Source organism: Streptococcus sp. AM28-20, assembly GCF_003603595.1.
Lineage (GTDB): Bacteria > Bacillota > Bacilli > Lactobacillales > Streptococcaceae > Streptococcus > Streptococcus ilei.
Window position 1 is genome coordinate 111,949 of the sequence record NZ_QTNK01000001.1, and the last position, 57,128, is coordinate 169,076.

The 57,128-nt window shown below is 41.5% G+C and carries 58 protein-coding genes, 1 pseudogene and 1 riboswitch (1 of these 60 running past the window's edge); of the genes and pseudogenes, 50 read left to right on the forward strand and 9 right to left on the reverse strand.

The genetic code is table 11. From position 1 onward, the window contains the following. The 14 genes from DW738_RS00655 to nth all read left to right on the forward strand — a co-directional run bounded on the left by DW738_RS00655 (position 1) and on the right by nth (position 9,134). Positions 1-588, forward strand: coding sequence for an SMI1/KNR4 family protein (locus tag DW738_RS00655; protein WP_023022585.1), 588 nt, complete (start codon positions 1-3; stop codon positions 586-588). A gap of 22 nt (positions 589-610) precedes the next feature. Then, complete coding sequence (locus DW738_RS00660) at positions 611-1,162, forward strand: hypothetical protein (protein ID WP_023022587.1); 552 nt, start codon at positions 611-613, stop codon at positions 1,160-1,162. Positions 1,163-1,234: 72 nt separating this feature from the next. Continuing rightward, complete coding sequence (locus DW738_RS00665) at positions 1,235-1,840, forward strand: DUF6707 family protein (protein WP_023022589.1); 606 nt, start codon at positions 1,235-1,237, stop codon at positions 1,838-1,840. A gap of 145 nt (positions 1,841-1,985) precedes the next feature. Continuing rightward, positions 1,986-2,486, forward strand: a complete 501-nt coding sequence (locus tag DW738_RS00675; protein WP_023022591.1) for an NUDIX hydrolase — start codon at positions 1,986-1,988, stop codon at positions 2,484-2,486. Continuing rightward, complete coding sequence (locus tag DW738_RS00680; protein WP_023022592.1) at positions 2,473-3,201, forward strand: GNAT family N-acetyltransferase; 729 nt, start codon at positions 2,473-2,475, stop codon at positions 3,199-3,201. The genes DW738_RS00675 and DW738_RS00680 overlap by 14 nt, the downstream gene beginning before the upstream one ends. 41 nt (positions 3,202-3,242) lie before the next feature. Continuing rightward, the gene (locus tag DW738_RS00685; RefSeq protein WP_123160047.1) at positions 3,243-4,145 is read left to right on the forward strand and encodes a putative PEP-binding protein; all 903 of its coding nucleotides are present in this window, start codon (positions 3,243-3,245) and stop codon (positions 4,143-4,145) included. Beyond that, positions 4,087-4,527, forward strand: a complete 441-nt coding sequence (locus tag DW738_RS00690) for an ASCH domain-containing protein (protein WP_123160048.1) — start codon at positions 4,087-4,089, stop codon at positions 4,525-4,527. Before DW738_RS00685 ends, DW738_RS00690 begins: the two co-directional genes overlap by 59 nt. Before the next feature lie 53 nt (positions 4,528-4,580). Beyond that, positions 4,581-4,721: a hypothetical protein gene (locus tag DW738_RS10365; RefSeq protein ID WP_227877742.1), complete on the forward strand. Its 141-nt coding sequence runs from the start codon at positions 4,581-4,583 to the stop codon at positions 4,719-4,721. 137 nt (positions 4,722-4,858) lie between these two features. After that, positions 4,859-6,238 (forward strand): bifunctional UDP-N-acetylglucosamine diphosphorylase/glucosamine-1-phosphate N-acetyltransferase GlmU, encoded by a 1,380-nt coding sequence (glmU, locus tag DW738_RS00700; protein ID WP_123160049.1) that lies wholly within the window; start codon positions 4,859-4,861, stop codon positions 6,236-6,238. Positions 6,239-6,247: 9 nt separating this feature from the next. Continuing rightward, positions 6,248-6,793 carry an NUDIX hydrolase gene (locus DW738_RS00705; protein ID WP_123160050.1) on the forward strand — a complete coding sequence of 182 codons (546 nt, stop codon included), beginning with the start codon at positions 6,248-6,250 and terminating at the stop codon, positions 6,791-6,793. An 11-nt stretch (positions 6,794-6,804) separates the two neighbouring features. Further along, positions 6,805-7,143 (forward strand): cell wall synthase accessory phosphoprotein MacP, encoded by a 339-nt coding sequence (macP, locus tag DW738_RS00710; RefSeq protein ID WP_123160051.1) that lies wholly within the window; start codon positions 6,805-6,807, stop codon positions 7,141-7,143. A 27-nt stretch (positions 7,144-7,170) separates the two neighbouring features. After that, positions 7,171-7,863 (forward strand): 5'-methylthioadenosine/adenosylhomocysteine nucleosidase, encoded by a 693-nt coding sequence (locus tag DW738_RS00715; protein WP_123160052.1) that lies wholly within the window; start codon positions 7,171-7,173, stop codon positions 7,861-7,863. 21 nt (positions 7,864-7,884) lie between these two features. Further along, entirely contained in the window at positions 7,885-8,193 is a 309-nt protein-coding gene (locus DW738_RS00720) for a DUF898 family protein (protein WP_117745026.1), read from the forward strand. Positions 8,194-8,504: 311 nt separating this feature from the next. Continuing rightward, positions 8,505-9,134: an endonuclease III gene (gene nth, locus DW738_RS00725; RefSeq protein ID WP_123160053.1), complete on the forward strand. Its 630-nt coding sequence runs from the start codon at positions 8,505-8,507 to the stop codon at positions 9,132-9,134. A gap of 25 nt (positions 9,135-9,159) precedes the next feature. Here the strand turns inward: nth and DW738_RS00730 are convergent, their stop codons facing one another. The 3 genes from DW738_RS00730 to DW738_RS00745 all read right to left on the reverse strand — a co-directional run bounded on the left by DW738_RS00730 (position 9,160) and on the right by DW738_RS00745 (position 11,149). Further along, complete coding sequence (locus DW738_RS00730; protein ID WP_123160054.1) at positions 9,160-9,753, reverse strand: helix-turn-helix transcriptional regulator; 594 nt, start codon at positions 9,751-9,753, stop codon at positions 9,160-9,162. Between the two features lie 170 nt (positions 9,754-9,923). Next, a complete protein-coding gene (locus DW738_RS00740) occupies positions 9,924-10,310 on the reverse strand; it encodes a VOC family protein (protein WP_123160056.1) in 387 nt (128 codons plus the stop codon). Positions 10,311-10,321: 11 nt separating this feature from the next. Next, a complete protein-coding gene (locus tag DW738_RS00745) occupies positions 10,322-11,149 on the reverse strand; it encodes an exodeoxyribonuclease III (RefSeq protein ID WP_123160057.1) in 828 nt (275 codons plus the stop codon). A gap of 315 nt (positions 11,150-11,464) precedes the next feature. Between DW738_RS00745 and pbp2b the strand changes: the two genes are divergently transcribed. The 9 genes from pbp2b (at position 11,465) to DW738_RS00795 (ending at position 22,886) form a co-directional block, all read left to right on the forward strand. Continuing rightward, entirely contained in the window at positions 11,465-13,546 is a 2,082-nt protein-coding gene (gene pbp2b, locus DW738_RS00750) for a penicillin-binding protein PBP2B (protein WP_123160058.1), read from the forward strand. A gap of 10 nt (positions 13,547-13,556) precedes the next feature. Then, the gene (gene recR, locus DW738_RS00755; RefSeq protein ID WP_006596694.1) at positions 13,557-14,153 is read left to right on the forward strand and encodes a recombination mediator RecR; all 597 of its coding nucleotides are present in this window, start codon (positions 13,557-13,559) and stop codon (positions 14,151-14,153) included. Positions 14,154-14,478: 325 nt separating this feature from the next. After that, positions 14,479-15,525 (forward strand): D-alanine--D-alanine ligase, encoded by a 1,047-nt coding sequence (locus tag DW738_RS00765; protein WP_123160059.1) that lies wholly within the window; start codon positions 14,479-14,481, stop codon positions 15,523-15,525. 88 nt (positions 15,526-15,613) lie between these two features. Next, a complete protein-coding gene (gene murF / locus DW738_RS00770; protein WP_123160060.1) occupies positions 15,614-16,981 on the forward strand; it encodes a UDP-N-acetylmuramoyl-tripeptide--D-alanyl-D-alanine ligase in 1,368 nt (455 codons plus the stop codon). Between the two features lie 59 nt (positions 16,982-17,040). Continuing rightward, positions 17,041-17,742 carry a YwaF family protein gene (locus tag DW738_RS00775; RefSeq protein WP_123160061.1) on the forward strand — a complete coding sequence of 234 codons (702 nt, stop codon included), beginning with the start codon at positions 17,041-17,043 and terminating at the stop codon, positions 17,740-17,742. Positions 17,743-17,770: 28 nt separating this feature from the next. After that, entirely contained in the window at positions 17,771-18,460 is a 690-nt protein-coding gene (locus tag DW738_RS00780; RefSeq protein ID WP_123160062.1) for a YwaF family protein, read from the forward strand. A 12-nt stretch (positions 18,461-18,472) separates the two neighbouring features. Further along, positions 18,473-19,153: a TIGR02206 family membrane protein gene (locus tag DW738_RS00785; RefSeq protein ID WP_123160063.1), complete on the forward strand. Its 681-nt coding sequence runs from the start codon at positions 18,473-18,475 to the stop codon at positions 19,151-19,153. Between the two features lie 60 nt (positions 19,154-19,213). Beyond that, positions 19,214-21,139 carry a DUF2207 domain-containing protein gene (locus tag DW738_RS00790; RefSeq protein ID WP_123160064.1) on the forward strand — a complete coding sequence of 642 codons (1,926 nt, stop codon included), beginning with the start codon at positions 19,214-19,216 and terminating at the stop codon, positions 21,137-21,139. A gap of 202 nt (positions 21,140-21,341) precedes the next feature. Next, positions 21,342-22,886, forward strand: coding sequence for a peptide chain release factor 3 (locus DW738_RS00795; protein ID WP_023022638.1), 1,545 nt, complete (start codon positions 21,342-21,344; stop codon positions 22,884-22,886). Positions 22,887-23,358: 472 nt separating this feature from the next. Here the strand turns inward: DW738_RS00795 and thiT are convergent, their stop codons facing one another. Beyond that, positions 23,359-23,934, reverse strand: coding sequence for an energy-coupled thiamine transporter ThiT (thiT, locus tag DW738_RS00800; RefSeq protein ID WP_120702202.1), 576 nt, complete (start codon positions 23,932-23,934; stop codon positions 23,359-23,361). A gap of 81 nt (positions 23,935-24,015) precedes the next feature. Continuing rightward, a riboswitch (TPP riboswitch) is annotated at positions 24,016-24,140 on the reverse strand. Between the two features lie 101 nt (positions 24,141-24,241). Between thiT and DW738_RS00805 the strand changes: the two genes are divergently transcribed. From DW738_RS00805 to DW738_RS00850, 10 genes and pseudogenes are all read left to right on the forward strand, one after another. Continuing rightward, positions 24,242-24,622 (forward strand): PH domain-containing protein, encoded by a 381-nt coding sequence (locus DW738_RS00805; protein WP_006596927.1) that lies wholly within the window; start codon positions 24,242-24,244, stop codon positions 24,620-24,622. A gap of 85 nt (positions 24,623-24,707) precedes the next feature. Continuing rightward, complete coding sequence (locus tag DW738_RS00810; protein ID WP_123159369.1) at positions 24,708-25,616, forward strand: magnesium transporter CorA family protein; 909 nt, start codon at positions 24,708-24,710, stop codon at positions 25,614-25,616. A 699-nt stretch (positions 25,617-26,315) separates the two neighbouring features. Further along, positions 26,316-27,890 carry a DEAD/DEAH box helicase gene (locus tag DW738_RS00815; protein WP_123160065.1) on the forward strand — a complete coding sequence of 525 codons (1,575 nt, stop codon included), beginning with the start codon at positions 26,316-26,318 and terminating at the stop codon, positions 27,888-27,890. 325 nt (positions 27,891-28,215) lie between these two features. Beyond that, the gene (locus DW738_RS00820; protein WP_123159367.1) at positions 28,216-28,962 is read left to right on the forward strand and encodes a DeoR/GlpR family DNA-binding transcription regulator; all 747 of its coding nucleotides are present in this window, start codon (positions 28,216-28,218) and stop codon (positions 28,960-28,962) included. 207 nt (positions 28,963-29,169) lie between these two features. Further along, a pseudogene (locus DW738_RS00825) lies at positions 29,170-29,559 on the forward strand (PTS sugar transporter subunit IIA); the annotation flags it as partial. A gap of 87 nt (positions 29,560-29,646) precedes the next feature. Next, a complete protein-coding gene (gene lacA / locus DW738_RS00830; protein WP_123160066.1) occupies positions 29,647-30,072 on the forward strand; it encodes a galactose-6-phosphate isomerase subunit LacA in 426 nt (141 codons plus the stop codon). Between the two features lie 16 nt (positions 30,073-30,088). After that, a complete protein-coding gene (lacB, locus tag DW738_RS00835) occupies positions 30,089-30,604 on the forward strand; it encodes a galactose-6-phosphate isomerase subunit LacB (protein WP_123160067.1) in 516 nt (171 codons plus the stop codon). An 11-nt stretch (positions 30,605-30,615) separates the two neighbouring features. Next, entirely contained in the window at positions 30,616-31,545 is a 930-nt protein-coding gene (locus tag DW738_RS00840; protein ID WP_123160068.1) for a tagatose-6-phosphate kinase, read from the forward strand. A 1-nt stretch (position 31,546) separates the two neighbouring features. Further along, entirely contained in the window at positions 31,547-32,527 is a 981-nt protein-coding gene (lacD, locus tag DW738_RS00845) for a tagatose-bisphosphate aldolase (RefSeq protein ID WP_123160069.1), read from the forward strand. A 249-nt stretch (positions 32,528-32,776) separates the two neighbouring features. Beyond that, positions 32,777-33,415 (forward strand): GNAT family N-acetyltransferase, encoded by a 639-nt coding sequence (locus DW738_RS00850; RefSeq protein ID WP_123160070.1) that lies wholly within the window; start codon positions 32,777-32,779, stop codon positions 33,413-33,415. Between the two features lie 65 nt (positions 33,416-33,480). On the opposite strand, the gene DW738_RS00855 is transcribed toward DW738_RS00850, so the two are convergent. Then, positions 33,481-33,765, reverse strand: a complete 285-nt coding sequence (locus DW738_RS00855; protein ID WP_123160071.1) for a GIY-YIG nuclease family protein — start codon at positions 33,763-33,765, stop codon at positions 33,481-33,483. Next, complete coding sequence (locus DW738_RS00860; protein ID WP_123160072.1) at positions 33,755-34,501, reverse strand: tRNA1(Val) (adenine(37)-N6)-methyltransferase; 747 nt, start codon at positions 34,499-34,501, stop codon at positions 33,755-33,757. Before DW738_RS00860 ends, DW738_RS00855 begins: the two co-directional genes overlap by 11 nt. Positions 34,502-34,649: 148 nt before the next feature. On the opposite strand from DW738_RS00860, the gene DW738_RS00865 reads away from it, so the two are divergent. Next, positions 34,650-35,180 carry a DUF4352 domain-containing protein gene (locus DW738_RS00865; protein ID WP_123160073.1) on the forward strand — a complete coding sequence of 177 codons (531 nt, stop codon included), beginning with the start codon at positions 34,650-34,652 and terminating at the stop codon, positions 35,178-35,180. Between the two features lie 31 nt (positions 35,181-35,211). On the opposite strand, the gene DW738_RS00870 is transcribed toward DW738_RS00865, so the two are convergent. After that, positions 35,212-37,551 (reverse strand): cation-translocating P-type ATPase, encoded by a 2,340-nt coding sequence (locus DW738_RS00870; protein WP_123160074.1) that lies wholly within the window; start codon positions 37,549-37,551, stop codon positions 35,212-35,214. Positions 37,552-37,688: 137 nt separating this feature from the next. On the opposite strand from DW738_RS00870, the gene DW738_RS00875 reads away from it, so the two are divergent. The 14 genes from DW738_RS00875 to DW738_RS00945 all read left to right on the forward strand — a co-directional run bounded on the left by DW738_RS00875 (position 37,689) and on the right by DW738_RS00945 (position 54,303). Further along, complete coding sequence (locus DW738_RS00875) at positions 37,689-38,432, forward strand: 1-acyl-sn-glycerol-3-phosphate acyltransferase (protein WP_123160075.1); 744 nt, start codon at positions 37,689-37,691, stop codon at positions 38,430-38,432. 102 nt (positions 38,433-38,534) lie between these two features. Continuing rightward, positions 38,535-39,212, forward strand: coding sequence for a helix-hairpin-helix domain-containing protein (locus DW738_RS00880; RefSeq protein ID WP_123160076.1), 678 nt, complete (start codon positions 38,535-38,537; stop codon positions 39,210-39,212). Continuing rightward, positions 39,196-41,436: a DNA internalization-related competence protein ComEC/Rec2 gene (locus tag DW738_RS00885; protein WP_123160077.1), complete on the forward strand. Its 2,241-nt coding sequence runs from the start codon at positions 39,196-39,198 to the stop codon at positions 41,434-41,436. Before DW738_RS00880 ends, DW738_RS00885 begins: the two co-directional genes overlap by 17 nt. Positions 41,437-41,498: 62 nt before the next feature. After that, positions 41,499-42,164: a DUF805 domain-containing protein gene (locus tag DW738_RS00890; protein WP_123160078.1), complete on the forward strand. Its 666-nt coding sequence runs from the start codon at positions 41,499-41,501 to the stop codon at positions 42,162-42,164. Next, on the forward strand, positions 42,142-43,179 hold the full coding sequence (gene holA / locus DW738_RS00895) for a DNA polymerase III subunit delta (protein ID WP_123160079.1): 1,038 nt from the start codon (positions 42,142-42,144) through the stop codon (positions 43,177-43,179). The genes DW738_RS00890 and holA overlap by 23 nt, the downstream gene beginning before the upstream one ends. Positions 43,180-43,250: 71 nt before the next feature. Next, complete coding sequence (gene sodA, locus DW738_RS00900; RefSeq protein ID WP_123160080.1) at positions 43,251-43,856, forward strand: superoxide dismutase SodA; 606 nt, start codon at positions 43,251-43,253, stop codon at positions 43,854-43,856. 253 nt (positions 43,857-44,109) lie between these two features. Further along, positions 44,110-45,561, forward strand: coding sequence for a helicase HerA-like domain-containing protein (locus tag DW738_RS00910; protein ID WP_123160082.1), 1,452 nt, complete (start codon positions 44,110-44,112; stop codon positions 45,559-45,561). 143 nt (positions 45,562-45,704) lie between these two features. Next, positions 45,705-46,757 (forward strand): serine hydrolase, encoded by a 1,053-nt coding sequence (locus tag DW738_RS00915; RefSeq protein WP_123160083.1) that lies wholly within the window; start codon positions 45,705-45,707, stop codon positions 46,755-46,757. Between the two features lie 144 nt (positions 46,758-46,901). Continuing rightward, on the forward strand, positions 46,902-47,588 hold the full coding sequence (locus DW738_RS00920; RefSeq protein ID WP_123160084.1) for a Crp/Fnr family transcriptional regulator: 687 nt from the start codon (positions 46,902-46,904) through the stop codon (positions 47,586-47,588). A 265-nt stretch (positions 47,589-47,853) separates the two neighbouring features. Beyond that, positions 47,854-49,083, forward strand: a complete 1,230-nt coding sequence (arcA, locus tag DW738_RS00925) for an arginine deiminase (protein WP_023022688.1) — start codon at positions 47,854-47,856, stop codon at positions 49,081-49,083. Between the two features lie 94 nt (positions 49,084-49,177). Beyond that, complete coding sequence (gene argF / locus DW738_RS00930) at positions 49,178-50,194, forward strand: ornithine carbamoyltransferase (protein ID WP_023022690.1); 1,017 nt, start codon at positions 49,178-49,180, stop codon at positions 50,192-50,194. 85 nt (positions 50,195-50,279) lie between these two features. Further along, entirely contained in the window at positions 50,280-51,224 is a 945-nt protein-coding gene (gene arcC, locus DW738_RS00935) for a carbamate kinase (RefSeq protein WP_048789627.1), read from the forward strand. Between the two features lie 203 nt (positions 51,225-51,427). Then, positions 51,428-52,942: a YfcC family protein gene (locus DW738_RS00940; protein ID WP_123160085.1), complete on the forward strand. Its 1,515-nt coding sequence runs from the start codon at positions 51,428-51,430 to the stop codon at positions 52,940-52,942. A 20-nt stretch (positions 52,943-52,962) separates the two neighbouring features. Beyond that, positions 52,963-54,303, forward strand: coding sequence for a dipeptidase (locus tag DW738_RS00945; RefSeq protein WP_123160086.1), 1,341 nt, complete (start codon positions 52,963-52,965; stop codon positions 54,301-54,303). A 47-nt stretch (positions 54,304-54,350) separates the two neighbouring features. On the opposite strand, the gene DW738_RS00950 is transcribed toward DW738_RS00945, so the two are convergent. Then, on the reverse strand, positions 54,351-54,821 hold the full coding sequence (locus tag DW738_RS00950; protein WP_006596653.1) for an arginine repressor: 471 nt from the start codon (positions 54,819-54,821) through the stop codon (positions 54,351-54,353). A gap of 12 nt (positions 54,822-54,833) precedes the next feature. Then, on the reverse strand, positions 54,834-55,862 hold the full coding sequence (queA, locus tag DW738_RS00955) for a tRNA preQ1(34) S-adenosylmethionine ribosyltransferase-isomerase QueA (RefSeq protein ID WP_023022701.1): 1,029 nt from the start codon (positions 55,860-55,862) through the stop codon (positions 54,834-54,836). Between the two features lie 203 nt (positions 55,863-56,065). Here queA and DW738_RS00960 point away from each other — a divergent pair, with 203 nt between their 5' ends. Beyond that, positions 56,066-56,767: a glucosamine-6-phosphate deaminase gene (locus DW738_RS00960; protein WP_123159356.1), complete on the forward strand. Its 702-nt coding sequence runs from the start codon at positions 56,066-56,068 to the stop codon at positions 56,765-56,767. 107 nt (positions 56,768-56,874) lie between these two features. Further along, a protein-coding gene (locus tag DW738_RS00965) for a DUF1958 domain-containing protein (RefSeq protein ID WP_123160087.1) crosses the window boundary here: on the forward strand, positions 56,875-57,128 show its 5' portion. The gene runs 1,081 nt beyond the window's last position; the window shows 254 of its 1,335 coding nt (coding positions 1-254); it begins with the start codon at positions 56,875-56,877; its stop codon lies beyond the right edge, outside the window.

The following is a 57,128-nucleotide window of genomic DNA, read 5'->3' on the forward strand; positions in this document are numbered from 1 at the left end:
ATGGAAATGATCCCCCAATTATTAAATGAGATTGAAAAATGTCTCCAACAGTTAGATCATCCTTGTTTAGACCATCTTAATTCGGGAATATCTTCTCAAAAAATTCAAGAATTGTTTGAGGAAATCCCATTGCAGCCAACTCAGGACTTGCGTGCCCTTTATACTTGGAGAAACGGATCAAAAGATTGTGAGGGAATCACACTCGGTGAGCTGGCATTTTTTCCTGGTTTCTATTTGATGTCTCTGGAAGAAAGTATCCAGACCTATCAGGAGTTGAGGAAGACTTCTACTTGGAATCAATGCTGGTTTCCAATTTTTGCCAGCGGAGGGGGAGATTTTTATGCCATGAATCTAGCTTCAGAAGCTCAGGGGCATATACTTGGTTTCTACGTGTATGAAGAGGATCCTCAGGTAGAATACCAGTCATTAGAATCTATGCTCATAGCTCTTAAAAACTGTTTTGAACAAGGTATTATTTTCCGGAATGAACAAGGCTACTTGGATATGGATTATAGGAAGCATGCTGAGATAGCACATGAGTTAAATCCAGATCTGCAGATATGGCTGGAATTCTTAAAGGAGACGTAAGAGGAATGACCAAGGAGAAAAAATGGCAGTAGTTACTGTATTAAAAAAGATCATTAGACTCTATGAGGAAACAACGTTTATCCCCCAATCGGTGAGTTTTTCAGATACAAAATTAAGTACCCAGTCTTTCAATTTGACAGGAGAATTACTTGATTACTATCAACATATAGTGTTCAAAGAGGATTTATCTTTTGCCAATCAAAATTTTAATATCATTTTGTTGCCATTAGATTCTCCTACCAGGACAGTCGAATGTTGGGCCTTACAAGATGTTCTTCAGTTTAGTGAAGGGCAATACCAGATATTCGCTACTACAGATACAGACGATATTCTTTTCTGTGATATGCAAGATGAAAGTTCTCCAGTTTACGCGGGCAGGCCTGGAGATCCTATTTTCTACAAACTCAGCGATAGTTTGACGGAGTTTTTGGAGTTCTATTTCGCTTTTTCAAATTTTTGGGGCCAAAGAGAAGATGTCCCTCTGGAGGAATTTATTGCTGGGACAGGTGACTTAATAGAGCACTACCTTTCCCCAGACGTCCAAGCGACAGCGAAAGAATTTCTATTAAGGTAAGAGTGAGCTGAGATAGATTTGCAATTAAAGCCCTTCTCTATAACAAAAAATGAACTGGATAGGAGAAAAGAAATGAATGTTAAAGAACTAATTGAAGAGGTTGAAAATGATGTTGATTTAGCATCCTATATCAGTCTTGTACCCAAAAAGAATAAGAAGACCCAAGCTGTCTATCTCGAATCACTGAATCATCTGGCCTATTTACTTTATCTGGATGGTCAAGAGGAAACGGCTAAGGAATTATTAGATAGGATCATACAGGTTCCATTTGAAGGGAATTTTAACACCTGGACCTTTATTGATAGCTCTCTGGTTTTATTGGCTTATCTGGAAAGAGAGGTAGAAAATCAGGTATTCGTCTATAAAAAACTCCTTTTGTCTCCGTTAGAACAAGGGGAGGAATCAACTCAAAAAATTAGAAGGAGAGTTCATCAGAGATTTTTGAATGGCGATAGCCTGGAGCAAAAGCTTGCAAAAATCGAAAAGGCTCCAAGCCCTGAATCAGAAATGGAACGTCGTCTGCTATACTTGGCAGATTTGTTGAAGATTCACCTCTTTATTACTGAGTCAACTTGTGAAGAGATAGATATTCAGACAAAAATCGAAGAGAATATGGAGATACTAAAGAAGTATATCAAGGAGCATGAAATTTATAGCCTCTTTCCTTTTAAGGGATAAGGTGAGCTAGCAATCTTGGATTTTTATACTCTTCGAAAATCAAATTCAAACCACGTCAGCTTCGCCTTGCCGTACTCAAGTACAGCCTGCGGCTAGCTTCCTAGTTTGCTCTTTGATTTTCATTGAGTATTAGAAAGAGTAGAAAATGGAAATCAAAAATCACTTTGGCGTCTATGGCGTTTGCTTTGAAAATGGAAAATTACTCTGCATTGAGAAAACGAGAGGACCTTATCAGTATCGTTTTGATTTACCGGGTGGTAGTCAGGAAATCGGTGAGGGACTGACAGAAACTCTCAATAGAGAAGTTTTGGAAGAGACAGGATATGCTCTTAGCGATTATTCAAACCCTAGAATCTATGATGTGTTGGTTCAAGAAGAAGGGCAAGACTTCGCAGTACACCATCTCATGGCCTTTTATGATATCGTACTCGATTTCGAACGCTCTCAACAAACCCTTCCTCAGAAGGTTCTTGATGGAAGCAATGATTCAGCAAATGCAATTTGGTTGAATTTGGAAGAAGTTACTGCAGACAATGCTTCGCCTTTAGTATTGAAGGCCAAGGCAGAGTTACGAGGATTTCCAGAATTGGATAAGACTTCTTACATGAATTGGAAGGTAAAGAAGGGGAATTATGGAACTATTTAAAACATGGAAGAAAAATATGGTTCTCTATGGTCTTAAATCTCAAATCGGAACTGTCTACCGAAACAGTGATAGGACAACAAGTTTTTATGATGTTGGGAATTTTCTATACCTAGCAGGGGAGCTAAATTTTAGATTTTGGGAAGATTTTGTTAGGAAATATGGTTTAGATTATAAGATTATTATTTCAGAAAATACCAATTGGCAAGATTTTCTGCATCAGAAAGTGGAGCTAATTTCTTTTACTCGTTATTCTTTTAAAGATAAGGCAAATTTTCAAGTTGAATTTCTAAATGATCTAGTTAGTCAGTTAGAGGAAGATTACAATATTATGCCTATTGATAATCATATTTATGACAGCTTTTCTGAGGAAGAATGGTCACAAGATTTGCAAGGGGATTTTGAATCCTATCAGGATTTTGCTTTAAAAGGTGGATTTGGTTTTGTGATTCTTAAAAATAAAGAACTGATTGCTGGGATTTCCTCAGGGTTAGTTTACCAAGGTGCAGTTGAAGTGGAAGTTGCAACTAGACCAAACGAACAAGGAAATGGATTTGCTAAAAAGCTTGGTGCTGCAATGATTCTAGAAAGTATAAATAGAAATATGTTTCCTCTTTGGGATGCTCATAACGAGGCTTCCAAAAAAGTAGCAGAATTTTTAGGATATGAGTTAGTTGAACCTTATGAAGCCTTTGAACTAGAGGAAAGTGTCGTATAATGATATCTGATATTGTATCTTATAAGACGAGGTGAATGGACATGCAAAATCAACTGGCTCTTAGTGGAGAAAAAATTATTGAAAAAGTTTATCCTCAACTATTTCACCACATTGGTATGATTCGTGGGGAATACTTGCTAAGAGAGCTCAATCAAAACATCCTATTACCAAATTGTCGGCAATTTGTGAAAGATTATCTAGACACTATTTGTCATTTGTACGCAGATGAAGAAGTCTGGTATCGCTTTTCAGAGTTAACAAATGCAGAAGCAAATAGTCTAGACGGGACTAAAGAGTATTTTGACGAACGCCACCCCTTATTTGGATACAGAGGTATCAGGCGTTTGTTGGCGTGTCCAGATGAATTTCAGGCTGAGACAAATGTTGTTACAGAAGTTTTTCAAACCAATCCCAATCTGTCTGTTATTTTTCCTTTTGTCAATGATGCCGAACAATTAAAACAAGCTATTACAGTATTGCGTCAGTATGGTTTTACCGGGAAAGTCGGCACGATGATTGAATTACCATCAGCTTATTTCGACTTGGACAGGATACTGGAAACGGGTATTTCAAAGATTGTAGTTGGAATGAATGATTTAACTTCTTTTATTTTTGCGACTGTGAGAAACAGTCAATGGCATGATATGGAAAGTCCAATTATGTTAGATATGTTGAGACAGATGCAGGATAAAGCAAGGATGAAAAAGATTGATTTTGCTGTAGCAGGCTATCTGAATACTTCTTTCATACAAAAAATGAATCAGATGGGTATCGAATGTATTCTCCATTACAGCTCTATTCCAGAGATTTTTGATTTAGAAATTGACCATCCAGACCATCTTAAACATATAAAAGAAGAAAGTAAAAAATTACAAAGGAGAACCCATGACACCGCAAGAAATGTGGAAAGCCTACAAGCAAATCAACCCTTCTATCGGAGATGAAATCGATGCTTGGGCTTTTGGAGTGGAAGCAGATCTCTTGGCAGATTTGGTACTAAGAGGCGAAAAGACAGCAACAGCCTCAGCCTACGACCTCTACGCACTAGAGGACGAACCCCTTCCCCAAGAAGGGACCTTTGATATTATTTTAGACAGCCGAAATCAGGCTGTCTGCATTGTCGAAATTACCAAGGTTTCTGTTCAGCCCTTCCATCAAGTGTCTGCTGACCATGCCTTCAAGGAAGGTGAAGGAGACAAATCTCTGACCTATTGGCGTCAGGTTCATGAGGAGTTTTTCACGGAGTGGCTGGAGGAAGCGGGGTTGACTTTTACCCCTGACAGCAAGGTGGTTTTAGAGGAATTTCGCAAGGTTTATCCATTGTAGAACGAGGCTGGGCAAAAACTGTCCAGCCTTCGATGTTTAATAGGAATAACTGTATGACGCAGTGGTTGATTGGCATCTTTGTTCGCTACTTAGCTCCAAAGATGACCTATGAAGATGGAAAACCATGTTTTCTTTATCTGCAACCTCCAACAGTCTCCCAGACTGTTGGAGCTGTGCGGGGGTGGGAAAATTGAAAAGGTTTGGGGAACCTTTTCAACTTTTGTTTAATTAGTCGAAGTTCTTTCCCACTCCCTTTGGTTCGGGTCTTATTTTCCAAAAGTGCTAAAAAATGATATAATGTAAGCGATATTGTACAGAAAAGAGAATGTATATGCCAAATTATGCCATTATTTTAGCAGCGGGAAAAGGTACCCGTATGAAATCAGATTTGCCCAAGGTTCTACACAAGGTTGCTGGGATCTCTATGTTGGAACATGTTTTCCGTAGTGTTGGAGCCATCTCACCCGAAAAGACTGTAACGGTTGTGGGCCACAAGGCTGAATTGGTGGAGCAAGTCTTAGCTGGACAAACAGAGTTTGTCAAACAAACCGAACAATTGGGAACTGGTCATGCAGTGATGATGGCAGAGCCAGTCTTGGAAGCTCTTGAAGGCCACACCCTTGTCATCGCAGGGGATACACCTTTGATTACGGGTGAAAGCCTCAAACACTTGATCGATTTTCATATCAACCACAAAAATGTGGCAACGATTTTAACAGCCGAAGCAGTGAATCCATTTGGTTATGGCCGGATTGTCCGTAATGACAATGCAGAAGTGCTTCGCATCGTCGAGCAAAAAGATGCGACAGATTTTGAAAAGCAAATCAAAGAAATCAATACAGGAACTTATGTCTTTGACAATGCCCGCCTCTTTGAAGCCTTGAAGAATATCAACACGAACAATGCCCAAGGCGAATACTATATCACAGACGTGATTGGGATTTTCCGTGAAGCAGGAGAGAAAGTTGGAGCCTATACGCTCAAAGACTTTGATGAAAGTCTCGGGGTTAACGACCGCGTAGCCCTTGCGACAGCAGAAGGCATCATGCGTCGTCGCATTAACCAAGCTCATATGGTGAATGGAGTGAGCTTTGTCAATCCTGATGCGGCCTATATCGATATCGATGTCGAGATCGCACCAGAAGTACAAATCGAAGCCAATGTTACCCTTAAAGGGCACACAAAAATTGGAGCTGAGACAGTCTTAACCAATGGAACCTATGTCGTGGACAGTGAAATTGGTGCAGGTGCCGTGATTACCAACTCTATGATTGAAGAAAGCACAGTAGCCGATGGCGTGACAGTGGGGCCTTACGCCCATATTCGTCCAGGATCTAGCTTGGCAAAAGATGTCCATATTGGAAACTTTGTCGAAGTCAAAGGTTCGTCTATTGGCGAAAATACCAAAGCGGGTCATTTGACTTACATTGGAAACTGTGAAGTCGGCAGCAACGTTAACTTTGGTGCAGGAACCATCACCGTCAACTATGATGGGAAAAATAAATACAAGACCCTTATTGGCAACAATGTTTTTGTTGGTTCAAATTCGACCATCATTGCGCCAGTTGAGCTCGGGGATAATTCCCTAGTCGGTGCTGGATCCACCATTACCAAGGATGTACCAGCAGATGCGATTGCGATTGGTCGTGGCCGTCAAGTCAATAAGGATGAGTACGCGACTCGCCTTCCTCACCATCCTAAAAACAAATAGGAGATTTTCATGCAATTTGAAGAAAAAACCATTGAGCGCAAGGAGATTTACCAAGGACCGATTTTCCAAGTAGTCACAGATCAAGTGGAACTACCTGATGGAAAAGGTCAAGCGCAGCGTGATTTAATCTTCCATAATGGAGCAGTAGCAGTTTTGCCGATTACAGAAGATGGTAAAACGATCTTGGTCAAGCAGTACCGCAAGGCGATCGAGAGGACTTCTGTAGAGGTCCCAGCAGGGAAGTTGGAAAAGGGTGAAAATGCGGATCCTCAAGCAGCTGCTCTGCGTGAATTGGAAGAAGAAATTGGTTACACAGGTGATCTAGATTTGTTGTATGATTTTTATTCTGCCATTGGATTTTGTAACGAGCGGATCAAACTCTATGCTGCGACCAACTTGAAAAAAGTGGAAAATCCTCGCCCTCAAGATGAAGACGAGACCTTAGAGCTGTTAGAAGTGACCTTGAAGGAGGCTCAAGACTTGATCCAAGCTGGGGAAATCTGTGATGCCAAGACCATTATGGCGATTCAGTATTGGGAATTATCTAATAAATAGAGGAGGAACCAATGGGCAAACCTTTATTAACAGATGAAATGATTGAGCGGGCAAACCGGGGAGAAGCTATCTCTGGTCCCCCGCTCTTTGATGAGGAAGAAACAAAAATTCTCCCGACTGGAAACAGGGGATTTGGTTATGAACGGCCAATGACCACAAGGGAAGAAGATAGAGGACATGGAGCATCGTATCCTCAGGAGACTATTCCGATTAGAGTCCAACCTACAGTGACCAAGAGTCGTCGGATTGAGAACCAAAAAGATGAGGTGCTTCAATCAAAATTGAATAAGATCTTATTTTGGGTCATCTTGCTCCTCATCTTGTTAATTCTTGCAATCTGGCGCTTATAAGGAGCGTCTACCAAAGGAGTTACGATTATGAAAATTGGAATCATTGCGGCCATGCCACAAGAGTTAAAAATCTTAGTGGAAGCTTTGCAGAATGGCGAGAAACATCTTCGCCTAGGAAAGGTCTACTATACAGGATCGATTGGTCGCCATGAGGTCGTCTTGGTTGAAAGTGGCATCGGCAAGGTCATGTCAGCCATGAGTGTGGCTGTATTGGCCAATGATTTTAAGGTGGAAGCTATTATCAATACGGGTTCTGCAGGTGCTGTAGCACCAGGGATGGCTGTTGGGGACATCGTCCTTGCAGACAAATTGGCCTACCATGATGTCGATGTGACAGCTTTTGGGTATGACTATGGCCAGATGGCGGGGCAACCACTCTACTTTGAATCCAGCCGCTATTTTGTATCAGAGATGAAAAAAGTTCTAGCTGAGGAACAAACACCAACCCATGTTGGCCTGATTGCGACTGGGGATAGCTTTATCGCGAGTGAAGAAAAAGTCGCAGCGATTCGAGAACATTTCCCAGAAGTATTAGCCGTTGAGATGGAAGGGGCAGCCATTGCCCAAGCGGCTCATGCAACTGGCCGACCTTTCATGGTCATTCGGGCTATGAGTGACACGGCAGATCATTCAGCTAATATCTCTTTTGATGAATTTATCGTAGAGGCTGGCGAGCGCTCTGCTCAAACCTTGATTACTTTCTTGAAGAGATTAGTATAGAAAAAGATAGGGAGATGGAACATGTATCGTGAATCATATTTTGATGGAGGCCTATTTTCATATATTGGTCATGTTTTATTAGCAACCTTAATTACAGTTTTTACTTTCGGTATTTGTGCTCCTTGGGGCATGTGCATTATGTATAACTGGAAGGTCAAGCATACTGTGATTGATGGTCGTCGTCAGTATTTTGACGGCACGGCCATGCAGTTGTTTGGAAATTGGATAAAATGGTGGTTCTTGACTATTATTACATTTGGAATCTATGTGTTCTGGTTAAATATCAAGGTCACTCAATGGGTTACCAAACATACTCATTTTATAGACTAATAGAAAAGAGAGTGGGACAGAAATCGGTCATTCGTTAGAATTCGATTTCGTCGTCCCATCTCCGCACAGCTTCAACAGTCTGGGAGACTGTTGAAGGTTGCAGATAAAGGAAACTTTGTTTCCCTCATTAGGTCATATTTGGAGCTTAAAAAGCGAACAAAGAGCCCACTCAACCACTGCGTCTTGTTCGACACTCCAAAGACAATTGAGAGGCTAGGACTTTTGTCCCAGCCTCTTTTTGTGAAGCCATTTCTTTAACCACTATTACTCCTTCATGCTATAATAGATTCTAGTAATGCAAAGGAGAAGTTATGGTCTTATCAAAAAAAAGGGCACGTCATGTGATTGAAGAAATTATTGCCCTATTTCCGGATGCTCAACCAAGTTTGGATTTTCGCAACCATTTTGAATTATTAGTAGCGGTGATGCTCTCTGCTCAAACGACGGATGCGGCGGTTAATAAGGCAACTCCTGCCTTGTTTGAAGCTTTCCCAACTCCTCAAACCATGGCGGTCGCCAGTGAAGCCGACATTGCCAAGCACATTTCCAAATTAGGCCTCTATCGCAATAAGGCAAAATTTCTCAAAAAATGTGCCCAACAATTGTTGGACAATTTTGATGGCCAAGTCCCCCAGACACGGGAGGAATTGGAGAGTTTAGCTGGAGTGGGACGCAAAACAGCCAATGTGGTCATGAGTGTAGGTTTCGGAATTCCTGCCTTTGCTGTTGATACCCATGTAGAGCGGATTTGCAAGCACCATGACATCGTCAAGAAATCAGCAACCCCATTAGAAGTGGAAAAACGGGTGATGGACGTTCTTCCTCCTGAACGCTGGCTCCCAGCTCATCAGGCGATGATCTATTTTGGACGGGCTATCTGCCATCCTAAAAATCCCGAATGTGATCACTATCCGCAACTCTATAACTTTAAAGACAGTTAAAAAGCGAGGTCTAATGACTTCGCTTTTATTTGATAGGGAAGAAAGTAAGTAAGAGCCAAGAAATCAGTAGAGTAATAGCGCCAATTCCAAGGACAAATAGAATAGGAATGAGGATTCTTTCGTAGGGATCTTTACCCCTTTCTTCAGCTTCTTCAATCTCGCTCAGACTGCGTCCTTGTTCATAGGCGACAAGCTGGCGATAAGTACGAAGATTATGCTTTTTCTTGAATTTTTCAATGCGTAGGGCGTAGAATAGAGCGACAGCAAGAATCAAGCAACTAATAGCGATGCCGTATCCATCCAAATAAAGAATGAGGGGAGTGCTGATGATAGGACTGCCAATTAGCAGTAAGCTAAAGACCACTTCATCTTTTTGATAGCGCATAAATTCTTGGTCGTGAATAATTTGTTTCATGGTTTCCAAATCTCCTTTGACTAGTTTGTCCAATGACACTTCAAAGACCTTGCTTAGTAAGAGAAGGTTTTGAATATCAGGATAGGTTGCGCCGCGTTCCCAGTTGGAAATGGATTGACGGCTGACAAAGATGATTTCAGCTAAATCGTCTTGAGATAAATTTTTCTCTTTACGATAATGCTGGATTTGTTTTCCAACTTGCATAAGATTTCCTCGCTTCCTGATTTCATTCTACTAAATTTTATAAAAAAGGGCTATCAAAGTTCTTTGACATGTTGATTTCATAGGCTTTAACAAAGGTTTTTACCACTGGATTTACAGGTCTGTCAATTTATATTTCCCTATTGAAAAAGGGGCCAGTAGCCTCCTTTTTCTTATTCACTAAATCGTAAAAAGTAACCATCTGGATCCAAAATCGCAAATTCATGGGGATAAATAAAGCTATCCCCCACTCGAAATTTTCTTTGTGTCAGCGGACGATAGATGGGATAGTTAGCTTCCAGCAGTTTTTGGTGGAGCTGAGGGACATCCTTGATGCCAAAGGAAATATTGACACCGCGTCCGAAAGGATAAGTCAATTGGGATAATTCTTCTGTACTGCCTTCTTCTAGCATAAGTTGGCAGTCTTCAAGCGAGAGGAAGAGAAATTTCTCCTCTGGACGTTCGTATTCGACGGAGAATCCCAGCAAGTCGCAGTAGAAGTGGTGGGATTTTTCGATGTCAGATACTACAAATTCAGGAATGACAGCTTGATAGTCCATTAGCGTTCTCCTTAGAGCTCAATCTCCATGACAATCGGTGTATGATCTTGACGGGCACCGGAGTCAATCATAGCTGATTTGGTCACCTTATCCGCAACTCGGTTAGAAGTGAGCCAGTAGTCAATTCTCCATCCTGTATTGTTGATTTTTGAAGTCTTGCTACGTTGCGCCCACCAGGTGTATTGCTCTGGAAGATCCCCGTGCAAGTGGCGGAAGGTATCAGTGAACCCTTTGTCTAGCAAGTTAGTGAAGCCTGCCCGTTCTTCATCGGTAAAGCCTGGGGAACGACGGTTGCTGGCTGGATTGGCCAAGTCGATTTCCTTGTGAGCTACGTTGTAGTCTCCTGTTGCCAGAACTGGCTTTTGTTGATCTAGTTCCGCCAAGTAGTCTGCGTATTTGGCATCCCAGATTTGACGTTCTTCCAAACGTTTGAGCCCATCTCCAGCATTCGGAGTATAGACCTGGGTCACAAAGAAGTCATCAAATTCAAGAGTAATAATGCGACCTTCGAGGTCCATGGTAGAAGGAGCACCGATTTCTGGGAAGCTTACTATTGGTGTCAATTCTTTTTTGTAGAGGAACATGGTTCCTGCATATCCTTTACGAGCGGGTTCTACAGATGACCGCCAAGTGTTTTCATATCCAGGGAAAAGTTCTTCTAAGACCTCTAAGTGTTTTTTCGTTGGTCCTTTGGCAGATAATTTTGTTTCCTGAATGGCAATGATATCTGCATCCTCGGCTACTAAGGTTTGGAGGACGTCTTGCGAGAGCTTCGCGCGCGCAGAGTCACTCGTCAAGGCGGCATTCAATGAGTCAATATTCCATGAGATTAGTTTCATATCGTTTCCTTTACTAACTTTGTCGATGCTTCTATTATACCAAAAAATATCCAGTCTCCTGTCTCTTGTGATTTGAGGAAGGATCCGCTTCTTGGTAAAAAGATGTTTGTATTGTTCATATGGCTAAAATGATGTTTGCTAATGAGCTAAGAATGAATGATTTTTATCTGGTCTAGCGACTCGCGTCTGGATGAAATGTGCTATAATGGAAGTTGAGTTTAAAATAGAAATATTCCTCAGATTTCCTATAAAGTTATCCTATTTTAGGTTGCCTTGATAGGGGCTGGGGCTGAGAATCCTACTGAAAGGAGAGGTATGGCTCGAAAATCTAAACGTTCAAAAAAAGCGAATGCGAAGGTGAGAAAATTTGATAATCGGTGGATTACTAGACGACTTTATTTGTTATTCAGTCTAGTCTGTACCCTCTTTTTGATTTTAATTGCTCGACTAGGGTATATGCAGATTACTCATCAAGGCTTTTATACACAAAAATTAGCAAAAGCTACTAAAAAACATTTAACAAGAGGAAGTATCCGGGGGCAGATTTATGATGCTTCTGGTCAGCCACTGGTAGAGAATGTCGATAAGAAGGTCTTGTCCTTTACACGTAGCAATAAATTTACTGCGGAAGAGATGCGTCAAACAGCACAGCTTCTCCTAAATTACGTAAGCGTGTCAAATCCTCAAGTCACCAAGCGTCAAGAAATCGACTTTTATCTCGCAAACACAGAAGTCTACAAAGAAGTAGTGGACAAACTGCCCAAGGAGGAACGGATCGATACGGATGGTAACCCACTTCCAGAAGCGAAAATCTACCAGTATGCGGTGGACAGTATTGACCCAGCAAAATTGGGCTATACGGATGAAGAAAAAAAGGCCATCTATCTCTTTAGCCAAATGAATGCAGTTGAAAACTTCGCTAGTGCTACGATTGTGACGGATCCGATGTCCGATGAGCAGGTGACGACGGTCAAAGATCATTTAAAAGAATTTCCAGGATTTGAAGTGATCACGAGTTGGGATCGAAAAGTAGTCGATAGTCCTTTAGCTTCTATTGTTGGCAGTGTATCGACAGAACAAGCCGGTCTACCAGCTGAAGAAGCCGATGATTATTTGGAAAAAGGCTACGCCTTAAATGATCGCGTCGGAACTTCTTATTTAGAAAAACAATATGAGTCTGTCCTCCAAGGAGAACGGGTTGAAAAAGAAATCCATTTGGACAAGAATGGCAATGTCGAAAAGATCGAAACCCTCTCAAAAGGAAGCAAGGGAAATAATATCAAGCTTTCGATTGATTTGGATTTCCAAAGAGGAGTGGAAGACATCTTGAAGAAGTCCTTCCAGGCAGAATTAGCTGCTGGCAATGCGACCTACTCAGAAGGAGTCTATGCTGTTGCTTTGGATCCAAAAACGGGTAAAATCCTTGCCATGGCAGGGATGAAGCATGAAACCGGTTCTCAAGATCTTACTCCTGATGCTTTAGGGACGGTGACCAATGTCTTTGTCCCAGGATCTGTCGTTAAAGCGGCTACCTTGACAGCAGGATGGGAAAATGGGGTGATTTCTGGGAACCAAGTCTTATTGGATCAACCAATCTCATTTTCTGGTTCAGCTCCAATCACTTCTTGGTTCACCCAGTTTGGAAGCCGAGAAATCAATGCGGTGCAAGCGTTAGAATATTCTTCCAATACCTATATGGTGCAGATCGCTCTTGATTTGATGGGACAACCTTATCAGCCTAATATGACCTTAAAGACGGATCAATTGGATCCTGCTATGGAGAAACTGCGTACGACTTTCGCCTCCTATGGTCTGGGAGCGGAAACAGGGATAGACCTTCCAAATGAATCAACGGGCTATGTTCCCAAAGAGTATTCGATTGGCAATTACTTAACAGACGCTTTTGGTCAGTTTGATAACTATACGCCTATGCAGTTGGCTCAATATGTGGCAACCATTGCCAACGATGGGAAACGCGTGGCTCCACACCTGGTTCAAGGAATCTATGAGAATGATGCCAAGGGAGGTTTGGGTCCTCTGAAAGAAGAGATTGCAACAAAAGAACTCAATCAAGTGGCTCTAACCCCCGAAAATCTAGCCATCATCAAACAAGGTTTTTATCAGGTTGTATACGGAACCAGTGGCTTAACAACTGGTAAAACCATCGGAGAAGGTGCGTCAGTTCCAATCAGTGCGAAGACCGGGACTGCAGAAACATTTGTAAATGGTGGGACCCCTGCTGTAAATACCAATGTCATCGCCTATGCTCCATCTGAAAATCCTCAGATTGCAGTTGCAGTGGTCTTTCCTCACAACACCAATCTCCAAGCGACAGTTAGTCACAGTATTACCAGAGAGATTATCAATCTCTACCAGCAAAAACATCCTATGAATTAGAAAGGAAGCTATGCTCTATCCAACACCTATCGCAAAATTAATTGAAAGTTATTCGAAGCTCCCTGGTATTGGGATCAAGACGGCAACTCGTCTGGCCTTTTATACCATCGGAATGAGTGATGATGATGTCAATGAGTTTGCTAAAAATCTCTTGTCAGCAAAGCGGGAATTAAGCTATTGTTCCATCTGTGGGAACCTAACAGATGAAGAAGAGTGTGCCATTTGTCGAGACGAGACTCGCGATCCATCGACCATCTTAGTGGTGGAAGATAGTCGAGATGTGTCGGCCATGGAAAATATCCAGGAGTACCACGGACGCTACCATGTCCTTCATGGCTTGATTTCGCCCATGAATGGGGTCGGACCGGATGATATTAATCTCAAGTCCTTGATCACACGATTAATGGATCATGAGGTCCAAGAAGTGATTGTGGCGACCAATGCAACAGCAGATGGGGAAGCAACTTCTATGTATATCTCACGCGTCCTCAAACCAGCTGGTATCAAAGTGACCCGCCTGGCACGTGGATTAGCCGTCGGAGCCGATATCGAGTATGCGGATGAAGTGACCCTTCTTCGGGCTATCGAAAATCGAACCGAGTTATAAGCGGTTACAGAGAGGCTGGGACAAAAGTCCTAGCCTCTCAATTGTTTTTTGATTGTCGAGCAAGACGCAGTGGTTGAGTGGGCTCTACTACGCTGATTTCATCAGCTTTTATAGCCCTACTCAACTGTGCGGAGGTGGGACGACGAAATCGAATTCTAACGAATTACCGATTTCTGTCCCACTCTCTTTTTGTTTTTTAGGTGTTCTCCCTCGTTTTCTTTCTTTTTAAAGTGTGGTATACTAGAGGGACGAACTCGTATGTGAGGAGTGCTTTTGATAAGTCGATTATGAAGCACAAAATTAAACAAAGGATTAGGACCAAACAATGGCAAAAGAAAAAATTGTACTTCTTTATGGTGGCCGTAGCGCAGAGCGTGAAGTGTCTGTACTTTCAGCTGAAAGCGTCATGCGGGCGATTAATTATGACAAGTATTCTGTTGAGACCTATTTCATTACTCAGACAGGAGACTTCATCAAGACCCAAACCTTTGAAGAGAAGCCTGCTGAAACAGAACGCTTGATGACCAACGAGACCATTGATTGGGAAGCTAAAGTATCTCCGAGCAGTATCTACCAAGAAGGAGCGGTTGTCTTTCCAGTCCTTCACGGACCAATGGGAGAAGATGGATCGGTTCAAGGATTCTTAGAAGTCTTGAAACTCCCTTATGTGGGCTGTGATATCCTTTCTTCTAGTGTGGCGATGGACAAGATTACCACCAAACGGGTCCTAGAATCAGCAGGGATTCCACAAGTTCCTTATGTGGCCGTCCTTGAAGGAGATGACCTAGAAGCTAAAATTGCCTTAATCGAAAAAGAATTGACCTATCCGGTCTTCACCAAGCCTTCGAACATGGGTTCTAGTGTCGGGATTTCAAAAGCAGAGAACCAGGCAGAACTTCGTCAATCTTTGGAATTGGCCTTTAAATACGATAGCCGTGTTCTGGTTGAGCAAGGTGTCGTAGCGCGCGAAATCGAAGTAGGATTGTTAGGCAACTACGATGTCAAGAGCACTCTCCCTGGTGAGGTGGTCAAAGATGTGGCCTTCTACGACTACGAAGCCAAATACATCGATAATAAGATTACGATGGCGATTCCAGCTGAAATTCCTGCAGAAGTTGCTGCGACCATGCGTCAGAATGCCGAATTGGCCTTCCGTGCCATTGGTGGGAAAGGTCTCTCCCGTTGTGATTTCTTCTACACAGAGGATGGAGGCATCTACTTGAATGAGCTCAATACCATGCCTGGCTTTACCCAATGGTCTATGTATCCCTTGTTGTGGGATAACATGGGCTTGTCCTATCCTGATTTGATCGAGCGTTTGGTTGAGTTGGCAAAAGCAACTTTCGAAAAACGCGAAGCACACTTACTGTAAGAATCTGTTCCAAGTGGGAGTAGGGGATGGAATCAACTCAATGAGGAGTCGATTTTCTTCCTGCTCCCCCTTTTTAGAGGAGAATACTATGAATCTAACCTTGCACGAAGTAGCAGGTGTCCTGGCTGCTCGCAATGATATCAGTCAATTTGAAGATGTAGCCCTTACCAAGCCTGAATTCGATAGCCGTTTGATTGGGCCTGGAGACCTTTTTGTCCCTCTCAAGGGGGCGCGTGATGGGCATGATTTTATTGAAACTGCCTTTGAAAATGGGGCTGTAGCGACCTTGTCTGAAAAAGAAGTAGAAGGCCATCCTTATTTATTGGTAGATGATGTTCTAGCAGCCTTTCAAAAATTAGCCCAATATGTGTTGGAAAAGAGTCAAGTAGATGTCTTGGCGGTCACCGGTTCAAACGGTAAGACAACGACCAAAGATATGTTGGCTCAATTGCTGTCAACTACCTACAAAACCTATAAAACACAAGGGAACTATAATAACGAAATTGGCCTTCCTTATACGGTTCTCCATATGCCAGAAGGGACAGAGAAGCTTGTCCTTGAAATGGGACAGGACCATCTGGGAGATATCCATCTTCTCTCAGAAATTGCGCATCCAAAGGCAGCAATCGTGACCCTTATTGGGGAAGCTCACCTGGAGTTTTTCAAAGATCGCAAAGAAATCGCTAAAGGGAAATTGCAAATTGCGGACGGCATGCCATCTGGAGGCTTGCTCCTAGTACCAGCCGATCCTATTGTCGAGGATTTTTTACCGAGTCAACAAGAGCTTGTGCGCTTTGGTGAAGGAGCAGATATCAGTATTACCAAGTTGGAGGAACGCAAGGACAGCCTAACCTTTGAAGCGAATTTCTTATCAGATGCTATTGACTTACCTGTCACAGGCAAATACAATGCGACCAATGCCATGATTGCGGCCTATGTTGCCCTAAAAGAAGGAGTCAGCGAAGAGGCTATCCGTGCAAGCTTTAAAGGCCTAGAGCTTACTAAGAACCGCACAGAATGGAAGAAGGCAGGTAATGGAGCGGATATCCTATCCGACGTCTACAATGCCAACCCAACGGCCATGCGCCTGATTTTAGAAACCTTCTCAACCATTCCTGCCAATCCAAATGGCCGGAAGTTGGCGGTTCTTGCAGATATGAAAGAACTAGGGGAGCAATCCATTGATCTGCACAACCAAATGATTCTCAGTCTCTCGCCGGATGTCTTGGATACGGTTATTTTCTATGGCCAGGATATTGCGGGCTTAGCTCAGTTAGCGAGTCAGATGTTTCCACTCGGACATGTCTATTATTTCAAAAAGACCGCTGAAGAAGACCAGTTCGAGGATCTGGTCAAACAAGTCAAGGAAAGCTTAAAAGAGCAGGACCAAATCCTTATCAAGGGAAGCAATTCCATGAATTTAGCCAAATTGGTAGAGGAATTAGAAAAGGCCTAGCAAAAAGAGAAGGAAATTCTCTCCAAAGATAGGCTTAAATAAACTAAAGGAATGTGAAAATGACACTTTGGGATTTATTGTTTACAAACCAAAAATCAGCCCCACCTGAATTTGGGCTCTGGTATTTCATTCTGCCAGCTTCTTTGTTGGTGGTTGGCTACTTCTCCATTAGACATGCACGGTCCAAAAGTTACCAACGCTTTTGGTATTGGGCACAGTTGATCCAAGTCTTGACCATTAATGCTTGGTATATTCTAGCCCACATGCCTTTGACGGATAATTTGCCTTTCTATCATTGCCGCTTGGCCATGCTGGTGATTCTCTTTGCACCTAGAGGGACCTATATCAAGCAATATTTTGCTCTCTTGGGAGTTCTAGGGTCGATTGCGGCCTTGGTTTACCCAGCCTTTGATCCCTTCCCTTTCCCTCATATCACCGTTCTGAATCTCATTTTCAGTCACTGGGCCTTGCTTGCCAATAGTTTGATTTACCTGCAAGATTATTACCAATCTGAAAAACAAGATACCTTGAGAATCTTTAAGATCACCTTTGGCATGAATGCCTTGATTTTCTTGGTGAACCTATTGACGAAAGGGGATTATGGCTTCTTACGGCGTCCACCAATCATTGGGGATCATGGAGCTCTCTTGAACTACCTTTTGGTTAGCTTGGTGATGGTGGCTGGAATTTGCTTGGTCAACCAGCGTTATAAGTACAAATACAAGATGGTTGAAGAGACGGTCGTTTCACGTTCAGAATAGAAAATTGATGAGCTGAGGTTAGGAAATCATGCCACTTTGGGATTTATTTTTCACCAGTCAACCAACGGCCCCTCCTCAATTGGGAGCTTGGTACTTTTTGTTGCCGGCCTCATTGATGGTGGTAGGCTATCTGTCTATTCGATTTGCTTCTTCCAAAGGCTATCAAAACTTTTGGTATTGGGGGCAATTGATTCAGTTGCTGATAATCAACTCTTGGTATATTGCAGCACATTTGCCTTTTTCAGAGAGCCTGCCCTTCTATCATAGTCGGATGGCTATGTGGATAATTCTTTTGGCTCCCAAGGGAAGCTTCAAGCAATATTTTGCTCTTGTTGGTGTCTTTGGGTCCATCATGGCCTTGGTTCATCCCGTCTTTTATCCCTATCCCTTTCCTCATGTATCCTCGATCAACAATGTTTTTGGCCACTGGGCCCTCTTGGCCAATTGCTTGATCTATCTGGTCCAATTCTACCAAGTAGAAGAAGGAGACGTTTGGAAGATCTGTCAGATGACCTTTGGTGTCAACGCTATTATTCAGCTTGCTAATCTCGTAACGGGTGGAAATTACGGCTTTATGCGTCGTCCTCCTGTAATTGGCGATCATGGGCTCGTGTTCAATTACTTGATCGTGACTATCCTGATGACAGGAACCCTCATCCTGATCAATCATCTTATTAAGTCCAGTAAGAAAAGAAAAAGAACATCTGAATCCGTTTAATAAGGAGACCTTATGCATCATTTTTTTACAACTGAATCTACCACACCACCTGTTATACCGCTCCTTTGGTATGGGGTTATGGTTCTTTTGATCGTAATGGCAGTATGGGCTTCATTACGTTACTACCAAAATGAACAATTTCGGAAGATCTTTCGAAACCTACAAATATTTCAATTGATCTGTCTCTATATCTGGTATTTTGCTTTTCAGCTTCCCTGGTCCAATAGCTTACCCTTGTACCATTGTCGTTTGGCTATGTTTGCTGTCTTGCTGTTGCCAGACCGATGGAAGAGCAAGCAGTTCTTTGCCTTGATGGGAGTGAGTGGAGCGATCTTTGCCTTGGGATATCCAGTCTTTGATCCCTACACCTTCCCTCATATTACGAGCTTTTCTTTCCTCCTCGGGCATTACTGTCTTTTGGTTAATTCTTTGATTTATCTCTTGAGATGCTATGATTCGAGCCTCTTAAAAAATCGAGAGATTGTTCTCTATACTTTCGTTTTGGATCTATTTCTAGTTGGCGTCAACCAAGTCACTGGAGGGAATTATGGACTCATGGCCCGGCCACCGATTATCAAAGGGGACAGCCTCTTGGTGAATTACGTCGTGGTCTCTAGCATCTTAGCAGCAGCCTTGCTTCTCTTTAATGTATTTTTCAGTCGTAAGCCTACAAGAGAAAGAGTTATTCGATAAAAAGAAAAAGGAGGGTGGGACCATCAGTCTCAGCCTTCTTTTAGTTAATAGGAGTTTGAAATGAAGAGGTTTTTACTAGTCATTGGTATATTGTGTGCCTTTTTTTGTACGGTTAGTCCGGCTCAGGCAGATGATGAAGTTCGTTATTCAATTGAGTCCTATGTGGGACACCTCCACTTGCAGGAAGATAGCCAGGCGACATTTACGCAAGAGATTACCTACATTTTTTCAACAGGCTATAATGGGCAGTATGTAACTTTAGGGAGTGTAGATCCCCTTCCCAAAGGATTTAAAATCCATGAAAATCCTCAAGTGGAAGCTTATGTGGATGGGGAAAAACGAGAGATCCGTGTAGAAGAATCGGATCTCGGAAATGGACGTTTATTAAAAATCTACAATTCAAGAATCGTAGGTGGCAAAGTTACCATCAAGGTTGTATGGAAGATTGATCATATTCTAGAACTGTACTCCGATATCGCCGAGCTCAATTGGTTCCCCATTTCAGATGGGGATGAGGAAGTAGCAAAATTAGATTTTTATGTGGATGGCTTGGATGCCAAGCAGGGAGAGTTGTATGCTCATACCGGTTATTTTAATCCACCAGCCCAGATTGAACGGACTGAGACTGGCTATCACATTCAGTTATGGAACTTCCCAAAGAATGGAAAATTGGAGCTCCACGCATACTGGCCCATGACAGAAGCTCTACGTCGAGGCCAATCTAATGAGATTAAAAAGGAAAAGGGAAAGGATAAATTTCTTAAAAAAGAAAAATCCATTCAACAAAAAACAGTCATCTACAAGACACTGTTTCTCAGAGTCATTCCAATTGTAGCAATTCTTTTATTTGTTCTAGCTTTCATTCCATGGATCCGCTATATGATCAGTACCAGAACTCGTCGGATTGCAAAGGGAGTACGACTATACGAACCTCCACAGAATTTGCCACCCTTTGTCCTAGCCAAGGCCTTGTATCAACTTGATTTTGAACAGATGGTCATGTCTAGAGAGAAAGGTCAACTAAAATTTAATCATCTCATCCAAGCAAGTATTTTGGATCTCATTGATCGAGGAAATCTTCGTTTGACGAGAGATGAAAGTGGAGGGACCTTGACCTGTCTTCACCATGAAGGCTTAGCTGATTTTGAATTGAAGTTTATTGAAATGATCTTTGATCAAGAAACTGAAATCAGGATCAGTGAGGTGTTCTCGAAATATAAAATTAATCAAGCAGCCCTAAAAAAGGATTTTCGAGCTGCTAAAACAGACACACAAAGAGACCGTATTCGAAAGGTCGGAAGTGACGTTCGATCACTTTTGAAAAAGGACGCCCAGCAATTGTCAAAAGGCGTCGATAAGGAAATTACGAAATTAGGGTTGCCCTCTTATTTTAGAGACTTATCTGAAAAAGAAGAAGCTTTTTCAAAAACAGGCTGTGCCTTACATTTTTGGCTCTTACTGATCTTGTTTGTGAGCATGTGTTTCTTATCTTTTGGATTTGGTTCATACCTATCTTCCTTCTATTTTTGGACTATTTTATGTTTGATTTTGTTATTCATTCCATTTTATATTGTTATGAAACTTCGTGAAGATCATCTACAATCCTTAGAGAACTTGGATTCACAATTTGAATGGATGGCCTTTCGAAATATGATTGAAAGTATTCCAAATTTCAACCAAGCAGAACTTGAGAGTATTGTCCTATGGAATCGTATCTTAGTCTATGCGACCTTGTATGGCCAAGCTAAAAAAGTGAGTCAGGTACTCCAAAATCATCAGATTTCCGTGCCATATGAAGACTGGGACACTGTTCTTTGGCTGACATCCTCTCCAAATACCTTCCTAGACGGTTCTACCTTGATGAACTATGCAGATGATTCCTATAGTGTTTCAAGCTTCTCTATTAACTCCTCAGATGGCAGTGGTGGCTTTGACGGCGGTGGATTTTCTGATGGCGGTGGTGGTGGAGGATTTGGAGCCTTCTAATAGCCCTTGTGATTGAATGAAGTCTGGGATGTAGAACCATTGTAGTTCTCCCTCAGGCTTTTTAATTTATAAATACACTGATGATTGAAAAAAGGCTCTATTTCCGCTATAATAGGTTAGTTAAGGTAAAAGGAGAGAACCAATGTAGAAGGATCCTACTTACTAAAAAATATGCTTTTAAAAAATAACTGAGGATGAAAGAATGACAATCACTGACGAAATTAAAAAACGCCGTACCTTTGCCATTATCTCTCACCCGGACGCGGGGAAGACAACCATTACTGAGCAGTTGCTCTACTTTGGAGGAGAGATTCGGGAAGCAGGTACCGTAAAAGGAAAGAAAACAGGGACTTTTGCAAAATCTGACTGGATGGATATCGAGAAACAACGTGGGATTTCGGTAACCTCATCTGTGATGCAGTTTGACTACGACGGCAAACGAGTAAATATCCTAGACACTCCAGGGCACGAGGACTTCTCAGAAGATACTTATCGGACCCTGATGGCGGTGGATGCTGCGGTCATGGTAGTGGACTCTGCCAAGGGTATTGAGGCCCAAACTAAGAAATTGTTTGAGGTTGTCAAACACCGTGGGATTCCAGTCTTCACTTTTATGAATAAACTGGACCGTGACGGTCGTGAACCACTAGATCTCTTACAAGAATTGGAAGAAGTATTGGGCATCGCTAGTTACCCAATGAACTGGCCAATCGGGATGGGGAAAGCCTTTGAGGGACTCTATGACCTCTATAACCAACGCTTGGAACTCTATAAAGGGGATGAACGTTTTGCCAGCCTAGAGGATGGCGATAAACTTTTTGCTAGCAATCCATTCTACGAACAAGTAAAAGATGATATTGAGCTTTTGAATGAAGCAGGAAATGAATTTTCAGAAGAAGCTATCCTTGCAGGTGAATTAACTCCGGTCTTCTTTGGTTCGGCTCTTACCAACTTTGGTGTGCAGACTTTCTTGGAAACCTTCCTCAAGTTTGCTCCAGAGCCACACGGCCACAAGAAGACAGATGGAGAAATTGTCGATCCTTATGACAAGGACTTTTCAGGATTTGTCTTTAAAATCCAAGCCAATATGGACCCTCGTCACCGCGACCGGATTGCTTTTGTTCGGATCGTGTCTGGTGAATTTGAGCGGGGGATGAGTGTCAATTTGCCTCGTACTGGTAAGAGTGCTAAGCTATCTAATGTCACCCAGTTTATGGCGGAAAGCCGTGAGAATGTCACCAATGCCGTAGCAGGAGACATCATCGGGGTCTACGATACCGGTACGTATCAGGTCGGGGATACGCTAACAGTTGGGAAGAATAAGTTTGAATTTGAACCACTGCCAACCTTTACTCCTGAAATCTTCATGAAGGTATCTGCCAAGAATGTCATGAAGCAAAAGTCCTTCCATAAGGGAATTGAGCAATTGGTGCAAGAAGGAGCCATCCAGCTCTATACCAACTACCAAACGGGTGAATACATGTTGGGTGCTGTTGGTCAATTGCAGTTTGAAGTCTTTAAGCACCGGATGGAAAATGAATACAATGCCGAAGTGGTGATGAGCCCAATGGGTAAAAAGACGGTTCGCTGGATCAAACCTGAGGATCTAGATGAACGCATGTCTTCAAGCCGAAACATCCTGGCCAAAGACCGCTTTGACCAGCCTGTTTTCCTCTTTGAAAACGACTTTGCCCTCCGTTGGTTTGCAGACAAGTACCCAGATGTTGAACTAGAGGAAAAGATGTAACTCAGTACCAACAATTGGAACTAAAGTTCCTAATTGTTGAACGCTAGTCGCTATTTTGCGAACTAGCTAACTGCCTTACTAACTACTTTTGGCGAATAAAATATATAAATTGAAAAACCAGCTCACTTGAGCTGGTTTTGGGATGAAGACAAACTTCCATTTTACATAAAAAATCAAGTGATTTTTCAATAAATAAAAATAATTCCATATTTTTATAGTCATTAAAGCCAGTACTGAAACTTTCCGCTGTGAGAAAAATGCTTGAAACAATGTTGTTTCAAGCACTCGGGAGTTTTGAAAGTAAAACAGTTTGGGAAACTGTTTTAGCCTGAGCCCAGAAATTAAAGAGCGAAGGGGTTCAAAACTAAGTCATGGAACTTCGTAGAAGTTCGCTGACGTCCGTACTCACTTAAGGAAAGTTTCTAAGAATATTTTTTCTTTAATAAAAAACCAGCTCAAGTGAGCTGGCTTTTTATTGTTCTGTAATGAGGAGTCTTCCCAAAAATTCTTGTAAGATAAAGAAGACAATGAGGCTGGCAATGGTCTCGCCTAAGAAGGACGAGCTATTCACAATCAGAGAGTACAGGTAGGCACTTTGGCCAGCTGGAGCATAGCTTCCCCAGAAGATGACACCAGCAATGTAGTGAATTGTGTAGCGTGCAAAACCACCCAAGATGACTCCGACTGTGATATAAGTAAGCGTCTGTAGTCGTTTCTTTTCTCGGATAGCCTTGTCAAGAGCAGGTTTGACAGCTCCACTCAGTCCAATCAGACTAAAGGCTACAAAGTACTCTAAGAAACCTTGGATTGGAGTCAACCAACCACCAGCTGCTTCCCCTGTTACGACTTGTAACAAACCCCAGATGAAGCCTCCCACGGCACCAGCCTTCACACCCCAGCGGAAACTGAGGAGAAAGATGGGAACCATCTTAAAAGATAGAGAAATCCAAGGACCTAAGGACATCGGTTGAGTAACCAAATCCAAAATATAAGCTATGGTCGCTAAAAGAGCAACCTCAATCATTGGTCGAACTGTAGTTTTCGACATAAAAAAACCTCCTATACCAATCGTTTTGATTGGCTCATTTGTTGCCACACCAAAACGACGTCATAGAAGTTCTCTATTTCATTCTGTTTTGAGACACATCCCTACGCAGGTCTTAACCTGATCAGGTGGTAAGAGTTTAGGTCAGTAACGAACACTTTTGGTATTCCATCTAACCAATCTCAGCTGCTGCTCCTCTTGTGACTCTTTCATTATACTATCTAAAAAACGTTCCCGCAACTTTTTAACTCGCAAAAAATATGGTATAGTTATTAAGATAGAAAATGCACAAATTGTGGAGGAAATAATCATGGGTATTTTTGCAGGTTTGATGGGCAATGCTTCTCAAAAAGACGTCGATAAGGTTGAAAAAGATTTAGGGGATATCCTGGTTCCAGGTGAGCAGGTAACTCTGGCTTTTAGTTTGATTCGTGACTTGATTGTCTTTACTGAGTACCGTCTGATTTTGGTGGACAAGCAAGGAATGACAGGGAAGAAAACATCTTATAAATCCCTTCCTTATCGTTCTATTTCGCGTTTTTCAGTAGAAACATCTGGTCATTTTGATTTGGATGCTGAATTAAAAATTTGGGTTTCATCAGCTGTAGAACCATCAGAAACACTTCAATTTAAGAGCGACAATAGTGTCATCGAAATCCAGCAGGCCTTGGCAGCAGCTGTATTGCGTTGATAAAAAATAAATTTAAACAGTCTTCATCTAGCGATTTAGGACAATCGGATAGGAGCACTGGCAGATAAGGTAAAGAGGGAGCAAAATGTTCGTTGAAAAAAAGTTAGGAGATGGCCGGAGTTGGATTAATATTGATTCTGACTTGATTGCGGAAACCTCCCAGTTGTACCAAAAGTATGGTATTGATCAAGAAACCATTGAATATGCATTGGATAAAAACGAACGTGCCCACATGGATTACAACCGTGAGAATGGGACCGTGACTTTTATCTATAATGTCTTGGACATGGAAAAGGAAAAGGAATATTATGAAACCATTCCGATGACCTTCATTGTCCAGGGACCACGTCTTGTGACTATTAGTAACCGAGACAACGCCTATATTATTGCACAAATGGAACGCTATGTCGATAATCACGAGAGTTTATCGACCTTTAAGCTTTTATTTGCAGGGCTTGAGATGATTAGTAATGCTTATTATCCGATTATTGAGCGTCTAGATAAGCACAAGGATGAAATCACTCGTCTCTTACGAAAAACAACAACTAGTAAGAACCTGTATGCTCTTTCTGACGTGGAAACAGGTATGGTCTATCTGGCATCCGCTGCCAAGCAAAATCGCATGCTCTTGGAACATATCAAGGCTCACCTAATCTACCGCCAATTTGATGATGTCGAAAAAGAACAGTTTGATGATGCCATGATTGAGGCCAGACAGTTGGTATATATGACGGAGTTGAACTCTCAGGTCTTGCAGCAATTGTCTAGCTCTTACAATAACATCCTAAATAACAATTTGAATGATAATTTGACCACCTTGACCATCTTAGAAGCTCTGTTAGCGGTCTTAGCAGTTGTTACTGGTTTCTTTGGAATGAATGTTCCATTGCCGTTTACAAATGATCCTAATGCATGGCTGTATATCTCCATAGCAAGCTTTGTACTCTGGATCATCTTGTCTCGTATTTTGCGCTGGATTGCCCATAAACGATAAAAAAGAGAGGTAGGGAAGAAATTCCTTACCTCTTTCGTATCTTGGCTATTTCAGAAAATTCTTCATTTTTAACTCTGCCTCCCCTAAGAAGAAGAGGCAGTTTTGATACAAGTGATCGACTGTACATAATCTTCTTGGAAATAGTAGGAGTAGATTTAAAAGTACTGAGTGGATTATAAACAATTTATAATTGGATTGAATCGTTGAATCAGTTAAATGAATGAAGCATTTTAATCATTCTGAAATATCCTAAATACTAAATTCATTATACATACTTTTATTTTAAAAATCAAGAAAACAATCCCAAAATAAAAGTGGATTTTTTGTGAGAAAAAACTTTTAGAAAGCCTATTATAACGCTGTTTTTGTGATAGGATTCAAAGCGAAGAAGAGATTTCGCATCCTTTTATATTATTGTAAATTTAAAAAGAAATAAAAAAGGGTTATACTAATGAAACATGAAAAAAACTTTTTTTGAAAGGGGTTAGACAATAAAAAGCTTTTAACTTGTTTCGTTTTACTATCTTTTAACCCAGGTCTGTGGTATACTAGATAGGTTGCAAAGAAAGCAGTACTTTTCTTTCGTGGAAAAGAAGCAACACGATCTTTCATAAAAGTTATGAAAGTACGTCATGACAAGAAAAGTATAAACTAAGCGCTATAGGATGGCTTCGCACCATCTTTAGAAAGAAGAATAACGTGAAATTTAATGAATTTAATCTTTCTGCTGATTTGTTAGCAGAAATTGAAAAAGCAGGATTTGTAGAAGCAAGTCCTATCCAAGAGCAAACCATTCCTTTGGCTCTTGAAGGGAAAGATGTAATCGGTCAAGCACAGACTGGTACAGGGAAAACAGCAGCCTTTGGCTTGCCTACCCTTGAAAAAATTCGTACAGAAGAAGCAACTATCCAAGCTTTGGTCATCGCCCCAACTCGTGAACTGGCTGTTCAAAGCCAGGAAGAACTCTTCCGCTTTGGTCGTAGTAAGGGTGTGAAAGTCCGTTCAGTATACGGTGGTTCAAGTATTGAAAAACAAATCAAAGCTCTTAAATCAGGGGCTCACATCGTTGTAGGAACACCAGGTCGTCTTCTAGACTTGATCAAACGCAAGGCCTTGAAATTACAAGATATTGAAACTCTCATCCTTGATGAAGCAGACGAAATGCTTAATATGGGATTCCTGGAAGATATCGAAGCAATCATCTCACGTGTCCCAGAAAATCGTCAGACTCTACTCTTTTCAGCAACCATGCCTGATGCCATCAAACGGATCGGTGTTCAATTCATGAAAGAACCTGAGCATGTCAAGATTGCTGCCAAAGAATTAACAACAGAACTGGTAGACCAGTACTATATCCGTGTTAAGGAACAAGAAAAATTTGACACCATGACACGTCTGATGGATGTTGATCAACCTGAATTGTCAATCGTTTTTGGTCGTACCAAACGCCGTGTAGACGAGTTAACTCGTGGATTGAAGATCCGTGGTTTCCGTGCAGAAGGGATTCATGGAGATTTGGACCAAAATAAACGCCTTCGTGTCCTTCGTGATTTTAAAAATGGCAACCTCGATGTCCTTGTTGCAACAGACGTTGCTGCTCGTGGTTTGGATATCTCAGGCGTGACCCATGTCTACAACTATGATATTCCTCAAGACCCTGAGAGTTATGTTCACCGGATTGGTCGTACAGGGCGTGCAGGTAAGTCAGGTCAATCCATTACTTTCGTAGCACCAAATGAGATGGGCTATCTCCAAATCATCGAGAACTTGACTAAGAAACGCATGAAAGGTCTCAAGCCAGCAAGTGCAGAAGAAGCCTTCCAAGCTAAGAAGCAGGTCGCTCTTAAGAAAATTGAACGTGATTTTGCTAATGAGGAGATTCGTAGCAACTTTGAGAAGTTTGGCAAGGATGCTCGTCAATTGGCCTCAGAATTCAGCCCAGAAGAATTGGCTATGTACATCCTTAGCTTGACGGTTCAGGATCCAGACAGTCTTCCAGAGGTTGAAATTGCGCGTGAAAAACCACTACCGTTTAAACCGTCTGGTGGTGGATTTGGCGGAAAAGGCAAGTCTGGTCGCGGTGGCCGTCGTGGAGACGACCGTCGAGACCGTGAACGCCGTGGCAATGGACGTCGTGATGAATATCGTAAAGGTGGACGCTCAAAGGATCGATTTGATAAAGAGAAGCGTTACCGCAAGGATCATAAAAAACCTCGCAATACTTCAAGTGAGAAGAAAACAGGCTTTGTGATTCGGAACAAAGGGGATAAATAAAAAATACAAGGGTAAACACATGTTTACCCTTGTATATTTATAAGGAGACCGAAATTCGTAAACAAAACGTTTGCTATCATCTTGTGACAGCGCTATCAATTCTGTTAACATATTAAGAATACAACTTTTATTTAGCTCTGTCAACAGATTTGCTAAAAAAAATCTACTTTTTTTTAAAAAAAGAACAAAAAAATGATCATTACACAAAAACGATCAACAAAATAAGTGGTTAATATAGAAAAAATTGGGCAAAATGTTTGTTTCTTATTGAAAATGATCACTATTATAGTATAATGAAAGCAGAAATAGGAAAGTAGGACGTCATATGAAAGAGAGTAGACATGTAGCAATCTTACAAGAGTTGGATAAAAATGAAGTGGTCTCTGTTAAGGATCTAAGCGATCTCCTGGGTGTAACCGATATGACAATTCGCCGGGATTTGATGGACTTAGAAGAACAAGGCTTGTTGGTACGTGTACATGGAGGGGCCCATCGAAAAATCAAGGATAGTCTAACAGAAGTCTCCCATACAGAAAAGAACATGTTGAACGTGGAAGAGAAAAGGGAGATTGCTCAAAAATGTGCGGCTTTGATTGATGAAGGCGATACAATTTTTATTGGAGCAGGGACTACTACAGATTTTATTGGCGATTATCTTGATGGGAAACATGTTAGTATTGTCACTAATTCCTTGCCTATTTTTGAAAAATTAAAAGACCAGCCCAATTGTGACATCATTTTAGTTGGCGGACGCTATAGGGTCAAGACACAGACCTTTGTAGGACAGTTTGCCAATAAGCTCTTAAAGGAAATAAAAGTTTCGAAAGCCTTTATCGGGGTAAATGGGATTGATGGTCATACAGCAATGACCGCAAACGAAGAGGAAGGAAATGGCAATAAAATTATTCTCAACAATGCCATTGAAAAGTATGTAGTCGCAGATAACACTAAGTTTGATAGCTATTCTTTCTATGCTTTTTACCGTTTAGATGACTTAGATGCGGTGATTTCGGATCATTCAATCTCTAAAAAGGTGCGTGAGAAATACAATTCTTATACAAAAATTTTGTAAAGCTTCGTACAGAAACAGCTAAAAGACCAGAACTTAAGCATGTTCTGGTCTTTTTCTTTTTTTCTCATATAGCATGAACTACAAACAAATTTATAAAAAATAAACAAAAAAGAACAAAAAATTACATATTGTAATTGACAGCGTATTCATATAGTGATATACTTATCGTATAAATTAAAAAAGGTAAAAAGTGGAAGGGGTGAAAAGATGGGATTAAATCAACTGTTTAATCGAGAATTAGTCTTTTGCCTAGATGTTGCAGATCAAGAAGAATTGTTTGAGCAGATTGCAACTTTATTGGAAGAGCGTCAGATTGTGACAGATTCTTATCGAGCTGCATTGAAAGAAAGAGAAAAATCGTTCCCTACTGGTTTAGATATGGAATTTCTAGGGAAGGATTTGCCGAATGTGGCCATTCCTCATACGGATATCATCCATAACCTGACAGAGAATATTGTAGTCGTTCGATTAAAAAATCCGGTAACCTTCCACAATATGATCGCGCCTGATAAGGAAGTAGAAGTTTCGCTTTTATTCTTCATCATTAACAATTCTAGTTCCAGCCAAACAAACATTTTGGCACATTTGATGGATTTCTTATAGGAAACAATGACAGTATAAAATGCAGAAGTTAGATCAAGGCCTTTGTATTTAATCGGAAAACATATATAAAAGGAGTATGATATGTCAGTTATTATTGGTGCGGATGTAGCAGGTATTCGCTTAAAAGAAGTAGTCAAAGAATATTTGGAATCAGAAGGTTTCCAAGTCGTGGACGTGACAGAAGAAGGACAAGACTTTGTCGATGTGACCTTAGCTGTTGCAAAAGAAGTGAAACAAGCAGAAGATAATCTGGGTATTGTTATTGACGCTTACGGAGCTGGTCCATTTATGGTCGCAACTAAAATTAAAGGAATGGTTGCAGCAGAGGTTTCAGATGAGCGTTCCGCTTACATGACTCGTGGCCACAACAATTCTCGCATGATCACCATGGGGGCTCAAATCGTGGGTGATCAATTGGCCAAAAATATTGCCAAAGGTTTTGTAAACGGTAAGTATGATGGCGGTCGCCACCAAATCCGTGTCGATATGCTTAACAAGATGTGCTAAGGGGAGGAGTAAAAGAATGAAAATTGCAATTGGATGTGACCATATTGTCACGAATGAAAAAATGGCTGTTTCTGAATTTTTGAAATCAAAAGGCTTTGAGGTCCTTGACTTCGGAACCTATGACCATGCGCGCACCCACTACCCAATTTTTGGGAAGAAGGTTGGAGAAGCAGTAGCTAGTGGTCAAGCAGACCTTGGAGTATGTATCTGTGGAACTGGTGTTGGGATTAACAACGCGGTTAACAAGGTCCCTGGAATCCGTTCAGCTTTGGTCCGTGATATGACCTCTGCTCTTTATGCCAAAGAAGAACTCAATGCCAACGTCATTGGTTTTGGTGGGAAAGTAACTGGTGAGTTGCTCATGTGTGATATCATTGAAGCCTTCATTCATGCGGAATACAAACCAAGTGAAGAAAATAAGAAATTGATTGCCAAGATTCAACATTTGGAAACTCATAATGATCACCAAGAGGATACAGACTTCTTTACAGAATTCCTTGAAAAATGGGATCGTGGTGAATACCACGACTAAGAGGTGAAGATATGATCTTAACTGTCACCTTGAATCCTTCCATTGATATTTCTTATCCCTTGGAAGAATTGAAGTTGGATACCGTTAACCGTGTTTCAGAAGTTTCTAAAACAGCAGGTGGTAAAGGATTAAATGTCACCCGTGTCTTAGCTGAGAGTGGTGAAATAGTTGGAGCAACGGGTTTTGTTGGGGGGACCAATGGTCAATTCATCAAGACCCATCTTCCACGAGATGTCCAATCCTTCTTCTATGATATTCTGGGTGATACACGAAACTGTATCGCCATCTTACATGAAGGAAATCAAACGGAAATCTTAGAAGCGGGCCCAGAAATTATCCGGACAGAGGCCTTGGGATTCCTTCACCATTTTAAACTCCTCATGCCGACAGCAGATGTAGTTGCTATTTCGGGAAGCCTTCCTACAGGTCTACCGGTGGACTATTATGCGAGCTTAATTGAGATTGCAGGAGAAGCAGGAAGTAAAGTTGTGCTTGATTCATCAGGTAAATCTCTAGAAGCGGTTCTTCACTCACCATTCAAACCAACGGTGATTAAACCCAATCGCGAAGAATTATCTCAACTCTTAGGACGGGATGTTTCAGCTGATTTTGAGGATTTGAAAGAAGTCCTGAAAGATTCGTTATTTGAAGGCATTGAATGGATTATCGTTTCCTTAGGTGGAGATGGTGCTTTTGCCAAACACGAGGATGTCTTCTATAAAGTGGACATTCCAAAAATTGAAGTCGTCAACCCAGTGGGATCTGGTGATTCAACCGTGGCTGGGATTTCTGCTGGTCTCAGTAGCGGGAAGGATGACGCAGCTCTTTTGACCCATGCCATGGTCCTTGGGATGCTAAATGCTCAAGAAAAGATGACCGGACATGTCAATATGGCCCACTATGATGATTTGTATCAACAGATAAATGTAAAAGAGGTATAAGATGGTATTAACAGAACAAAAATGCAACTATTTAGAAAAATTGAGCACCAAAGAGGGTGTAATCTCAGCCTTGGCCTTTGACCAACGCGGTGCTTTGAAACGCCTCATGGCTCAGTATCAAGACACAGAACCAACAGTGGCTCAAATGGAAGAATTGAAGGTCCTAGTGGCTGAAGAATTGACGCCATTCGCATCTTCTATGCTCTTGGACCCTGAGTATGGACTTCCAGCAACCAAGGTCTTGGATGCAGAAGCAGGTCTCTTGTTGGCTTATGAAAAAACCGGCTACGACACTTCTAGCACTAAACGTCTGCCAGACTGCCTTAACCTTTGGTCAGCTAAACGCATCAAAGAGCAGGGTGCAGATGCAGTGAAATTCTTGCTCTACTATGATGTCGATAGTGCAGAAGAACTCAACCAAGAAAAACAAGCCTACATCGAACGCATCGGTTCAGAATGTGTGGCAGAAGAAATTCCATTCTTCCTTGAAATCTTGGCTTACGATGAAACAATCGCTGATGCAGGTTCTGTAGAATATGCTAAAGTAAAACCTCGCAAAGTCATCGAAGCGATGAAAGTCTTCTCAGACCCACGCTTCAACATCGATGTCTTGAAAGTAGAAGTGCCAGTTAACGTCAAATACGTAGAAGGATTTGGCGATGGAGAAATTGTGCATAGCCGTGAGGAAGCTGCAGCCTTCTTTAAAGAACAAGAAGAAGCAACCAACCTTCCATACATCTACTTGAGTGCAGGTGTTTCTGCTAAACTCTTCCAAGAAACCCTAGTCTTTGCGCATGAAGCAGGCGCAAACTTCAACGGGGTTCTTTGCGGACGTGCAACTTGGGCTGGATCTGTAGAAGCCTACATCAAGAATGGGGAAGAGGCGGCTCGTGAATGGTTGCGTACCGAAGGTCGTCGCAACATTGAAGAACTCAACCAAGTCTTGGACCAAGTCGCAACTTCTTGGAAAGAGCGCATTTAATTACTTTGTTCCTAACGTATAAAATAGTCTTTCTAGCCATCTAGAAGGGCTATTTTTTTGTTTGGAGAAAGGAATCATCTTGGTCTTTCGTCAAAAATTGGTTCCCAATGTTCATAAATCTGATTAACATTTCTTTCACTATTCAAATAGCTTCTGATTTGTAAGAATTTATGTGATTATTTCACATTGCAATCGAAAATAAGAGTGTTTTACAGTATAATAGATTTATAAGAATAAAGGAGTTGGCGTATGGAAAGGATCGTATATAGAGAAGCGAGGCTAGACGAGTACAAGACGATTGGAAAAGTCTGTTCTGATGCTTTTATAAATTATCCATTTTTAACCGTCATTAAAGAAGATTTAAAAAAGCCTGAATACTTTCCGGCCTTTATTGAACTATTGCATACCTTATTAGTCAAGCTGTACATCAAAGGGGAAACTTGCTTAGTTGCTGAACGAGACGGGGAAATCATAGCGGTGGGGCTGTTGCAACAAAAAGATTTCTCGATGGTCTCTTACTTACTAAATGGGATTTTTAAGTTATTCCGTTATATCACACCATTAAATTTGCTGAAATACCTAGATCTCGTAGAACGTTCAGAACAGCATTTGAAAAAGTCCGGAGACTTTGACTGGTATTTAATGATGTTTGCAGTGAGCCCAACTGTTCAGGGACAAGGTGTTGGCAGTCATTTCCTCCAAAATGGGATTGAACCTTACGTAAAGGCCAAAGGTTGTAAGCGTCTAGGCTTGATTACCAGTACCCAGCAAAATGTCTTTTTCTATAAGAAGAATGAATTCGTCCTATTAGATTCTATGGTTCTCGACTATGGAAAGCAGTCTGTTGGGAATTGGGCTTTTTTAAAAAACCTTGATGACGAATCCTAGATTATTTTAAAAAAAGGAGCTTTTGGGGCTCCTTTTAGCATGCAAACAGATGATTGTTACACCATTTAGGTGTCTTTTTGTTCTGGATCTAGCTTGGATTGTTGATGCTTGATATAGGTCAATTTTTCCTCCCGGCTCTTCCGTTTAAAAAGTGCTTCCGCAGACATAGCAGCTCTTTTGTCGGGAAAAGACTCCTGGTAGATCAAGGTCACAGGAAGTCTAGGACGTGTATATTTGGCGCCTTTGCCAGCATTGTGAGTTTTGATACGGCGCTCGATATCGGTCGTGTAACCAGTATAGAGGGTACCATCCGCACACTGGACTACATACATATAAGCTTTAGTTTCCATAATAAATCTCATGAATCTCCGGCGTATAGCTTCCATCTTCTTCATGGATGAACAGTGGAGGAAGAATTTTTAGACCATCCCGTGATCCATCTTTAATGGCTTCAATGAGGAGCATGTTGGCATCTTTATGGACCTTGGGATAGACAAATTGAATCCGTTTGGGAGCCAGATTGAAGCGTTTCATGGTTTCGATGATATCTAAAAAGCGATCCGGACGATGCACCATGACGAGTCGGCCATTGGATTTGAGGGTCCGTTGGGCCACTTGACAAATTTGGTCCAGATTGGTGGTAATCTCGTGACGGGCTAGCAAATAATGAGGACTCTCGTTTAAATTGGAGTGCTCGTCCACTTTAAAGTAGGGAGGATTACATAGGATAATGTCAATCTTACTACCGGGGAAATGGTGGGGCAAGTTTTTTAGATCATCTGTAATCATGGACATACGGTCAGACAGACCGTTTAATTGGATTGAACGTTCCGCCATATCCGCTAGTCTTTCCTGTATTTCTACTCCAACGATGGTTGCTTTCGTGCGCGTGCTAGCAAAGAGTCCGACAGCACCATTGCCGGCACAAAGATCGACAATCAGACCGCGATTGGGCAGTTTAGGAAAGCGTGACAAAAGGACACTATCAATAGAATAGCTAAAAACTTCTCTGTTTTGAATTATTTTCACATCACTGGAAAATAGTTTGTTGACGCGTTCGCCGTCTTTTAATTCGATATCGTTCATGGCTCTATTATAGCACGAAAAGAGGATGGGGAAAAGCTAGGAATGATGAAAATATTACCGTAACAAGGATATTACTTTTACGCATAAAATCATTTGCCTTATTTTAAATAATATGATAACATTATAAAAAATAAAGGAGGTTTTGTTTATGAACAAAACAAAAAAATGGTTAGCTTTAGGATTTAGTCTTTTCTCAATTAATCTGCTAGTTGCTTGTGGCAATTCTCAAAAAACTTCAGATACAGCACCACAAGAAGCTCAAACCGAGAAATCGTCAAGCAGTGAAGCTAAAAAAGAAAACAAATCAACTTACTCAATAGGTGATACGATCACTTTTGATAAGTATGCTGAGTATACTATTACTAATGTTGAGTGGACAGATGAACGAAATGAGTTTGATAATTCAAATCCAGATAAAGTTTTAAAAGTTACATATAATGTTAAAAATCTTTCGGACAAAGATATGCCTATTGGAATAGATATTAATTTATATGTAGGTGGAAATAAAATGGAAAGTTATGCCAATGAGCATACCATGGGTTCAATTACACCTGGTAGATCAATGGAAGGAGCTGTTGTACATTTTGGTGTTAAAGGTGAAGGGAATTTAGAATTAGAAATAAAACCTTTCTCTGCTTTTGGTGAGAAACCTGCTATTGTTCCTATTGATGTAAAATAAAAAAGTTGAGAGTATCTTACTCTCAACTTTTTTAATCAAACTCATATTTTTGATAAATCGTCGCCAAGATGAAGATCCCTGTAAAGAGGGACATCAAGGCAAGGTAGACTGGGAAGGTCACAGCTGTCAATGTTCCAATTTCAATCAGACCTTTCAAGTAAAAGGCAGAAAGGTAGAAACCACAGACAGAGAAGATGATTAAGAGTCCTCGCCAGATATTGAGTGGTAAGCAAGCCCGAATAACAGACAAGAAACCAATAGATCCTAATAGGTAGTAGGAGAGGGTAGACATATCTTGGCTAGACCAGCCATGATGAGCTCCCCATAAGCGAACAAACAGGACACTAAAGACAACCATCAAGGCATTTGGCAAGGCCAGATGCAAGGAACGTTTGAGGAAGTGTTTTTCCACTGGCTTAATATTTCGTTCAAAGGTCAAGACAAATGGTGGGAAACCTTCAACAAACTGGTCGATCAGCGTAATCTGAATCGGAATAAATGGGAAAATCAACAAGTAGTTCACATCAAAGAACAGGGCACTTGCGATACAGATAATGGCCAGAATGAAGGAGTAGATGGTTTTAATAAAGAAGATAGGAGCAATCCGTCCAATGTTATTGACGACCCGACGACCTTCAAAGAGAATTTCTGGAACATCATTGAAGTCTGAGTTTAACAAGACCAGATTGGCAATTTGACGTGTTGCAGGATCTCCTTCGGCCATCACGATGGAGCAGTCAGCTTCTCGTAAGGCTAGGATATCATTGACCCCATCTCCTGTCATAGCAGTGGTACGACCAGCGGCCTTGAGGGTTTGAATCAAGAGTTTCTTTTGGTGAGGAGAAACCCGTCCAAAAATGGCTGTACTTTCAGCTAGGTCCACCAACTCATCGTCCTCAATCTTAGAACAGTCAATATAACTTTCGTAGCTTTCAAAACCAGCTTCCTTAGCAATGTAAGAAACAGTGACTGGATTATCACCAGAGATGATTTTGAGATCTACATCTTGGGAGCGAAGATAATCCAAGGTTTCGGCAGCTCCTTCGCGGATTGGATCGAGGATTTCAATGACGGCGATTGCTTCTACATCACTTGGCAAAGTCAAATCATGCATATCGATGGCTTCCACACTGCGAGCTAAAATCAAGACCCGTGATCCATGGGCTTGGGCTTCCAATACCGCTGGAGGATTTTCTTTGAGGAGCATTTCTGGGGCCCCTAAATAAATGGTCCCCAAGTTGGTCAGAGTCATGGCACCCCATTTTCGATCACTTGAAAATGGAATGATTGATTCGGCTGTATAAGCATGTTCTAGCTCACCATATGCTTTGCGGATAGCTTGGGCAGTTGGGTTGTTATCCTCAGAATTTTGCATATAGGCAGCGAGAATAACTTTGATAGTTTCTTCAGAAAAGTGTTCAGACAGGGAGTGAATGCCTTTGACGGTCATTTTTCCTTGGGTGATGGTTCCTGTCTTATCCAAACAAAGTGTATCGACACGAGCCAAGGTTTCCACAGAGTACATCTCTTGGACCAAGACCTTGCGCATCCCTAATTTGATCACGGCTGTCAAGAGTGAGGTCACTGTCAGAAGGGCAATCCCTTTTGGTAACATGCCCAGGAGAGCAGTGGAAGAGGTAATCACAGAATCTTTCACTGGAAGCAGTTTAATCAAAAAGGCTTCACAGAAGAGGGCGATTCCAAATGGGATAATAATCTTACCAGTGAAACTAGAAATTTTTGCGAGATTATAGAGAATGCGGGAATTGATGGGTTTGAGAGTTTTTGCCTCGACCATCAATTTATTAGCATAGTTATTGGCCCCCACACGATTGACACGAGCGTAGACTTGGCCACTTACTAAGAAGCTTCCGGATAGAAGTTCATCTCCCTCTCCCTTGAGCACCAAGTCACTTTCTCCTGTCAGCATAGCTTCGTTGGCTTCTGCAATCCCGATTTGAACGATGGCATCACTCGGAATTTGGTCACCTGCCGAAAGCTTAATCACATCGCCAAGGACAATTTCCTCTGGATCAATGCTTTCTTCTTCCCCCGATCGGATGACAGTAACGAGCTCCTTACTCATCAAATTCAATTTATCAATCATCCGTTTAGCGCGGAGCTCTGTGGCAATTCCGGATAAGGCATTAAAGCAGATGACTGCAAAAAAGACTAGGTTACTCCAGGCTTGTACCGCAACCAAAGCGAGAGCAATCACAAAGTTCAGAGCATTAAACAAGGTAAAGACGTTACGCTTGATAATTTGCCAGGTACTGGTACTGGTATTCGCTTTAAATTCGTTGGTTTGGCCACGCTGTATTTTTTTGCGGACCTCTTCATAGGTTAATCCCTTTAATTCATTCATTTCCATAGAAACATGATATCATTTTTTTAAGAAAAAGACTAGATGTAGTCAATTTGTTAAGTCATCCATTTTTTGAAAAGATTTGCGGGGAACAAAAGGATAAGGTATAATGGTTAAACAAGAGAATTATCAAAGGAGAAAGCATGTTTTATACCTATTTACGTGGGTTAGTGACCTTTATTTTATGGGTTCTGAATGGAAATGCTCATTATCATCATAAGGAACTGATCCCAAGTCAAGAAGAAAATTATATACTTGTCGCTCCTCACCGGACTTGGTGGGATCCGGTCTATATGGCCTTTGCGACCAAGCCTAAGCAATTTATCTTTATGGCCAAGAAAGAGCTCTTTGCCAATCGAATTTTTGGTTGGTGGATTCGCATGTGTGGAGCCTTCCCAATTGACCGTGAAAATCCAGGTGCAGCTGCTATCAAATATCCAGTCAATATGCTCAAGAAAAGCAAGCGTTCATTGATTATGTTTCCAAGTGGAAGCCGCCATTCTCAGGATGTGAAGGGTGGAGTTGCCGTGATTGCCAAAATGGCCAAGGTTCGTATTATACCTGTAACTTATACTGGTCCAATGACCTTGAAAGGACTAGCTAGCTGTGAACGGGTTGACATGAACTTTGGGCACCCTATTGATATCTCTGATATTGCAAAAATGAATGATGAGGGAGTGGAAGAAGTTGCAAGACGTATCCAGGCTGAGTTTGATCGCTTAGATGCGGAATCTCAGGCACTCCGCAATGACCGGAAACCTTTTATTCTCATCCGTTTCTTGAAGTTTTTATTGTTGCCATTTGTCTTGGTTGTCGCTTTACTGACCCTCTTGTTTAGTTATATCGCAAGTTTCGTTTGGGATCCAGATAAGCATCGGAAAGACTAGACAGCTCTCTAGATAAAAAGAATGTCAAAAATCATGTGATTTTTGACATTCTTTTTTTATTTGTTTGATTTTTTACGAATAATAAAAATAAAAGGGGTATTTATGGAGACATGGATTGAGAAAATCAAGGAATATAAACTGTTTTTAGGCTTGGCTGCTGTGGGGCTAGTGGTGGGAGGAGTGTTCCTTTTTTGGCCTAAGCCAACCCCACAAGCGCCAGAAACAGTCATTTCCCAGTTAGAAACGGTGGAGCAAGAGAGTTCTCCTAAGGGAGATTCAAGCTTTACTTCGAGCTCTCAGGAGAGAAGTGAGGAAAAGACCGACTCCTCGCATGAGAAAATCATGGTGGATGTGAAGGGAGCTGTCAGACAGGCGGGAGTCTATGAGCTTCCGGTGGGGAGTCGGGTCTATGATGCAGTGCAAAAAGCAGGAGGGATGACAGACGAAGCCAATAGCCAATCTGTCAACTTGGCTCAAAAATTAGAGGATGAGTCTATCGTCTATGTTGCTAAGAATGGAGAAGAAGTAGCGCCTGTTGCGTCTGCTTCTGCAGGGACGACAGGTGGTGAAAACCAGCAAAAGGATGGCAAGGTTAATCTCAATACAGCCACAGAAGTAGAATTACAGACTATTTCTGGGATTGGTCAAAAACGAGCTCAGGATATCATTGCTTATCGAGAGGAAAAAGGAAAATTTCAATCTGTTGATGAATTGAAAAATGTTTCTGGGATTGGCCAAAAGACACTAGAAAAGTTAAAAGAGCATGTTACAGTGGATTAGAAGCATCAATATTCATCCATTTCATCTGACTCTTCCCGTCTTGCCTCTTTATTATTGGATGTATACAGGTCACTTGCTCGCTCCAATCTTCCTTCTGGCCTTCTTCATCTTGTTTAGTAGACGCTACAATGGCAAACAATTTCTAATCCTAGTAGGGCTTCTCTTGTTTGCTGCACTTTGTTTTGCTTTTCGAGTCGAACATGGTAAGCAGGAAGCGCGGGATCAAGAGGTTCCAAGGGTTATTCAGCTCTTACCGGATACCATCAAGGTGAATGGAGATGCCTTATCCTTTCGTGCTCAGTCAGGTAGTCGTACTTTTCAGGTTTTCTATCAGCTTCAGACAAGGGAAGAACAAGCCTATTTTAAACACTTGGATCATGGGCTAGAATTAAGAATAAAAGGAGAATTAGAGACCCCGACAAAACAGCGAAATTTCATGGGCTTTGATTACCAGGCTTATCTTAAAACACAAGAGATCTATCATCTTTTGAAAATCAGCAAGATCCTTGAAAAGAGACCGGCTGAACCTAGAGATTTAATAGGCCTCCTGTCTAGTTGGAGGCGAAAGGCCCTTGTATGGGTTCATCAGCATTTCCCCCAGCCCATGAGTCACTATATGACGGGCTTGCTTTTTGGTTTTTTAGATGTAGAGTTCGAAGAAATGAGTCAGCTGTATTCGAACTTGGGGATTATCCATCTGTTCGCCTTGTCGGGCATGCAGGTCGCTTTCTTCTTAGATGCCTTTCGGCGCTTCTTTCTCCGCTTGGGATTGGAGCAGGAAAAGGTTGCCTACCTCCTCTATCCATTTTCGCTCCTTTATGCTGGGATGACAGGTTTTTCGGTTTCGGTCGTTCGAAGCCTCTTACAGAAACTCCTAGCCCAGGCTGGGATCAAAGGAATGGAAAATATGGGAGTCACTCTCCTTTTATTACTCCTTCTTTTACCGTCCTCCTTGTTGACTGCTGGAGGTCTCTTATCCTGCGCCTACGCCTTTATATTGACGCTGACCTCTTCCGAAGAGGAGAAGGAGGGAATCCAAAAAGTCGTCAAGGAGAGTCTAGTGTTAACACTAGGGGTTCTTCCTTTTCTCACTTTTTTCTTTGGAGAATACCAACCCTGGTCCCTTCCTCTAACCTTTATTTTTTCTCTCTTATTTGACCTTCTGTTGTTGCCAGGACTGAGTGTCGTCTTTCTCCTTTCTTTTCTGTATCCCTTGACCTTCTGGAATCCTTTCTTTGTCTGGATGGAAAAAAGTATGGAGTATCTAGCGAGCTTCACTAGTCAATCCTTGGTTTTCGGGCAGCCAAGCATTTATTATTTCATCTTGCTCTTGTGCTTGCTAGCTTGCCTCTATGAGATGCGCAAGGTTAAGAAATGGAGATACCTGTTCCTACTCTTAGTATGCTCTGTATTTGCCCTTGTGAAGCATCCTTTAGAAAATGAGATTACCATCATTGATATTGGTCAAGGTGATAGTATTTTGCTACGTGATTGGCGTGGGAAAACCATCCTAATTGATACAGGAGGAAAAGTGGACTTTGGCCAAAAGGAGGCATGGAAGAAGCGAAGGTCTACTAGCAATGCAGAACGGACCCTGCTTCCCTATCTCAAGAGCAGGGGGATTGACCAGATTGATCATATGATTCTCACGCATACTGACACAGATCACATGGGAGATTTGGAAGTGCTCGCGACTAAGGTTAGGATAAAGGAAATCAACATTTCCAAGGGGAGCTTAAAAAAAGACTCTTTTGTCCGTTTGCTCAAACGGTTGAACTTACCGGTAAAAACGTTGGAGGCTGGTGATCAATTGTCGATCTTTGATGGGAGTGCAGAAGTCCTCTATCCGGTAGAAGTAGGAGATGGGAGTAATAACGATTCCATTGTTCTTTATGGCCGCTTTTATGGGTGGTCCTTCCTTTTTACAGGAGATTTAGAAGAAGAAGGGGAAAAGACCTTGTTAGCCCGTTATCCTCAACTGCGCGTAGATGTGCTAAAAGCAGGCCACCATGGTTCTAAGGGATCTTCTCACCCTGCCTTCTTAGAGAAAATCCAAGCAAAAATTGCCTTGATATCTGCGGGTGAAAAAAATCGTTACCAGCACCCTCATCAGGAAACCTTGGAGCGTTTCAAAGAGTTACAAATGACTGTTTTTCGTACAGACCAGCAAGGAGCGATTCGTTTTAGAGGTTGGAATCAGTGGAAGATTGAAACCGTTCGATAGGAGCTGTTTGATTTCTAGCTTGAAAATTGCTATGATAAAGTCAAGGAAATGAGGTTACAAGTATGAAATCATTACAGTTGTTTTGGACGCAATATGCTGATTTTTCAAGAAGATCAGATAGAAAAGAATTTTGGATCAGCCAAGCCTGGCATTTACTATTTACAAGTCCATTTTGGATTTACCAATTGGTCTTACTCTTTTCAAATTCGAAATCAGAGGAAGAGGTGATTCCCTTGACCGGGATGGACGTTTCGGCTTGGTTCAGCATCTTTTTTCTCCTTTATCTCTATCTTATTTTTGTTCCCCAGCAAGCAGTAGTCGTTCGGCGATTGAGAGATGCAGGTCTTCATTGGTCTTTGGTTTTCCTATTTCTAGGTCCTATCTTGCTCTACCTTTTATCTCCTATTTCTATTTTTCTAGTCTTAGCTCTTGCGGGTTTGCTTTGTTTAGCATGTCTCTTGGTCCTTCCAAGTGCTAGACTTGCACAACCGGACCAGATTGCTTCTCCAGTATTTGCTTCGACGAGTCCCGAGGTCTCTTCGCCAAGTATTCCTTTCCATTTGATGGAGCCCAACAGTTTTTCAGCTATTCCCCAGATTGTTTCGGCTCCACCAACTCCACTAGAGAAAGCGCCACTTGAAAAGAAAATGGAATCGGAACAGACTCAGTATCATTTTAGAGAGTGGAATGAGGTACCTTCAGAACATGCAGGCTTTACAAACAATTAAAAAAATCAGTTCCGAGAACCTTCCTCCTATCCTGGTTCTTTCAGGAGATGACATCGGTCAGTTTGAGTGGATGAAAGAGCAACTTTTAAAGAAAGTAGGCTACGATTCATCTGATTTAAACTATTCTTATTTTGACATGAAGGAAACAGCTTATTCAGAAGTTGAGCTTGACTTGGTCAGCCTCCCATTTTTTGCGGATGAAAAAATAGTGATTTTGGATCATTTTGTCGATGTGACGACCGCGAAAAAAAGATACCTGACGGATGATGAATTGCAGTCCTTTGAAGATTACTTATCGGCGCCTTTAGAAACGACTCGCTTAATTGTTTTTGCGGAAGGAAAACTGGATAGCAAGCGAAGGATTGTCAAGCTTTTAAAACGGGATGCCCAGGTGCTGGAGGCAACTGAATTAAAGGAACAAGAGTTGCGTGCCCATTTCACGGAAGAGATTAAGTCACTAGGGCTAGCGATTGATTCACCAGCATTCGAACAACTTTTGATCAAATCTGGCTTTGATTTTAGTGAGATTCAGAAAAACTTGGAGTTTCTTAAAACGTACAAAGGAGCTTCGAGCATTACCATCTCAGATATTGAAGAGGCTATTCCGAAGACCCTACAGGATAATCTGTTTGATCTAATCCAGATGATTCTAAAGAAACAAATTGATCCCGCCCGTAGTTTGGTTAAGGACCTACGGTTACAAGGCGAAGATGAAATCAAACTCTTGGCCATTTTATTGAGTCAGTTCCGCGTCTACACACAGGTCAAACTGTTGAAGCAAGAGGGACGGACAGAATCTCAAATCGTTTCAGACCTATCAGAGCTGACCGGCCGAAAAGTGAACCCCTACCAAGTCAAATTTGCCCTAAGGGATAGTAGAGGAATTTCTCTTTCTTATTTGGAGCAGGCTATTTGTCTTTTGATTGATACCGATTTTCAAATGAAATCGGGAACTTATGAGAAAGATTATCTATTTGATTTAGCTTTACTAAAGCTGGCTAACCCATCGGTGTAAGCAGAATAGTTGAATAAATTAGATGATTGCGTTATCATTTTTATATACATAAAGAAAAAGAGGTATTTTCCATGGCAATTATTTTACCAGATCTTCCATACGCATACGATGCATTAGAACCATATATTGATGCTGAAACAATGCACTTGCACCATGACAAACACCACCAAACATACGTAAACAATGCGAATGCTGCTCTTGAAAAACACCCTGAAATCGGTGAAGACCTTGAAGCTTTGCTTGCAGATGTAGAATCTATCCCAGCTGATATCCGCCAAGCGCTTATCAACAACGGTGGTGGACACTTGAACCATGCTCTTTTCTGGGAATTGATGACTCCTGAAAAAACAGCTCCTTCAGCAGAACTTGCAGCAGCAATCGATGCAGCTTTCGGTTCATTTGAAGAATTCCAAGCAGCCTTTACTGCAGCGGCTACAACACGCTTCGGTTCTGGATGGGCATGGTTGGTTATTAACAAAGAAGGGAAGCTTGAAGTGACTTCAACAGCAAACCAAGATACACCAATCTCAGAAGGGAAGAAACCAATCTTGGGCTTGGATGTTTGGGAACATGCCTACTACGTGAAATACCGCAATGTACGTCCTGATTACATCAAAGCTTTCTTCTCAGTAATTAACTGGAACAAAGTTGATGAGCTTTACGCAGCAGCTAAATAAGCTTTCATAATAAAAAAGTTTGAATCAAAAGGTAGCTTAATGGTGCCTCTCGATTCAGGCTTTTTATTTTTCAAATTGGTCGAATTAGATTCAAATGAATCTCCCATTTTGGAAGGGATATTTCTTGCGTTTATACTTGAAAATGATACACTAGAAGAGTATGTGAAAGTGAGGAAAAAAGCTTCCTACATAAGGAAGAAACTCCGGTCACTTTTTCTGAAAAAACTATGCCTCGAAAAAAGGGAGAATGAAAATGACGAGTATTACGATTACTAAAGGAGCAGTAGATACTCCACTTTATTTAAAAATGCTCAACCGCCATGGTTTGATTGCGGGAGCTACTGGAACAGGGAAAACCGTTACCTTAAAAGTGATAACTGAAAAATTGAGTCAGCAAGGGATTCCGGTGTTTCTAGCAGATATCAAGGGAGATCTATCAGGTCTTGCTAAAGCAGGACAATGGACGCCAAAGATGGAAGAGCGCTATAAACTACTTGGTATTACAGATCCTTTTGAACCTCAAGCTTTTCCAGTTCGCTTATGGGATGTCTTTGGTCAAGCAGGCCATCCCGTCCGTGCTACGATTGAAGGAATGGGCTCTCTTTTGCTAGCGCGCTTGTTGGAACTCAACGAAACGCAAACAGGGATTTTGGCCATCGTCTTTAAATTAGCCAAAGAAAAAAATTGGCCTTTGATTGATTTGAAGGATTTGCAGAGTCTTTTGAAGGAAGTCTATGACCATGCCTCAGATTATTCCGCTCAATACGGCAATATCAGTAAACAATCAGTAGGAGCTATTCAACGAAGCTTGTTAGTGCTAGAGCAAGAGGGAGCAGATCAATTCTTCGGAGAGCCTGCCTTGGATCTTCAAGATTTTATGCAATTGGACAGCAGTGGACGAGGCTACATCAACATTCTATCAGCGACTCGTCTTTTCAACTCCCCTAAGCTCTATTCAACCTTCCTGATCTGGATGTTGTCTCGTCTGTTCGAGACCTTACCAGAAGTTGGAGATCTAGAAAAACCGAAATTTGTCTTTTTCTTTGATGAAGCCCACCTCTTGTTTAATGATGCGAGCAAGCTCTTCCTGGAAAAAGTTGAGCAAGTCGTTCGCCTTATCCGGTCTAGAGGAGTGGGGATCTACTTTATTACACAGAATCCTCAAGATCTTCCTGAATCTGTCTTAGCCCAACTTGGGAATCGTGTCCAACATGCCTTGCGTGCCTATACGCCAAAGGAAATGAAAGCTATTAAAGTTGCTGCTCAAAGCTTCCGACCAAACCCAGAATTTGATACGGAAACTGTCTTGACGGAGTTGGGAACAGGGGAAGCTCTCGTTTCCTTCCTAAATGAAAAGGGGCAACCAAGTGTAGTTGAACGTTCTTATATTTTGTCTCCACAATCCAGTTTTGATTTGTTAAACGAGAGTGAACAGTTGGCCTTGATTACCAGCTCTCCTTTCCATCAAAAATATGCCGTTCGAGTCGATAATGAATCAGCTTATGAAAAATTGACTGAAAAAGCTAGCAAGGAAGAGGAAGAAAAGACGAGAGTTGCAGAAGAGAAGGCCAGTCAAAAACGGAGTCCAGGCCGTCCACGGAAATCTAGTATAGAAAAGGCCAAAGATTCCTTTATCAGTTCCTTGTTCCGTACCATTGCACGCGAAGTTGCTAAATTGATTATGGGCTCCTTTAAGCGCAAATAAGACAGTCAAAATCAGATGGATTCTTAGAAACATGAGGAAGGATTGAGCTTGGGATTGCTAAAAAAGTTTCTGCTAGAAGAAATCGTTTTCTGATCCAGAAATGCCTTGTTATTTTAAAGAGAATCTTTTATAATTAACTTCATATGAAAAAAATATTTAATGTTCGATCGATCATGATTGTATTAGGAATTTTATTATGTATAGGAGGAGTTGGAGCATTAAGTTACCTCCATCTACATCAAGTTTCGGCTTCACCGCTTGCTCAAGAGGGAATGAAGGCTCAACCAGTCGAGTCCAAGCAAGAAAAGCAGCCCCTTCAACCTCCACGTGTTAAAAGTCCTGAGGAGAAACAAGCCGTCATGGATCAGGATCGTGAAACCATGGAGAATTTGGGTCTTGTCTATGATTATGCCAATAAAGGCTTGGTAGAAGTTGTACAGGACTATATGGCTGAATATGGAATTGATCCTTCCCAGATTACCTTTACCTATAAAAATCCTGCGACAGGCCAACAATTTTCGATGAATGAGTTGCAGCCGATGACAGCGGGAAGTACTTATAAACTGCCCCTAAATATGTTAGTCGTGGATGAAGTCGATGAAGGGAAGTTAAATTTAACGGATGAATTTGATATTACCAATACTTACTACGAGTACCTTGGAGAGCACGATAATTATGTAGCTGCCTTTGGTGGATCCATGACTATCCCAGATATGCAGCGTTATTCACTTGTGTATTCAGAAAATACGCCGGCATATGCCTTGGCCGACCGCTTTGGTGGCATGGACAATGTTTATGGGAAGTATGAAAAATATGGAAAATCCCGTGCAGAAATAAAAACCATTAGTCCTGAAAACAAAACGACATCTGATTACTATATTCAAGTCTTGGACTATCTTTGGAATCATAAAGAAAAGTATGGGGCCTTGCTAGAATTGATTGGAGAGTCCTTCCCAAATGAATATTACAAACGGTATTTACCAGATTTAGTCATTCAGCAAAAACCTGGTTATGTAGCGGAAGCCCTCAATGTCGAAGCCATTGTTTACGAACAAACACCCTACCTCATCTCGATTTTTACAGCTGGTCTAGGGGGAACAACCCCAGAAAGCACGGAGATCAGTGGCTACGGTCTTCATTTACTTGGCCAACTCTGCTATGTGATCAATGAATGGCACCGTGTAAATGTTAATTAAGTAATTAGAACCTTTCCCAGGATAGTCTTGGGAAGGTTTTTGCTTTGCAAAATGATTGTTTAATGACTAAAATCTTATTGACATTCTTTGAGGTCGGTGCATAAATATGATATAATAACTAAAGAACCTAAAGAAAGAATAGAAATGATTACAAAAGAAGATTATCAGTTGATTCGATCCCATCCAGCTTTCTCTGAAATTCCAGTTGAAAAATTTGATAAATTAGCTGTAGAAATCCATTATAGAGAAATCCCAAAGGGACAAATCCTATTTTTTGCTGGTGATAAGCGTGACCGGATTTTTTTACTAGTAGAAGGCTATGTTCGTATTGAGGAGTTTGACTCTTCAGATACCTTTTCGTATATGGACTACATCAAAGAAGGAGCTGTCTTCCCATACGGTGGTATGTTTACAGACTCAAATTATCACTATACAGCCACTTCCATGACGACGGTAAAATATTTCAGCATTCCTGTTCAGCTGTATGAGGAAATTGTTCAGTTCAGTATGGATCAAGTTCTCTTTATTACGAGAAAACTTTCAAAAATTTTGGAATTCCAGGAGTTGCGGCTTCGCAATGTGGTGGCAGCCAGCGCCAGTGATCGTGTGATTCAATCCTTAGCTCTGCTCTGTAAGGATTATCAAAAGTTAGGATCGACCATTCCTTTTCCAATGAGTATGAAAGAGTTAGCCAGATTAGCTGCGACGACTAGAGAAACCGTCAATCAAGTATTAAAGAAGCTTATAGAAGAGGAAAGAATCGAATACAAGCATAAAAAATTAACCTTTCTCGATCTTCCTTTCTTTTTAGATAGTTTTAAAGAAGCCTAATAGGGCTTCTTTTATTTTCTATCAAAAACGTTAAAAACTTTTAAAAATCAAATAAAAAATATTTATCCGTAAAAAGAATATATATAACAAAATATCCAAAGAAAGCGGTTCATATTTCATAAAATAAGGGTTATATTTAAAAAAATGTCAGATTCTTTGCATTCGTAATGGAAGATTGACTGTGAAAGCGGTACCAATTGGTGATAAAATGAAACCTGTAAACGGGATTAGCTAAGCTAAACCGCGAGAAAAAGGAGGACTATAAATGTCTACACACCCAATTCATGTTTTCTCAGAAATTGGAAAACTGAAAAAAGTTTGTTTGCACCGTCCAGGTAAAGAGTTGGAAAACTTGATGCCTGACTATCTTGAACGTCTTCTTTTTGATGATATTCCATTCTTGGAAGATGCTCAAAAAGAACATGACGCATTTGCTGAAGCACTTCGTAACGAAGGAATCGAAGTACTTTATCTTGAGCAGTTGGCTGCTGAGTCATTGACTTCACCAGAAATTCGCGATCAATTTATCGAAGAATACCTTGATGAAGCGAACATTCGTGGACGCCAAACAAAAGTTGCGATCCGTGAATTGCTTCACAGCATTGAAGACAACCAAGAATTGGTTGAAAAAACAATGGCAGGGGTTCAAAAAGCTGAACTTCCAGAAATTCCTGAAGAAGCAAAAGGATTGACAGACCTTGTTGAATCTGATTATCCATTCGCTATCGACCCAATGCCAAACTTGTACTTCACACGTGACCCGTTTGCTACAATTGGTAATGCAGTATCATTGAACCACATGTACGCAGATACACGTAACCGTGAAACATTGTATGGTAAATACATCTTCACATACCACCCAGTCTACGGTGGAAAAGCAGAACTTGTCTACAACCGTGAAGAAGATACTCGTATCGAAGGTGGAGATGAGTTGGTACTTTCTAAAGATGTATTGGCAGTTGGTATCTCACAACGTACAGATGCTGCATCAATCGAAAAATTGTTGGTAAACATCTTCAAGAAGAACGTTGGCTTCAAGAAAGTATTGGCCTTCGAATTTGCTAACAACCGTAAATTCATGCACTTGGATACAGTATTCACAATGGTGGACTACGATAAATTCACAATCCACCCAGAAATCCAAGGTAACCTTCGCGTCTTCTCTGTAACTTATGAAAACGAACAATTGAAGATCGTTGAAGAAAAAGGTGATTTGGCAGAACTTCTTGCTGAAAACCTTGGTGTTGAAAAAGTTACTTTGATTCCATGTGGAGATGGCAACATCGTTGCTGCTGCGCGTGAACAATGGAACGACGGATCAAATACTCTTACAATCGCACCTGGTGTGGTAGTCGTATACGACCGTAACACTGTTACTAACAAGAAATTAGAAGAATACGGACTTCGTTTGATTAAGATCCGCGGAAGTGAATTGGTTCGCGGTCGTGGTGGACCTCGTTGTATGTCAATGCCATTCGAACGTGAAGAAATCTAATCATCCTTCTACAGTTTAGAGGGCTCAGTGTCTAAACTGAGCCCTCTAAACTGAATGACAGGATCTTATCATGCATAATTAAAGGAGATAATTAATGACAACTTCAGTATTCCAAGGACGTAGCTTTTTAGCAGAAAAAGACTTTACACGTGCAGAGTTAGAATACCTTATCGGACTTTCAGCTCACTTGAAAGACCTTAAAAAACGCAACATCCAACACCACTACCTAGCTGGTAAAAACATTGCGCTTTTGTTTGAAAAAACTTCAACTCGTACTCGTGCAGCCTTCACTACTGCAGCTATCGACCTAGGTGCTCACCCAGAATACCTTGGTGCAAACGACATCCAACTTGGTAAAAAAGAATCTACAGAAGATACTGCAAAAGTTCTTGGACGTATGTTTGACGGTATTGAATTCCGTGGTTTCAGCCAACGCATGGTTGAAGAATTGGCTGAATTCTCAGGTGTTCCAGTATGGAACGGTTTGACTGACGAATGGCACCCAACACAAATGCTTGCAGACTACTTGACTGTTCAAGAAAACTTTGGACGTCTTGAAGGTTTGACACTTGTGTACTGTGGTGACGGACGTAACAACGTTGCTAACAGCCTTCTTGTAACAGGTGCTATCCTTGGTGTGAACGTACACATCTTCTCACCAAAAGAACTCTTCCCAGAACAAGAAATTGTTGAATTGGCAGAAGGATTCGCAAAAGAAAGTGGCGCTCATATCTTGATCACTGAAGATGCTGACGAAGCTGTGAAAGGTGCAGATGTACTTTACACTGACGTTTGGGTATCTATGGGTGAAGAAGACAAATTTGCAGAACGTGTTGCCCTTTTGAAACCTTACCAAGTAAACATGGAATTGGTTAAGAAAGCTGATAACGAAGACTTGATCTTCTTGCACTGCTTGCCAGCTTTCCACGACACAAACACTGTTTATGGTAAAGACGTTGCTGAAAAATTCGGCGTAGAAGAAATGGAAGTTACTGACGAAGTGTTCCGCAGCAAATATGCTCGTCACTTTGACCAAGCTGAAAACCGTATGCACACAATCAAAGCGGTTATGGCAGCTACTCTTGGTAACTTGTACATTCCAAAAGTTTAAGACTTTATAACCGTATACCAACAGCTATAGGGGCTGGACTGCTAGCTTTAGTCCTGCCCCTATTTTTTATAGAAAGGGAAAAACTATGTCAAGAAAAATCGTCGTTGCTTTGGGAGGAAATGCCATTCTCTCATCTGATCCTTCTGCAAAAGCGCAACAAGAAGCACTTGTAGAAACTGCAAAACACTTAGTAAAATTAATCAAAAACGGAGATGACTTGATCATCACTCACGGAAATGGTCCTCAAGTAGGAAACCTCTTGCTCCAACACTTGGCAGCAGATTCTGAAAAAAACCCAGCTTTCCCATTGGATTCATTGGTAGCTATGACAGAAGGAAGCATTGGTTACTGGCTTCAAAATGCTCTTCAAAATGCTCTTCTTGAAGAAGGCATCGAAAAAGATGTGGCTTCTGTTGTGACACAAGTCGTTGTTGATAAAAATGACCCAGCTTTCGTTAACTTGAGCAAACCAATCGGCCCATTCTACTCTGAAGAAGAAGCAAAAGCTGAAGCTGAAAAATCAGGTGCAACTTTCAAAGAAGATGCAGGTCGTGGCTGGCGTAAAGTTGTTGCTTCACCAAAACCAGTGGATATCAAAGAAATCAATACTATCCGTACCTTGTTGAACGACGGACAAGTCGTTGTAGCTGCCGGTGGCGGTGGTATCCCAGTTGTGAAAGAAGCAAATGGTAGCTTGACTGGTGTTGAAGCTGTTATCGATAAAGACTTTGCATCTCAACGTTTGGCTGAATTGGTAGAAGCAGACCTCTTCATCGTTTTGACAGGTGTAGATTATGTCTTTGTGAACTACAACAAACCAGATCAAGAAAAATTGGAACATGTCAATGTAGCTCAATTGGAAGAGTACATCAAACAAGATCAATTTGCACCAGGAAGCATGCTTCCTAAAGTAGAAGCGGCCATCGCCTTTGTAAATGGTCGTCCAGAAGGAAAAGCAGTCATCACTTCTCTTGAAAACCTTGGCGCTTTGATTGAATCTGAAAGTGGAACAATTATCGTTAAAGACTAATTCATAAATATGAGGAGGGGAGTAGATTCCATTTTTACAGGATTTTGTACTTAGATTCTCCCCTCGTTTTTTCTAAAAAAGTTTAGGAAAAACTAGTTTTTTAATCTTAAATATGATAAAATAAACATATAGGTAAGCGCTTTCTAAAAGTTTAACCTTTTGAAAGACTCACTCAAACTTTGTTGCGTTAGGAGGATAAACAAATGAGTGAAAAAGCGAAAAAAGGGTTTAAGATGCCTTCATCTTATACCGTATTGTTAATCATCATTGCGTTTATGGCAGTGATGACTTGGATTATCCCAGCAGGGGCTTTTGTCGATGGTGTGTATAAATCACAACCTCAAAACCCTCAAGGTATCTGGGATGTCTTGATGGCACCGATTCGTGCTATGCTAGGAACTACTCCTGAAGAAGGATCTTTGATTCAAGGAACTAGTGCAGCGATCGACGTAGCCTTCTTCATCTTGATGGTTGGTGGTTTCCTTGGTGTAGTTAATGAAACTGGTATGCTAGACACTGGTATTGCTTCCATCGTGAAGAAATACAAGGGTCGCGAAAAAATGTTGATTTTGGTTCTTATGCCTTTGTTTGCCCTTGGTGGTACAACTTATGGTATGGGTGAAGAAACCATGGCCTTCTATCCTCTCCTTGTGCCAGTTATGATGGCCGTTGGATTTGATAGCTTGACTGGGGTAGCCATTATCTTGCTTGGTTCACAGATTGGATGTTTGGCATCTACCTTGAACCCATTCGCGACAGGTATCGCATCTTCAACTGCAGGTGTTAGTCTTGGGGAAGGTATCATCCTTCGTTTGATCTTCTGGGTTGTCTTGACTGGTCTTAGCACTTGGTTTGTATACAAGTATGCAGATAAGATCCAAAAAGATCCAACCAAATCTCTCACTTATGCAACTCGTGAAGAAGATATGAAATTCTTCAATGTTGGTGAAGATGATGACAATGTTAACTCAACACTTACTAAGAAACAAAAACAAGTCTTTGTACTCTTTGTATTGACCTTTGTTTTGATGGTCTTGAGTTTCATCCCATGGAGTGGTTTAGGTATCAAGTTCTTTGATAACTTTAATTCTTGGTTAACAGGTCTTCCAGTAGTTGGTCAAATCATTGGTTCATCAACTGCAGCTCTTGGTACTTGGTACTTCCCTGAAGGAGCAATGCTCTTTGCCTTTATGGGTATTCTCATCGGTATTGTATACGGCCTTAAAGAAGAACAAATCATTTCTTCATTTATGGCTGGTGCAGCTGACCTCTTGAGCGTTGCCCTCATCGTAGCAATCGCTCGTGGTATTCAAGTTATCATGAACAACGGTATGATTACAGATACCATCCTTAACTGGGGTAAACAAGGCCTCAGTGGTCTATCTCCTCAAGTCTTTATCGTCTTGACTTATATCTTCTACTTGCCAATGTCATTCTTGATCCCATCTTCATCTGGTCTTGCCAGTGCGACAATGGGTATCATGGCTCCATTGGGAGAATTCGTCAATGTACGTCCTAGCTTGATTATCACTGCCTACCAATCTGCGTCTGGTGTCTTGAACTTGATTGCACCAACATCTGGTATCGTAATGGGAGCTCTTGCTCTTGGACGTATCAACATTGCAACTTGGTGGAAATTCATGGCGAAACTTGTAGTTGCTGTTATTGTAATTACCATTGCCCTTCTTCTTCTCGGAACCTTCGTTCCAGCCCTATAAGAAGTAAATGAGGTGATTCCATGAAATTTGAGATTACAAATCAAGTCAAAGATGACTTTCTAGCTTCATTAAAGACTCTGATTTCTTATCCTTCGGTTTTAAACGAAGGCGAAAATGGAACACCGTTTGGACAAGCTATCCAAGATGTCCTTGAGAAAACGTTAGAAATTGCTCAAGAAATGGGCTTTCAAACTTATCTAGATCCTGAAGGATACTATGGATATGCAGAGATCGGTCAGGGGGAAGAACTCCTGGCCGTTCTTTGTCACTTGGATGTTGTTCCAGCCGGTGATTTAGAAGATTGGCAATCGCCACCTTTTGAGGCGACTTTGAAGGATGGATGGTTGATTGGACGTGGAGTACAAGATGATAAGGGGCCATCCCTTGCGGCCCTTTACGCAGTTAAGAGTCTTCTGGACCAAGGAGTTGCATTTACCAAACGGATCCGCTTTATATTTGGTACAGACGAAGAAACTCTCTGGCGCTGTATGAATCGCTACAATCAGATAGAAGAAAAAGCAGATCTTGGCTTTGCTCCGGATTCCTCTTTCCCATTAACTTATGCTGAAAAAGGCTTGCTTCAAGTGAAGCTCCATGGACCAGGCTGGGAGGATCTTCCCTTGCAAGCTGGTCGCGCCCTCAATGTAGTCCCAGATAAGGCGACTTATAAGGGTGACCGCTTAGAGGAGCTCTTACCAGTCATCGAGCAAAGTGGTGTGAACTATACTGAAGAAGTAGGAGCAGTGACCGTTCTTGGTCTTTCTAAACATTCGAAAGATGCGGCTGAAGGTGTCAATGCCATTATCGGCTTAGCGGAAAGTCTTTCCTTAATCCAGCCTCACCCGTCTCTACTCTTTATAGCAGATGCTGTTGGACAAGATGCGACAGGGGCAGCTCTTTTTGGTGAAATCAAAGATGAACCAAGTGGTGCTCTTTCCTTCAATATTGCTACTCTCTCTATTGATGAACAGCATTCTGAAATCGGGGTTGATATTCGGATCCCTGTCCTAGCAGATAAGGATGCTTTAGTAGAGCGATTAACTGAGGTGGCGGCTAGTTACCAACTTCAGTATGAAGAATTCGATTATTTAGCTCCACTTTACGTGCCGTTAGATAGTCCATTGGTAAGTACTCTGATGAAGGTCTACCAAGAAGAAACGGGGGATCAGACTCCAGCTATGTCCTCAGGAGGAGCTACTTTTGCTCGAACCATGGAGAATTGTGTGGCTTATGGGGCACTTTTCCCTGGAGCACTCCAGACAGAGCACCAGGCCAATGAACGAGCTAAACTGGAAGATCTCTATCGTGCGATGGAAATCTATGCAGAGACTATCCGACAGTTAGCAGGCAAGGAAGCCTAATAGAGATTAGAAAAAAACGCTTAGATGGGCAGACCATCTAAGCGTTTTTATTTGCTAAAGAAGAAAGGAGGAGTGAATTCTTTCAATTTTTCAAAGCAATCCAAAGCTCCTTGATTGTCTTCGCAGATGATGAGACAGACGTCGTCCCCGCAGACGGTTGCGACAATTTGTGGTAATTCAAGGGCATCTAAGATAGCACCGAAAGACTGAGCCAGTCCAGGTAGAGTTTTCACCACCACTTGGTTTTGGACAGGACGAAGCATGACGAGGGCATCCTCCATATAAAAACGCAGTCGGTTTTCCCAGCGGGATGGTGCGATGCTATTGATGGCATAGTAAGAAGTATCCCCCTCATTAATTTTTACCAGATTCAAGGATTTGACATCTCTTGAGAGGGTTGATTGGGTCACGATGATACCGTTAGCTTCTAAGCTGTCTTGTAATTCCTGCTGGGTCCGAATCTTTTTCTCTGAAATAATGGACCGGATGAGGCGGTGGCGACTTTCGATCTTATTCATAAAGGAATCTCCTTATTTAATAAACATAGCGTCTCCAAAGCTAAAGAAACGATAGCCTTGGTCAATAGCGTGCTGATAAGCTTCTAGAGTAAATTCCCGACCTGCGAAGGCAGAAACGAGCATGACTAAGGTTGATTTTGGTAGGTGGAAGTTGGTTGAAAAGGCGTCGACAACTTGCCACTGATAGCCTGGTTTGATAAAGATATTGGTCCAACCAGAGTCTGCTTGTACCTCTCCATTAAACTTATTTCCAATTGTTTCTAAAGTTCGGATAGAAGTGGTCCCAACGGCTACGATGCGGTGACCGCTCGCTTTAACTTGTCGAAGAGTTTGGGCAGCTTCTTCAGAAAGTTGATAAAACTCAGAGTGCATCTCATGCTGGTCTACATCATCAACGGATACTGGACGGAAGGTACCAAGTCCGACATGGAGGGTTAGATAAACCAAGTGAACACCTTTGTCTTCAATTTTTTGTAACAGCTCAGGTGTAAAATGGAGGCCAGCAGTTGGAGCGGCGGCAGATCCATTTTCTTTGGCATAGACCGTCTGGTAGCGTTCCTGATCTTCTAATTTTTCATGGATGTAAGGTGGTAGGGGCATTTCCCCTAGACTTTCCAAGACTTCAAGGAAAATCCCTTGGTAAGAAAACTCTACGATACATCCTCCGTGTTCCAATTTCTTGATGAGAGTCGCTTGGAGACGTCCATCTCCAAAACTGACAATTCCTCCCTCTTTAAGACGTTTGGCAGGTTTAGCAAGAACCTCCCATTGATCGCCCTCGATATTTTTTAAGAGGAGAAGCTCCACATGTCCCCCTGTATCTGGTTTGACCCCATGGAGACGAGCAGGAAGGACACGGGTATTGTTCATCACCAAAGCATCCCCTGGTTCTAACTCATTGATAATGGCATCAAAATGCTGGTCTTCCATCTGACCTGTTTGGCGATTGAGGATCAGTAGTTTGGAGGCATCGCGCTTTTCTAGAGGAGTTTGCGCAATTAACTCCTCAGGGAGGTGGAAATCAAAGTCGTTTGTATTCATGGTCTCTCCTTGTTTCTAAATTCTTCTATTTCTTACATTTAACCTTCCCCATTATATCATGAAATAAGAGTGAAACAAAGGAAATGACTAGCTGAATTTTGACGGAGAGAAGTGAAAAATTCCTTGTCTAGCATGAAGAAAGCGCTTGACAAAAATTGGTCTATACCATATAATGAATATAAGAAATAAGTGGAGGTTTCATCATGAAAGTTATTGAAGTAGCCAATCAAATTGAAGGAGGACAGGTTGCTTTTGACCTGTTAAAAGAAAAGTTAGAACAAGGTGCGAAAACTCTGGGGCTTGCGACTGGAAGCAGTCCACTTGAATTTTATAAATTGATTCGAGAAAGTGACTTGGATTTTTCAGACATGGTCAGTGTCAACTTGGATGAGTATGTCGGCTTGACGGGTGAAGATCCTCAATCCTATCGTTACTTTATGCAGGAAAATTTATTCAATGAGAAACCTTTTAAAGTTAGCTATCTTCCAAAAGGAAATGAAGATACTGCAGAAGAAGAAACAGCGCATTACAATGAAATTTTGGCCCAAAATCCAGTAGATCTGCAAATTCTAGGGATTGGTCGCAACGGCCACATTGGTTTTAACGAACCAGGAACCCCATTTGACAGCCAAACGCATTTGGTCCATTTGGATCAATCAACGATTGAAGCCAACTCTCGCTTCTTTGAAAAAATTGAAGATGTTCCGACTCAAGCCATTTCAATGGGGATTGCAAACATTCTCGCTGCCAAGTCCATTATTCTCTTTGCATATGGCGAATCAAAAGCTCAAGCGATTGCTGGAATGGTCAATGGTCCTAAAACAGAGAGTTTACCAGCGAGTGCCCTTCAAGGACACCCAGATGTCGTCATTATTGCAGACCAAGCAGCTTTGAGCCTACTGTAAGCAGTTAAAACAGAGAGACCTATCTGAAATATCCTGAAAGATAGGTTTTTTTATAGCTTGAAGTATGGTACAATAAGATAAAATTCTATATTTGAGGAAAATATATTTTGAAGAAGAAGTTGCTCGTTTTAGGAATTGTCGTCTTATCTTTGCTCCGGCCTTTGTCGATCGCAGCGGATGAGTTAGTGGATATGGCGCAAAAAATGTATCCGAATGATCATGTGCAGGCCTATAACCGACCAAGGTCTTCCCTCGTCATCGATGCGAATACAGGGGATGTTTTGTGGAGAGACAATATTGATGAAGTGCGGGATCCTGCAAGTATGAGTAAGCTCATGACACTGTATCTGCTTTTCGAATC

What these genes read in the sequence shown, in the direction of transcription:
- glmU (WP_123160049.1), top strand. Translation starts at nt 4,859, where the DNA reads ATGCCAAATTATGCCATTATTTTAGCAGCGGGAAAAGGTACCCGTATG.
- DW738_RS00715 (WP_123160052.1), top strand. Translation starts at nt 7,171, where the DNA reads ATGAAAATTGGAATCATTGCGGCCATGCCACAAGAGTTAAAAATCTTA.
- sodA (WP_123160080.1), top strand. Translation starts at nt 43,251, where the DNA reads ATGGCAATTATTTTACCAGATCTTCCATACGCATACGATGCATTAGAA.
- DW738_RS00775 (WP_123160061.1), top strand. Translation starts at nt 17,041, where the DNA reads ATGACACTTTGGGATTTATTGTTTACAAACCAAAAATCAGCCCCACCT.
- DW738_RS00885 (WP_123160077.1), top strand. Translation starts at nt 39,196, where the DNA reads ATGTTACAGTGGATTAGAAGCATCAATATTCATCCATTTCATCTGACT.
- DW738_RS00920 (WP_123160084.1), top strand. Translation starts at nt 46,902, where the DNA reads ATGATTACAAAAGAAGATTATCAGTTGATTCGATCCCATCCAGCTTTC.
- macP (WP_123160051.1), top strand. Translation starts at nt 6,805, where the DNA reads ATGGGCAAACCTTTATTAACAGATGAAATGATTGAGCGGGCAAACCGG.
- DW738_RS00790 (WP_123160064.1), top strand. Translation starts at nt 19,214, where the DNA reads ATGAAGAGGTTTTTACTAGTCATTGGTATATTGTGTGCCTTTTTTTGT.
- arcA (WP_023022688.1), top strand. Translation starts at nt 47,854, where the DNA reads ATGTCTACACACCCAATTCATGTTTTCTCAGAAATTGGAAAACTGAAA.
- DW738_RS00850 (WP_123160070.1), top strand. Translation starts at nt 32,777, where the DNA reads ATGGAAAGGATCGTATATAGAGAAGCGAGGCTAGACGAGTACAAGACG.
- DW738_RS00705 (WP_123160050.1), top strand. Translation starts at nt 6,248, where the DNA reads ATGCAATTTGAAGAAAAAACCATTGAGCGCAAGGAGATTTACCAAGGA.
- murF (WP_123160060.1), top strand. Translation starts at nt 15,614, where the DNA reads ATGAATCTAACCTTGCACGAAGTAGCAGGTGTCCTGGCTGCTCGCAAT.
- DW738_RS10365 (WP_227877742.1), top strand. Translation starts at nt 4,581, where the DNA reads ATGACGCAGTGGTTGATTGGCATCTTTGTTCGCTACTTAGCTCCAAAG.
- DW738_RS00745 (WP_123160057.1), bottom strand. Translation starts at nt 11,149, where the DNA reads ATGAAACTAATCTCATGGAATATTGACTCATTGAATGCCGCCTTGACG.
- DW738_RS00720 (WP_117745026.1), top strand. Translation starts at nt 7,885, where the DNA reads ATGTATCGTGAATCATATTTTGATGGAGGCCTATTTTCATATATTGGT.
- DW738_RS00855 (WP_123160071.1), bottom strand. Translation starts at nt 33,765, where the DNA reads ATGGAAACTAAAGCTTATATGTATGTAGTCCAGTGTGCGGATGGTACC.
- holA (WP_123160079.1), top strand. Translation starts at nt 42,142, where the DNA reads ATGCAGGCTTTACAAACAATTAAAAAAATCAGTTCCGAGAACCTTCCT.
- DW738_RS00910 (WP_123160082.1), top strand. Translation starts at nt 44,110, where the DNA reads ATGACGAGTATTACGATTACTAAAGGAGCAGTAGATACTCCACTTTAT.
- recR (WP_006596694.1), top strand. Translation starts at nt 13,557, where the DNA reads ATGCTCTATCCAACACCTATCGCAAAATTAATTGAAAGTTATTCGAAG.
- lacA (WP_123160066.1), top strand. Translation starts at nt 29,647, where the DNA reads ATGTCAGTTATTATTGGTGCGGATGTAGCAGGTATTCGCTTAAAAGAA.
- DW738_RS00950 (WP_006596653.1), bottom strand. Translation starts at nt 54,821, where the DNA reads ATGAATAAGATCGAAAGTCGCCACCGCCTCATCCGGTCCATTATTTCA.
- DW738_RS00805 (WP_006596927.1), top strand. Translation starts at nt 24,242, where the DNA reads ATGGGTATTTTTGCAGGTTTGATGGGCAATGCTTCTCAAAAAGACGTC.
- DW738_RS00840 (WP_123160068.1), top strand. Translation starts at nt 30,616, where the DNA reads ATGATCTTAACTGTCACCTTGAATCCTTCCATTGATATTTCTTATCCC.
- DW738_RS00785 (WP_123160063.1), top strand. Translation starts at nt 18,473, where the DNA reads ATGCATCATTTTTTTACAACTGAATCTACCACACCACCTGTTATACCG.
- DW738_RS00685 (WP_123160047.1), top strand. Translation starts at nt 3,243, where the DNA reads ATGCAAAATCAACTGGCTCTTAGTGGAGAAAAAATTATTGAAAAAGTT.
- DW738_RS00765 (WP_123160059.1), top strand. Translation starts at nt 14,479, where the DNA reads ATGGCAAAAGAAAAAATTGTACTTCTTTATGGTGGCCGTAGCGCAGAG.
- queA (WP_023022701.1), bottom strand. Translation starts at nt 55,862, where the DNA reads ATGAATACAAACGACTTTGATTTCCACCTCCCTGAGGAGTTAATTGCG.
- DW738_RS00780 (WP_123160062.1), top strand. Translation starts at nt 17,771, where the DNA reads ATGCCACTTTGGGATTTATTTTTCACCAGTCAACCAACGGCCCCTCCT.
- DW738_RS00915 (WP_123160083.1), top strand. Translation starts at nt 45,705, where the DNA reads ATGAAAAAAATATTTAATGTTCGATCGATCATGATTGTATTAGGAATT.
- DW738_RS00690 (WP_123160048.1), top strand. Translation starts at nt 4,087, where the DNA reads ATGACACCGCAAGAAATGTGGAAAGCCTACAAGCAAATCAACCCTTCT.
- DW738_RS00810 (WP_123159369.1), top strand. Translation starts at nt 24,708, where the DNA reads ATGTTCGTTGAAAAAAAGTTAGGAGATGGCCGGAGTTGGATTAATATT.
- DW738_RS00940 (WP_123160085.1), top strand. Translation starts at nt 51,428, where the DNA reads ATGAGTGAAAAAGCGAAAAAAGGGTTTAAGATGCCTTCATCTTATACC.
- DW738_RS00875 (WP_123160075.1), top strand. Translation starts at nt 37,689, where the DNA reads ATGTTTTATACCTATTTACGTGGGTTAGTGACCTTTATTTTATGGGTT.
- arcC (WP_048789627.1), top strand. Translation starts at nt 50,280, where the DNA reads ATGTCAAGAAAAATCGTCGTTGCTTTGGGAGGAAATGCCATTCTCTCA.
- DW738_RS00730 (WP_123160054.1), bottom strand. Translation starts at nt 9,753, where the DNA reads ATGCAAGTTGGAAAACAAATCCAGCATTATCGTAAAGAGAAAAATTTA.
- DW738_RS00680 (WP_023022592.1), top strand. Translation starts at nt 2,473, where the DNA reads ATGGAACTATTTAAAACATGGAAGAAAAATATGGTTCTCTATGGTCTT.
- DW738_RS00660 (WP_023022587.1), top strand. Translation starts at nt 611, where the DNA reads ATGGCAGTAGTTACTGTATTAAAAAAGATCATTAGACTCTATGAGGAA.
- DW738_RS00675 (WP_023022591.1), top strand. Translation starts at nt 1,986, where the DNA reads ATGGAAATCAAAAATCACTTTGGCGTCTATGGCGTTTGCTTTGAAAAT.
- DW738_RS00795 (WP_023022638.1), top strand. Translation starts at nt 21,342, where the DNA reads ATGACAATCACTGACGAAATTAAAAAACGCCGTACCTTTGCCATTATC.
- argF (WP_023022690.1), top strand. Translation starts at nt 49,178, where the DNA reads ATGACAACTTCAGTATTCCAAGGACGTAGCTTTTTAGCAGAAAAAGAC.
- DW738_RS00865 (WP_123160073.1), top strand. Translation starts at nt 34,650, where the DNA reads ATGAACAAAACAAAAAAATGGTTAGCTTTAGGATTTAGTCTTTTCTCA.
- thiT (WP_120702202.1), bottom strand. Translation starts at nt 23,934, where the DNA reads ATGTCGAAAACTACAGTTCGACCAATGATTGAGGTTGCTCTTTTAGCG.
- DW738_RS00740 (WP_123160056.1), bottom strand. Translation starts at nt 10,310, where the DNA reads ATGGACTATCAAGCTGTCATTCCTGAATTTGTAGTATCTGACATCGAA.
- DW738_RS00665 (WP_023022589.1), top strand. Translation starts at nt 1,235, where the DNA reads ATGAATGTTAAAGAACTAATTGAAGAGGTTGAAAATGATGTTGATTTA.
- DW738_RS00870 (WP_123160074.1), bottom strand. Translation starts at nt 37,551, where the DNA reads ATGGAAATGAATGAATTAAAGGGATTAACCTATGAAGAGGTCCGCAAA.
- DW738_RS00655 (WP_023022585.1), top strand. Translation starts at nt 1, where the DNA reads ATGGAAATGATCCCCCAATTATTAAATGAGATTGAAAAATGTCTCCAA.
- nth (WP_123160053.1), top strand. Translation starts at nt 8,505, where the DNA reads ATGGTCTTATCAAAAAAAAGGGCACGTCATGTGATTGAAGAAATTATT.
- DW738_RS00880 (WP_123160076.1), top strand. Translation starts at nt 38,535, where the DNA reads ATGGAGACATGGATTGAGAAAATCAAGGAATATAAACTGTTTTTAGGC.
- lacB (WP_123160067.1), top strand. Translation starts at nt 30,089, where the DNA reads ATGAAAATTGCAATTGGATGTGACCATATTGTCACGAATGAAAAAATG.
- DW738_RS00820 (WP_123159367.1), top strand. Translation starts at nt 28,216, where the DNA reads ATGAAAGAGAGTAGACATGTAGCAATCTTACAAGAGTTGGATAAAAAT.
- DW738_RS00890 (WP_123160078.1), top strand. Translation starts at nt 41,499, where the DNA reads ATGAAATCATTACAGTTGTTTTGGACGCAATATGCTGATTTTTCAAGA.
- DW738_RS00960 (WP_123159356.1), top strand. Translation starts at nt 56,066, where the DNA reads ATGAAAGTTATTGAAGTAGCCAATCAAATTGAAGGAGGACAGGTTGCT.
- DW738_RS00860 (WP_123160072.1), bottom strand. Translation starts at nt 34,501, where the DNA reads ATGAACGATATCGAATTAAAAGACGGCGAACGCGTCAACAAACTATTT.
- lacD (WP_123160069.1), top strand. Translation starts at nt 31,547, where the DNA reads ATGGTATTAACAGAACAAAAATGCAACTATTTAGAAAAATTGAGCACC.
- pbp2b (WP_123160058.1), top strand. Translation starts at nt 11,465, where the DNA reads ATGGCTCGAAAATCTAAACGTTCAAAAAAAGCGAATGCGAAGGTGAGA.
- DW738_RS00945 (WP_123160086.1), top strand. Translation starts at nt 52,963, where the DNA reads ATGAAATTTGAGATTACAAATCAAGTCAAAGATGACTTTCTAGCTTCA.